Origin of the sequence: Cryobacterium sp. TMS1-13-1, assembly GCF_004403125.1 — a bacterium.
Taxonomy (GTDB): domain Bacteria; phylum Actinomycetota; class Actinomycetes; order Actinomycetales; family Microbacteriaceae; genus Cryobacterium; species Cryobacterium levicorallinum.
In genome coordinates this window covers 1-55693 of record NZ_SOGX01000003.1, presented here as the reverse complement: position 1 = coordinate 55693, position 55693 = coordinate 1, and the positions used below count along the sequence as shown (strand labels likewise).

Genomic DNA, 55693 nt, shown 5'->3' with positions numbered 1-55693 from the left:
CTTCGGCGGCCATGTCGCGTAGAAAACCGCGAATCCAGCGGATGCCCTCCGGGTCGAGCCCGTTGATCGGCTCGTCGAGAACCAGTACGCCCGGGTCGCCGAGCAGGGCATAGGCGAGGCCGAGGCGCTGGCGCATGCCGAGCGAGTAACCGCCGACGCGTTGGGCGGCATGGGCGGCGAGGCCCACCAAGGTGAGCACCTCCAGCACCCGGGTGCGCGGCAGTCCGGCTGCGATGGCGTAGACGCCGAGGTGGTCGCGAGCAGAACGACCCGGGTGAAAACTCGCCGCTTCGAGGGCGGCCCCGACCGTTTTAAGCGGATGCGGCAGGTCGCGATAGCGCACGCCGCCGAAGGTGGCCGTTCCGCTGCTCGCGGCGACCAGCCCGAGCAGAATACGCAGGGAAGTGGTCTTTCCGGCGCCGTTCGGTCCGAGAAAACCGGTGACCCGGCCGGGTTCGACTGTGAAGGACAGATCGTTGACCGCGGTGACACCGCCAAAGCGTTTGCTGATGTTCGTGAACTCGATGAGCGCGCCGGTCGGCATCCGACTCCCCTCTGTGCTGCTTCAAGAAATAGTGCTCCCAGCCTATTCCCCGCGTGGCCGTTTTCGGCTGCCGACCGGGGGTTATTTGGTGAGGGCGTGCTGTTTGCTGGTCGGAGCAGCCAGCGCAACGCACTCGGGGCAGACCACGAGTTGCTCCCGGCAGGAGACGTCCCGGCAGTTGCGCATGTTCGTGGTCGGTGCCGCGCAGACCTGGCAGCTGCCGAGTACGGCAGCCTCTGGGGCGAAGTCGATGGACATCCGCTGGTCGAAGACGTAGAGCGAACCCGACCACAGGCCTTCGTTGCCGAAGGTCTCGCCGTAGCGCACGATGCCACCGTCGAGCTGGTACACCTCGCCGAATCCGCGCGATTTCATGAGACCGCTCAGCACCTCACAACGGATGCCGCCGGTGCAGTAGGTCACGACCGGCTTGCCCTTGAGATGGTCGTATTTACCGCTGTCGAGCTCGGCCACGAACTCGCGGGTGTTGGCCACATCCGGCACGACCGCGTCCCGAAAATGGCCGATCTCGGCCTCGAACTTATTGCGCCCGTCGAAGAAGACAACCTCATCGCCCCGCTCGGCGACGAGCGCATTGAGCTCGGCCGGTTGCAGCTTGGTTCCGCCGCCGATGACGCCGTTCGCGTCGACGCGCAGTTCGCCGGGGGCTCCGAAGCTCACGATTTCGTCGCGCACCTTGACCACGAGCTTGGGAAAGTCGAGGCTGTGGCCGTGCGAGTCGAGCCCGGTGCCCTCGCTGAACTTGAAATCGATGTTCTTGAACGCCGGGTAGTCGCGGGTCCTGCGAATGTACTTCTTGATCGCTGGCAGGTCGCCGCCGACCGTGCCGTTCAGGCCGTCATTGGAGATCAGGATGCGCCCGCGCAGGCCGAGCCCGGCGCACAGGTCGCGTTGCCAGAGCCGCACAGCGTCTGGATCGGCCAGGGGAGTGAAGATGTAATAGAGCAGAATCTTCGGAATGGCCATGAAGCCAGTTTACGAGTGCGCCCCCACGGCGGGCGCGTAGGCTAGCTGCACTGTCTGTACTGCAACAGAGCCACCGTATCAAGGAGACCAACCGTGACCCAGGATCCGCTCGCCCGCTTTGGTGAAGTGCCCCAGTTCTCTCTCTCGAGCACCGACATGACAGACGGCGGCCCGCTGCGGCCGGCTCAGTACGGCGTGGACGCCGGGGGAGCGGATGTTTCCCCCCAGCTGTCCTGGACCGGTTTCCCGCCCGAGACCCGGAGTTTCGCCCTGACCGTGTACGACCCCGACGCCCCGACCGGCTCCGGGTTTTGGCACTGGGCGGTAGCGAACCTGCCGGTATCGGTGACCGAGCTGCCCGCCGGAGTCGATGCCCTGCCGTCCGGCTCGCTCGTGTTGCCGAACGAGCAGCGCCTGACCTCCTTCTCCGGTGCCGGACCGCCGCCGGGAACGGGCACCCACCGCTACCAATTCATCGTGCACGCCGTCGACGTGCCGTTGCTCGACATCGACGCGCAGTCGACGCCGGCCGTTCTCGGCTTCAACCTGCACTTTCACACGCTCGCGCGTGCGGTGCTGGAGGCGACCGGGGTCGCGGGCGGGGCATCCGCTGCCTGATTTGAAACCGGGAGTTTACCCCATATGGGTTAGCTCTCAGCGGGGATTCGGGGGAGTCGACATAGCCTCAGGTAATGAGTTACACCAGTACCGCGTTCGACATCGTTCGCCCGACTCCCCTCGCAGCACATCCCTCGACTTCGGCGGGCACCGCCCGCGCTGACCGCCGCGCACCGGCCTGGCTGCACGGTATCCGTTTGCACGCGGACGGTGTCACCGTTGATCGGTCTACGCATCGGGAGACGGGCATCCGTCGGCTGCCGGTCTGGGCTTGGCGTGCACTCATGTTGCGGCGCGCGACACCGGTGCACAAGTTCAATCTGCACCCGATCGACTCCGTGGAGTACGACCTCGATATCGACTACATCGGCGACGGGCAGAAGATTCACCGGCTCGACGTCCTCGTGCCCAAGCGCACGGATGCCGTAGCGGCGCCCCTGCCGGTCTACGTGTACTTTCACGGTGGCGGCTGGACCTCGGGCGACAAGGATCCGCTGACCAAATATTGCGCGAGCCAGGCCGCTGAGGGCATGATCGTCATCAACGCCAACTACCGCATGGCGACGCGGTTTCAGCTGGGCCACATGATGCAGGACGGCAACGCGGTGCTCGACTGGGTCGCCCGCAACGTCGCGGCCTATGGCGGCGACCCGACGCGCATCGTGCTCGGTGGCGATTCCGCGGGCGGCCACATCGCCGCGCTGCTCACGGCCGCCGCCTATGCGCCCGAACTCGCCGAGCACTACGGCATTCGTCCCCCGGTCACTGCCCGCCATCTGCGCGGTCTGGTGCAGCACTGCAGCATTGCCGACTTTTCGGTGCTGTTCGAGCGCGGCTTCGTCTTGAGCCTCAATTTCGTGCGGATGCTGCTGCCCAAGCGGGGCCGCGGGCTGCACCTGCGCACGGCTGCCCGGTTCATGTCGCCGATCGAATGGCTCGACCGGGGCTTTCCGCCGGTGTTCGTCACGACCTCGGAGCGGGACTATTTCTATCGCGCCAACCTCAACTTCATCGAGGCGCTGCGGGCACGCAAGATCTGGGTGGACACCCTCATTTACGGACGTCGCAGCGTCAACACCAAGCACACCTGGCAGCAGGATGACTCGCATCCGGAATCGCAGGAGGTCTACCGTCGCCTGGGCGCCTTCGTGCGGGCGGTCGCGCCGCGCGCGGTGGTCGCTGTTTAGGACCGTGCGCCGGTCGCGGCGAGCACCCCGCCGAGCCCGATCATGATCACGCCGCCGGCCGAGGACAGATTCTCGACGCGCTTCGGTGATTTCGCGAACCAGGTCCGCGCCGTGCCGGCCGCGAGGGCCCAGGTGCTGTCGCCGAGCAGGGCAAGCACCACGAAGACCAACCCAAGCACTGCGAGCTGCAGCGGCACATCGCCAGCCCGGTAATTCACGAACTGCGGCAGTACCGCGATGAAGAACACGAGCGACTTCGGATTGCTGAGCCCCACGACGAACCCCTCGAACACGAGCCGCCACTTGGTTTTACGCGCCACGCGGGCCTCGCTCATCCGGGCCGCCTTATGCCGGTTTCGAATAGCCTGCACCCCGAGATAGATGATGTACGCGGCACCGGCGAACTTCACGATCGTGAACAGCAGCACGGACTGGGTCACGATCGCGCCGAGTCCGAGCGAAACCGCGATGATCACCGGAATCAGACCGAGAGCGTTGCCGAGAACGCTGAGAAAGCCACCGAGGCGTCCGAGAGCGAGCGAACGCCCGATCACAAACAGCACGGTCGGGCCGGGAATGACGATGAGCGCGATCGACGCGAGGGCGAACGTCAGCAGGGTGGGCAGGGAAACCATGTTTGAGCATATCGTGCAGGCAAGCCGGTCTGGAGAGACGGATGCTGGCGCTCACCCACAACGGATTGCCCGTCTGAGCCGCGGCCTCGCTAGCATCGGGGTCGTGCATATGTTCTTCAGAACCCTCCTCCACGCCCTGCTGTCGCAGTTCGGCCCCCGGCTCGGTCACTTCGACGTGGCGCGCACCAACTTCGTGACGCTGCCCACCGACCAGGACATTTTGCGGCACATGAACAACGGCGTCTACCTGTCGATCATGGACGTGGCCCGCTTCGACATGCTGCACCGCACCGGCGTCTGGGCGATCTTCAAACGGCAAGGCTGGTATCCGGTCGTCGTGTCGGAAACGATCAGTTTTCGAAAGTCGCTCAAGCTCGGCCAGAAGTTCACGGTCGAGTCGCGCATCATCGGGTTCGATGAGAAAGCCGTGTACGTCGAGCAGCGCTTCGTACGACCGGATGCCGATGGCACGCCCGAAATCTACGCCCACGGTCACATTCGTGGTCGCTTTCTCAAGCGCACCGGTGGAATCGTCACGATCGACGAACTGCTCGAGGCCATCGGCGTCGCCCCCGACAACGTGAGCGTGCCCGACTGGCTGCTGGAGTGGGCAGCCACCGCGGCGGTCCCGCCCACGCGCGCTCCCGCCCCCAGCATCTGGAACTAGCCCTTCCGCTTTCGCGGGGCAGATCAGGCGGTGCGAGCCGGAACGATCAGGTCCTTGTAGAACTGGGCGTGCGCGGGGTAGTAGTGCTCCCATTGCGGTAGCGGCAGACCGGCGCGCGAGGCCACCAGGCGATCGAGGTAGTAGTCCCAGCCGGGGCCAACCGTGGCGGCTTCCGACGGGCTCCGCAGGCGCTGCCCGAAGGTCAGGTTGGTCATGCCGTCGCCCTCGACCAGGTGGAACATGGCGCGCCAGGAGTCTTCGCCCTCGCCGAAATCACCGTTGAATCGGTGCGGAGCCAGGCACTCACGCACGCTCACGTACTCCCACTTGGCATCGGGTTCGGCGGTCATCTTGAACTTGACCGCTCCGGTGGCCGGCGAACCGGTAAAGGTGCCGATCCACTTCTCCAGCTCGGCCGGGCGGGTCAGGCTCGCCCAGACTTGTTCGATCGGCGCATTGAAGAGCCGATTGAGCATGAGATACAGACCGTCCTCGCGGTGAACGAGACGACCGGTGGGCTTGGCTGACATGGTGACCTCCACTATGAGTGAAACGCGAGTCTTCCCTCAGGCTAGGCCACTTTCAACCCGTCGGCTACACGCGCCGATCCGTCTACTACGCACCCTCGAGCACGGCCATCGCGGCGTTGTGGCCGCCGAGCCCGCTGACCCCGCCGCCGCGCCTCGCACCCGCCCCGCAGATCAATATGCGCGGATGCGAGGTGGCTACTCCCCAGCGCTCGGCTGGCGTGCCGCGCGGCTCGTCATCCTCGAGGAACGGCCAGGACAGCCCGCCGTGAAAAATATTGCCGCCGGGCAGGTTCAGGGCGTGCTCGAGGTCGAGCGTAGTCTTGGTTTCGATGCAGGGACGACCGGCAGCATCCGTCATTAAGAGGGGTTCGATCGGCTCGGCCAGCACCGAATTGAGCGAACGCAGCACTGCGGCCTGCAACTGCGCCCGCATCTCGTCGTTGTTGGCCTCGGTGAGCGCGCGATGGGGCGTGTGCAGGGCGAAAACGGTGAGCGTGTGCGCCCCGGCCTGGGCGAGTTCGGGCGAAAGAATGCTCGGATCGGTCAGCGAATGACAGTAGATCTCGCACGGCAAAACGGAGGGAATCTCCCCGGCCAGCGCCTGCTCATACGCGGCCTGCAATTGCTCGTACGATTCGTTGATATGAAAAGTGCCGCCGAACGCGGCCTCGGGCGACACGCTCGCGTCCAACAGTTGCGGCAACCGGGTCAGCAGCAGGTTGACCTTCACCTGCGCGCCCTCCGGCTTTCCTACGACAGCGGATGCCGTTCCTCCAGCGCCCAGCAGCCCCCGCAGCACCCAGGGCGCGACGTTCGCCAAAATCACCGCGCCGTGCGTCTTCTTGACGCGACCCTCCTGGAAGTACTCCACGGCTCCATCGGCGCTGACCGATGTGACTTCAGCCCCGACTTCAAGCCGCGCGCCGGCAGCGCGGGCCGCCCGCTTGAGCGCCCCGGTCACGGCGCCCATGCCGCCGATCGGCACGTCCCAGTCCCCGGTTCCATTGCCGATCACGTGGTATAGAAAGCAGCGGTTCGCGTCGAGACTGTGGTCGGCGAGGCTCGTGAACGTGCCGATCAGCCCGTCGGTGGCCACGACGCCGCGCACGAGGTCGTTCTCGAAGCGGTCGCTGATGGTCCGGCCGAGCGGCTGCTCGATCAGCGCGGCCCAGAGCTCGTCGTCGTCGACCAGCCGCCGGGCCTCCGAGCGGGTGAGCAGTGGTTCGCAGACCGTGGGGAACACGGCGCGCGCCAGCCGCGCGGTGTCCTCGTAGAACGCGTTCCACGCGTCGAAATCGGCCGCAGCCCCGATGCGCGCGAACGATTCCCTGGTCGCCGCGGCGTCGCCGTGATCGACCAGCAGCCCGGCTGCGCTGTCAGCCGACGCGCTGCCAGCCGACGCGCTGCCAGCCGACGCGCTGCCAGCCGACGCGCTGTCAGTAGACGCGACGCCCGGCATCGGCGTATATGACGAATACCGCCGCCGGGCGAGCTCAATGTCGAGGCCCAGCTCGTGAATGATTCTGGCCGGCAGCAGGCTCACCAGATAGGAGTAGCGCGACAGGCGCGCATCGACGCCGGCAAAGGCATCCGTTGAAATGGCGGCACCGCCGACCTGCGGCTCCCGTTCGAGCACGAGCACGCTGCGTCCGGCCTGGGCGAGGTAGGTGGCGGCGACCAGGCCGTTGTGGCCGCCTCCGATGATCACGACGTCGTGTGTGGGTTCGCTCATGCGCCGAGCCTACCGACCGGCTCCGTGTCACCCCGCGCCCACGTCTGCACGCGAAAGCGGGTAAACGGTTGCTTCGGGGGTGCTGAAGCAGCACTTGACCCGCTCGCAGCAGCAGCAGCAGCAGCAGCAGCAGCAGCAGCAGCAGCAGCAGCAGCAGGAGGAGGAGGAGGAGGAGGAGGAGGAGGAGGAGGGCGGCCCGCTAGACCGGCGCGAGGGGCTCGAACGGGCGCGGCGGCTCCAGCGGGTCGGATTCGGTGGGCTTGGCCACCTTGCTCACCGCCCGGTCGAGGGCGCCGCGCACCGCGACCACCCCCGGCCGCTGCGCGCTCGACCGGCGCGCGGCCGAAAACAGGGTGCGATGCGGGGTGCCCGGCAGATCGTGCAGCTGCACGGCCGGCATCCGCCCCGCCCAAACCAGGTCGGGCAGAATGCCCACCGCATTGCCCGATTCAATCAAGCGGATGTGCGCGATCAGGTCGGCGGTTTCAAACCGAACGTCCGGTTCGAACCCGACGGAGCGGCAGAGCTGCGTGGCCCATTGCCGCGATGCTGTGCCGACCGGTTCCATCACCCAAGGCAGCACGGCGGTCTCCTCCAGCGTCGCCGCACGCACGCGGCCCGAGCTGGCATCTTCGGGCGGCACCGCGAGCCGCAACGCATCCGTGGCCAGATTGACCCGGTCGAGGTCGGGCCAGTGCGCGCGAGTATGGCCGGGGTACTGCTCGGCGAGTACGAGGTCGAAGTCGCGCGCGGCGACCTCGAACAGGCCACGTTCCGGCTCGCGCTCGGTCACTTCGACGCGCAGCGCCGGATAGTCTTCCGCCAGAAAGGTGAGCGCCCGGGGAATCACCGCGAGGGCCGCCGACTGGAACACGGCCACCCGCACGGTGCCCGACACGGTCGTGGTGCTCGCGCGCAGGTCGGCTTCGGCGAGTTCGAGTCGCTCCAGCAGGTAGGTGGTGTGCTCGACCAGAATCTCGGCCTGCGGCGTGAGCTGCACCCGGCGGCCGACCTTCTTCAGCAGCACGACGCCCGCCTCCTTTTCGAGCAGCGCGAGCTGTTGCGACACCGCCGAAGGGCTGTAGGCGAGTGCCTCGGCGACCCCGGCGAGGGTGCCGCGAATCTTCAGTTCGCGCAGCAGTCGCAGCCGCCTGACGTCCAGCATCCACTGCCCCTTACACCCATCGACCCACCGAAAACCAAATCATTAGAAATTGTAACGAATATCATGCATAAACAATTGCTTTTGCTAAATATAGGCTGGCCTCAGACTTGAACCATCAGAGCCACCCACCGCGAACGAAAGACTAGTCTCGTGACCATGACCAACGCCTCCACCCGTCCCGCCAACGAGGATTTCAGTTCGGAGGTCGTCAAGCTTGTTAAGAAATGGCTTGACGAAAGTGCCACCATCCCAGCGGATGCCGCGGCCGAGCGGCTCGCCGGCGTGCTGAAGGACCCGAACGGTCTCGACTTCACGGTGGGCTTTGTGGACGGCGTCATGCGTCCCGAAGACAAGATGGTCGCCGGCTACAGCCTGCAAAAGGTCGCCAAGAAGGCGCCCGGTTTTCTGCCCGCACCGATGCGCGCGGCGATCGGCCTCGGCGGAATCCTCGGGCCGGTGCTGCCCTGGATCGTCATCCCGGCCGCCCGCACCGTGTTGCGCCAGATGGTCGGCCACCTCGTCGTCGACGCCACCCCCGACAAGCTCGGCCCGGCGCTCGTTCACCTGAAAGAGGGCGGCAACCGCCTCAACATCAATCTGCTCGGCGAATCCGTGCTCGGCGAGAAAGAAGCGCTCGAACGCCTCGAAGGCACCAAGCGCATCCTCGAACGCCCCGACGTCGACTACGTCTCGATCAAGGTGTCCTCGATCGCCAGTCAGCTCTCGATGTGGGCCTTCGACGAGACCGTCACCCGCGTGATCGAGCGCCTGACACCGCTGTTTGAGTTCGCAGCGGCATCCGCTACCCCGAAATTCATCAACCTCGACATGGAGGAGTACCGCGACCTCGACCTCACCATTGCGGTATTCGAGGGCCTGCTCGACCAGCCGCAGCTCGCCCAGCTCGAGGCCGGTATCGTGCTGCAGGCCTACCTGCCCGACGCCCTCAGCGCCATTCAGGGCCTCACCCGTTGGGCCCAGAACCGCCGCGCGGCCGGTGGGGCCCCGATCAAGGTGCGCCTGGTCAAGGGCGCCAACCTCGCCATGGAGCACGTCGATGCCGCCATGCACGACTGGCCGCTCGCGACCTTCGGCACCAAGCAAGACAGCGACACCAACTACAAGCGGGTGCTCAACTGGGCGCTCACCCCGCAGAACACGGATGCCGTCAAGCTCGGAATCGCCGGCCACAACCTGTTCGACGTAGCCTGGGCGCACCTGCTCAGCGTCGCCCGCGGCGTCGACGACAAGGTCGAGTTCGAGATGCTGCTCGGCATGGCGACCGGCCAGGCCCAGGCCGTGCGCAAGGACGTCGGCCAGCTGCTGCTCTACACACCGGTCGTCGACCCCTCGCAGTTCGACGTGGCCATTAGCTACCTCATTCGCCGGCTCGAAGAGAACGCGAGCTCGGAGAACTTCATGTCGGCCGTGTTCGAGCTGACCAGCAACCCCGAGCTGTTCGACCGCGAGAAGGCCCGTTTCCAGGCCTCGCTCGACGCGCTCGACGACCGCGTGCCCACCCCCAATCGAGTGCAGGACCGCTCGAGCAGCTACGACCGGGGTCGCCTCGCCGCCGCCACAACGGATGCCCGCAGCCACGACGCCGAGACCGTCGACGACGACCCGCAACTGACCGGCGCACTGCTCGGCATCACCCGCGGCTCGGTGCCCACCCACTCGACGTTCCACAACGAGCCGGACACCGACCCGTCGCTGCCCGCGAACCGCGCCTGGGGCCGACGGATTTTGGCCCGCGCCGACGCATCCGTTCTCGGTACCGAGACGACCGAGGCCGCCGCCGTTGCCGATGAGGCAGCGCTGAACACGATCATCGACGGTGTGCTCGAAGCCGGAAACGCCTGGGGCCAGAAGACCGGCGCCGAACGCGCCGCCGTGCTGCACCGCGCCGCCCTGGCGCTCGCCGCGAACCGTGACCGCCTGATCGAGGTCATGGCGAGCGAGTGCGGCAAGACCATCACCGAGGGTGACGCCGAGGTGAGCGAGGCCATCGACTTCGCCAACTACTACGCCGAACGAGCCAAAGACCTCGACCGGGTGCAGGGCGCCATCTTCGTGCCCTCGAAGCTCATCGTGGTCACCCCGCCGTGGAACTTCCCGACCGCCATTCCGGCCGGCGGCGTCCTCGCCGCCCTCGCCTCGGGTGCCGGCGTCGTGATCAAGCCCGCCGCGGTAGCCCAGCGCACCGGCGCCATCGTTGTCGAAGCGCTCTGGGAAGCCGGCATCCCGCGCGAGCTGCTCGCGCTGGTGAACCTGCCCGACCGCGATCTCGGCGCCAAGCTCATCGCGCACCCCGCGGTGAACCGGGTCATCCTCACCGGCGGCTATGAGACGGCCGAGCTGTTCCGCTCATTCCGCCACGACCTACCCCTGCTCGCCGAAACCAGCGGCAAGAACGCCATCATCGTCACCCCATCGGCCGACTTTGACCTGGCCGCCGCCGACGTGGTGAAGAGCGCCTTCGGCCACGCCGGCCAGAAGTGCTCGGCCGCGAGCCTGGTGATTCTGGTCGGATCGGTCGCGAAGTCGGAGCGGTTCCTCGGCCAGCTGGTCGACGCCGCGACCTCGATCAAGGTCGGCCCGGCGAGCGACCCGGTCACCCAGATGGGCCCGATCATGATGCCGGCCGACGGCAAACTGCTGCACGCCCTCACCACCCTCGGCGCCGAAGAACAGTGGCTGGTCGAGCCCCGGCAGCTCGATGAGACCGGCAAGCTGTGGTCGCCCGGCATCCGCACCGGCGTCACGCCCGGATCGTATTTCCACCTGACCGAATTCTTCGGACCGGTACTCGGCGTGATGCATGCACGCAATCTGGAAGAAGCCATCCGCTTTCAGAATGCCGTCGACTACGGGTTGACCACCGGACTGCACTCGCTCGATGCCGATGAGCTTGCTCTCTGGGTCGACACGATCGAAGCCGGCAACCTCTACGTCAACCGTGGCATCACCGGCGCCATCGTGCAGCGCCAGCCGTTCGGCGGCTGGAAGCGCTCCGCCGTGGGCGCTGGTACCAAGGCCGGCGGGCCCAACTACCTCTACGGCCTGGGCAGCTGGGTCAACGAACCCGGCCGCAACAGCTCGACGCTGCACCTGCGTGGCCTGGAGCAGCGCGTCACCGACATCATCGAAGCCAGCCAGCCGTTCCTGGACTACGCCGACTTCGACGTGCTGCGCCGCTCGGCGGTGAGCGACGCTCTGGCTTGGCGCGAGGAATTCAACGTCGTGCGCGACGCGACCGGCCTCGGGGTCGAACGCAACCTGTTCCGCTACCGTGCGCTGCCGGTCACCGTGCGCCTGACCGAAACCGGCACGCTCGCCCAGCTGCTGCGCGTGATTGCCGCTGCGACCCTGTCGACGTCGCGCTTTGACGTGTCGAGCACCATTCCGGTTCCGCCGGCCGTGCGCAATATCCTGGCCGAGCGCGAGATTCCGGTGTTCATCGAAAGCGACGACGAGTGGCTCGACCGGGCCCGCTCCGGTGGCATCACGGCCAGCCGGGTGCGCCTGATCGGCAGCGACCCGGTGCTCGGGGCGCGGGAGGCGGCATCCGCTCTCGCCGAAGCGCTGAACGGCAACCCCGACGTTGCCGTGTACTCGAACGCGGTCACCCAGGCCGGCCGCATCGAGGTGCTGCCGTTCCTGCGCGAACAGGCCATCTCGATCACCGCGCACCGGTTCGGTAACCCGAGCACGCTCTCGGACGGTGTGATCTAGCCCGTCTGCCTGTGTGCCCCGAGCGGGCACACAGGCCACGTGCGGTTTACATACAGTTTCGTGGGTCAAACTGTCAGGGGACGTATGATTACCGCTGTCCACAATTCGACAGGGGTTCACGCTTGAACGGAAACGCGACGACGACGCATCGAAACGTCGCCTTGTTGTCGGTCGCGAGTCTGATGGCGCCGCTGATCACGACGTCGGAAGAAATCGACCGACGGTTGAAGCCAGTATTGACGCGCCTCAAACTGCCGACCGGGCTGCTGCAGCGCGTCGCCGGTGTCTACGAGCGACGCAATTGGGGCCCGGACGAAACCTTCGATGACGCCGCGGTCAAGGCCGGCAAGATCGCGCTCAAAGAGGCTGGCATCAAGCCGAGCGACGTGGGCCTGCTCATCAATACCTCGGTCACCCGCAAGCACCTCGAACCCTCTGTTGCCGTGCGTATTCACCACGGCCTCGGCCTGCCGTCGTCGGCGATCAACTTCGACATTGCCAACGCCTGCCTCGGCTTCGTCAACGGCATGACCCTCGCCGCCCAGCTCATCGACAGCGGGCAGATCAAGTACGCCGTGATCATCGACGGTGAAGACGCCGACGAGATCCAGACCAACACGATTGACCGCCTCGGTCGCCCGGGCATCAAGCGCAAAGACTTCATGAGTGAGTTCGCGAGCCTCACCCTCGGCTCCGGCGCTGCCGCCGCCGTGCTCGGTCCAGCGGATGCCCACCCCGCCGGCCACCGCATCCTCGGTGGAGTCACCCGCGCGGCCACCCAGTTCAACGGACTCTGCGTCGGCAGCGTCGATGGCATGTTCACCGACGCGAAGGCGCTGCTCAAGGGCGGCATGGAACTGGTCGTATCGGCCTGGACCGACGCGAAGCGCGACTGGAGCTGGTCCAACATGGACCGCTATATCGTGCACCAGGTCTCGGACGTGCACACCAACGCCATCGTCAAGGCGACCGGCATGGACAAAACCAAGGTTCCGCTGACCTATCCGAAGCTTGGCAATGTCGGCCCGGCATCGATTCCGATCACCCTCTCCCAGGAGGCGTCGAAGCTGCAACCGGGCAACCGGGTGCTGCTGATGGGCGTCGGTTCCGGCCTCAACACCGCCATGATGGAGCTTGTCTGGTGACCTCTGTTCTGTAACCCTGCTCGAACTCGCTCAGAAATGGCCCTGTGACTGATACCCGCACCTCCCGTCGTCTGCCTCGCACCGTTTCGGCTCCGGCGGCACTGCCGCCGGTCGGGCTGGAGGGCCTCGACCCGGAGTGGTCCCAGCTGGTCGAGGTTGCCGAGAGCAATTCAACGGGTGAGGTGCGGCACGGCTGGCACCTGCTCGACAATGGTCCGCAGCTCGACGCGCTCGGCGTGATTCCGGTCGGAACGATTCTGTGCGTGCACGGCAACCCGACCTGGTCCTACCTCTGGCGCGGCCTGCTGTCGTCGGCAGCGGATGCAGCGGCGTCGGGTGCGCTCGCCTGGCGCGTGATCGCCGTCGACCAGCTCGACATGGGTTTCTCCGAGCGCACCGGAGGTGTTCGCCCACTGGCCCGCCGGGTGCAGGACCTCGGCGACCTCACCGACGCCCTCGACCTGGCCGGCCCGGTCGTCACCCTCGGCCATGACTGGGGAGGAGTCGTCTCGCTCGGCTGGGCCGTCGACCACCCCGAACTGCTGGCCGGAGTCATGCTGCTCAATACGGCGGTGCATCAGAGCGCTGGCGATCCGATTCCGGCGCCACTGCGGCTCGCCCTCGGTCGTGGAATCCTCGGCCCGGTAACCGTGGCGACGCCGGCGTTTCTGGCCACGACGCTGGCGCTGGCGCATCCGTCGCTATCAACCGAGGTCAAGCGCGGCTACCGAGCTCCGTATTTGACGCGCGCTCGACGCGGGGGAATCGGCGGGTTCGTCGTCGACATTCCGGTCGCACTGAGCCACGAAAGTCGTCCTGAACTCGACCGCATAGCGGAGGGCGCGCGCGCCCTCGCGGTGCCGACACTGCTGCTTTGGGGTCCCCGCGATCCAATCTTCAGCGACCGCTACCTCGACGACCTGGCCCGGCGGATGCCGCACGCCCGCGTGCACCGGTTCGAGGGCGCTGGGCATCTGCTGGCCGAGGATGCGGACTACGCTGCTGCCGCGCTGCTCTGGCTCGGCGACGCCGTCACGGCCACTCCCGACGATGCGGCTAATGCGGTCACGTCCCCCTCCCGGAACGGCGATCTCGGCAAGCTCGATCAGCGGATGGGAGCGTCCAGCACGCTGCTCACCGCCGTCTTGGGGAGCGAGGCCGCCTCGCTATCTCCGTTGGTCGAGCTTGCCGAGACCGCCATAGGGGGACCGCAAGCCGCGTGGGAAGCCGCGGGGACGCATCCACTTTGGTATTACCTCGACGAATTGCAAAACTCCGACGAGACCGCCCTCGTCGATATGCAGCCGGCCCCGCGCACCGTCAGCTGGCGCTTGCTGTCGCGGCGCGTACGCCAGATCGCGGCCGGTCTCGTCTTCATTGGCGTCAAGCCCGGCGACCGCGTCTCGCTGCTGGTTCCGCCGAGCGCCGACCTCACCGCGGTGCTTTACGCCTGCGTGCGCATCGGCGCGATCGTTGTCGTAGCGGATGCCGGCCTCGGCCTGGCCGGCCTCACTCGCGCCGTGCGCGGCGCCCGCCCCGACTTCGTCATCGGCGCAGCTCCCGGCCTCATGGCCGCCCGCGCCCTCGGCTGGCCCGGACGCAAAATCTCCACGGCGCGCTTCCCTGCCGCGATGGCCGCGCTCCTGAGCATCGAGCACACCCTCGCCGAGCTCGTGCAGTTGGGTGAGGCGCGCCTCGACGCCGACGATGCACTCCCGCCGAAGCCCGCACCGACCGACCCGGCCGCCGTGCTGTTCACCTCCGGATCGACCGGCCCGGCCAAGGGCGTCGTCTACACGCACGGCCAGCTGTCCGCCGTGAGCAATGCCCTCTACCTGCAGTACGGCGTCGGCGTCGGCACCGGTCTCGTCGCCGGATTCGCCCCGTTTGCCCTGCTCGGCCCGGCCCTCGGCGCCCGCTCGGTCACCCCCGACATGGACGTCACCGCCCCCAAAACGCTCACAGCCACCGCGGTTGCTGCCGCCGTAGCTTCCATCGACGCGACGGTTGTCTTTCTCTCGCCCGCCGCGCTCGTGAACGTCGTCGCGACCGCCGGCGCGCTCACCCCCGCCGATCACGCGGCCCTCGCCGGGGTGCAGCGTTTTCTTTCGGCCGGCGCGCCAATCTCCGAGAGCCTGCTCGCCCAGGCCGCAGCGCTCATGCCGCAAGCGACCGCGCACACGCCGTACGGCATGACCGAAGGCCTGCTCATGGCCGACATCACGCTCGAGGGCATCCGAGCTGCCGCTGCGAGTGTTTCCATGCCTCGCAGAGCGGATGCCGCAGCGCACGACGGCGAGTCGGACCCGTCCACTGCCTCACTGCCCGACACTGCGGTCTCGGCAAGCTCGACCGGCGGAGATGGTGAGGCCGCGCTCATTGCGACGTCGGCTGAAGTGAACCCGGCCGGGGGAGTCTGCGTCGGGGGGTCGACGCAGACCACGCGCATCCGGATCAGCGCGCTCGACGCGAGTGGGGCATCCGTTGGTGAGTTGTCGGAGCAGCCCGACGTGACCGGCGAGATCGTCGTGTCGGCGCCGCACGTCAAGGACCACTACGACCGGCTCTGGCTCACCGAGCGGGCCTCGCGGCGCGGCGGGGTGCCCGGCGAACGCTGGCATCGAACCGGCGACGTCGGTCACCTCGACAGCGCTGGCCGCCTCTGGGTCGAGGGCCGCATGCCGCATGTCATCGTGACCGCTGGCGGCGTCGTCACCCCGGTCGGTCCGGAGCAGCGCATCGAAACGCTGCCCGACGTTGCTCGTGCGGCCTTCGTCGGGGTCGGCCCGGTCGGTACCCAGCAGCAGGTCGCCGTGATCGAAACCGTGCCGCCGGCCCGCAGCGTGCACCGGGCATCCGCTCCGCTCGCCGCCGCCGTGCGCGCCGCTGTCGGCTCGCCGGTCGCCGCGGTGCTCGTCGTGCCCGGACTGCCCACCGATATTCGGCACAACTCCAAGATCGACCGCAGCCGGCTGTCGCGCTGGGCCACCGGCATCCTCGCTGGTGGTCGCTGGACTAAGCCATGAGGGGCGCGCCATGAGAGTGCTGGTCACCGGAGCCAGCGGATTTCTCGGTCGCGCCGTCGCTGAGCGCATCAGTGCGGCTGGGCACGAGGTGCGCACCTTTCAGCGGCGGCCATCCGGCCTGGCCGGCGTCGAGGACGTGCACGGCTCCATCACGACGCCGGCCGACACCCCGTACGCCGGTCTCGCCTATGCCGTCAGCGGCATGGACGCGGTCGTGCACCTCGCCGCGAAGGTCTCCCTCGCCGGCGACCCGGACGAGTTCGAGGCGGTGAATGTCGGCGGCACCCGCACGGTGCTGCAGGCTGCGGAGCAGGCCGGCGTCTCCCGGTTCGTCTACGTGTCCTCACCGTCGGTCGCTCATGCCGGCAGTTCAATCATGGGTTCGGACGCGCTGCCGGCCGCGCCGGAACACGCTCGCGGCGACTACGCCCGCACCAAGGCTCACGCCGAACTGCTCGCGCTGGCCGCCGATGCTCCCGGATTCAGCGTGGTCGCCGTGCGCCCGCACCTGGTCTGGGGTCCCGGCGATACCCAGCTGATCGAGCGCATCGTCGACCGGGCGCGCTCCGGTCGGCTGCCGCTGCTCGGCCACGGCGCTGCACTGATCGACACGACCTACGTCGATAACGCGGCTTCGGCCATTCATGCCGCACTCGACGCAGCTGTCACCGTGCATGGCCAGAGCTACGTGATCACCAACGGGGAACCGCGCCCGGTTGCGGACATCCTCGCCGGAATCTGCGGCGCGGCCAACGTGCCGGCGCCGACCTGGCGGGTGCCGGCATCCGCTGCCCGCGGTGTCGGCTCGCTCATCGAGGCCATCTGGCGGCGTCGCCCGGGTGTCGACGAGCCGCCAATGACCCGGTTTCTGGCCGAACAGCTCTCGACCGCGCACTGGTTCGACCAGCGCCGCACCCGCGCCGACCTTCACTGGACCCCCGCGGTCTCCCTCGACGAGGGCTTCGAGCGTCTCGCCGCGCACTATCGCGCTCGCCCCTAGCTGCGACCCGCTCCGCCCACCACTGTGCCCGGGCCCAGACCGCTTTGGTGTGGGCGGCAGGCGCTACGCGCGAAACCCGAGGGCCGCGCGCGCGAACGTCAGCGCCTCCTCGGGGGCCACGCCGAGCTTGCGCGCCCGGGCGGCGAACGCGGCGGCGGCGGCCTGCACCTGCTGCTGGGCGGCGTCCCCACTTGCGGCGATGAAGGAACCGTTGCGGCCGCGCGTCTCGATTACTTCGTCGCGCTCGAGCTCGCGGTAGGCGCGGGCCACGGTGTTGGCGGCGAGCCCCAGATCGTCCGCGAGTTTGCGCACGGTCGGCAGCTTGTCGCCGGGGGCCAGCGAACCCGCACGAACGGCGGCGAGTACCTGCACCCGCAACTGTTCGTAGGGCGGTGTGGCGGAGCGCGGATCGACCAGCAGCATCATGCCGAGGTCTTCTCTCGGCTGTCTTCGTCGGGCCAGTTGTCGGCGGCTGGTCCGCGCCGGCGCCGGTCGAGTTCCACGGCTGTCTCGGGCCACAGCCGACGCAGGTAGTGCGTGGTGCTGCGAGTGCGCAGGCTCGTCACACTCCAACCGATCAGGGCAAAGACCAGCACCGGTCCCATAATCGTGAACGATTTGACCAGAATCTCCCCGACCGAGCCGGGCTCCGGCCGATAGATCGAGTCGCTGAGTGACAGGAACAACACGCAGGTACTGCCGGCCGCAATGATGCCCGGGATCCCGACCAGGCTGCGCAGGGTGGTGCTGCGAAAGGCATCGCTCCAGGCCAGTTCGATGGATGTGCTGGCCGGCTGGCCGCGATCGAGCAGCGCCCCGACTGCCGCCCAGGTGAGCAGGCTCGCTGCGGCCGCGAGGGCCAGGAGCAGTCCGGCCGGCCAGAGAATAGTTCGCACCGAAACGTCATCGAACACCCGCTCCGGGTTGATCGCGATGACCCCGAGCACGGCAATGTAGCCGAGGGTGGCCAGCGCCAGAAATCCCAGCGAAAACGTGCGGTCGAGCGGCGTGACATAGTCGGCCAGCCGGGGCGACAGGCTGCGCGCGAGTCGCGGCGCCTCGGGAACCGGGGCGAAGGCCGCACGCGAATCGTTGAGGATCAGGGCGCTTGTCGACGCAACCGTCATCGTGACCCCGACCAGAAGTCCATTCCACGGGCTCTCGCTCCCGCCCATCGAGACAAGCGCCGCCGCTCCGACGGCGAGTCCGATCATCGATCCGACGACCTGGGCACGTTCCCGGCGATAGAGTCGGCGCGACAGCTCGGGAACGATCCCGGGAACCAACGCGAGCCCGACCTGCCGAGAGTAGGCGTGCAGCATCCGTCTGCGCGGTTCGGCAGTCGAGATATAGGCCAAACGGATGCCGAGACCCGCCATCACCAGCGCTGCCAGAATCACTAAGACCGGATTCACAAAACCCTCTTTTTGTGTTCGTTTTGTACCAGAGTAGCAATACAAACCGCTGTGGCAATAGGTGCTCGGCAGGAAAAGCTGTCCTGGCCGTGCCGAACCGCGGAAACTCAATGCACCCAGAAAGAGCACAGCACCAGCGGTTCAGGCGCTGGGACGCTCCAGAGCTTCGGTGACGAGAGCGAGCGCCTCCTCCCGGCTCACCCCGAGCTGCTGAATGCGAGCGGCGAACGACGCGGCGGCCGCCTGGGCCTGCCGCGCCGCCGCATCGCCATTGGGAGCGATGAATGACCCGAATCGGCCGCGGGTTTCAATGACGGCGTCACGCTCCAGCTCACGATAGGCGCGGGCGACCGTGTTCGTGGCGAGGCTGAGTTCAGCGGCGAGGGCGCGCACGGTCGGCAGGCGAGTGTCGTGGGCGAGCTCGCCGGAGCGCACGGCCGCAATCACCTGGCTGCGCAACTGTTCGAACGGCGGCGTACTCGACTGGGAATCAATGGCAACAAAGGAAGCGGGCACGGGACCCTCCGTTCAACGTTATGGACAATTTTGCCCCGCTACAACGGATGCTGCAACAGCATACCGTTGGTACGTTCCTCCAGAATGTCCGAGAGCGCGGGTGCCTGCCTGCCGCAACGCCCACGAAGCACCGTTCGTGAGGCCGCGGCGGCTCGGTAGGCTCGAACCCATGACTTTCCCGGCCGATCTGCCCGCCCAGCTGGCCGGGCTGCTGCCCACCCTGGTCGGTGTCCTGCTGCTTCTGGCCGTGGTCGTGACGGTGCTGCGCGGCTATCGCACGCAGCATCCGTTCGCGCCGGCGTTGGCCCTGCTGCGCGGTACCCTGCAGCTGGCCGCGATCAGCCTGATCCTCAGCGGAATCATCAACGATCCGCTCTGGGTCGGTGTTGGACTGCTCGTTATGTTCGCGGCGGCCGTTGGCACGGTGACCCGGAGGATCGGCTTCAACCGGCGCCACCTGGTGCGGGTTGCTGCGGCGATGGGGCTCGGTGTTGTCGTCACGCTGACGATCGTGTTCACGACCGGGGCGATTGAATTTTCGCCGCGCTACGTGCTCGCCATCGGCGGCATTATCATCGGCAATGCCATGTCGATCGCGACGCTGAGCGGTCGGCGCTTCACCGAAGCGGTCGGCGACCACTGGGACGAGGTCGAGGGCTGGCTCGCGCTCGGCGCCACACCGGGCCAGTCCACCCGGGAACTCGCCCGGCAAGCGGTCTATTTCGCCATCATCCCGTCCACGGATCAGACCAAAACCACCGGCCTCGTGACGTTGCCCGGGGCGTTCGTCGGCGCGCTCTTTGGCGGAGCATCGCCGCTTGAGGCCGGCCGGTTTCAGATCGTCGTGCTCGCCGGCATCCTCTGCGCCGGGTCGATCGCCGCGGTGACGCTGCTGCACCTGGTCGGCCCGGTGCGCCAAAAGCCCGTCCCCACGGTCTAGCCTTCGAAATTACTCGACCGAACGGTGAATCAGGCGGGACAAGACGATCGCGCTGCGGGTGTGGTCGACGTTGGGCGCGAGGCGCACCTTTTCGAGGGCCGCCTCGAGGCCGGGAATGTCCCGGGCGCGAATGTGCACCATGGCATCGGCGCTGCCGGTGATTGTTCCGGCATCGACCACCTCCGGCACGCCGGAGAGAATGCGCAGCAGTTCGTCGGGCGCCACCGTGCCGCGGCAGAACAGCTCGACGTAGGCTTCCGTGCTCATGCCGTCGACGGCCGGGTCGACCTGAATGGTGAAGCTGCGAATCACTTTGTCGGCCACCAGCCGATCAACGCGCCGTTTCACAGCGGATGCCGACAGCCCCACGACGGATCCGATATCGCCGTAGCCGGCACGCGCATTCTGGCGCAGCAGGTCGAGAATGCTGTGGTCTAGGTTGTCCATGGGCCGAGTCTAGGCGATCGCTGTGCGCAAACGTGCGTCCCGACGGTCATTCTCGAAGATTTATTGCGCAGATCAGCGTGAAACGTTGAATCGTGCTGTGTGAGACTAAGACTGGCGTCCCGGAACGATCATAAGACGATCGCGCCGGGCTCTCGTGAGCGACCTGGTCCGCCATTCACCCTACGTTTCGTGGGTTTTCAGGTCCGCGAAACGACGAAGGAGCCTCATGTCGATCGACTCAGCCACCCCCGTCCTCTCCGAAGAATCGGCCGTTCCGGTGCGCACCGCCACCCAGCGCACCATTCTCATGTGCAAGCCGCAGTTCTTCACGGTGGTCTACCGCATCAACCCCTGGATGGACCCGGCCCTGCCCACCGACACCTCGCTCGCCGTCGAGCAGTGGCAGACCCTGTACGACACCTACGTCGGCCTCGGCTACGACGTGCAGCTGATCGAGCCGATCGACGGCCTGCCCGACATGGTCTACGCGGCCAACGGCGGATTCGTCATCGACAACCAGGCCTACGGCGCCAAGTTCACCCACGTGCAGCGCCAGCCCGAAGGTCCCGCCTACATGGACTGGTTCGGCGCCAACGGCTTCGACGTACACGTGCCGATCGAAACCAACGAGGGCGAGGGCGACTTTTTGCTGGTCGGCGACGTTATTCTGGCCGGCACCGGCTTTCGCAGCGACTCGAACAGCCATGCAGAGCTCTCGATTATCGCCGGCCGCCCGGTCATCACCCTGCGCCTGATCAACCCGAGCTTTTACCACCTCGACACCGCCGTCGCCGTGCTTGATGACAGCAATATCGCGTACCTGCCGAGCGCGTTCGATGCTCCGAGCCTCGCGATTCTGCAGGAACGTTATCCCGACGCCATCATCGTCACCGAAGAGGATGCCTCCATCCTCGGACTCAACTCCTACTCCGACGGCTACAACGTCGTCATCGCTGCCCGCGCCAAGGACTTCGAACGCCAGCTGCGCGCCCGCGGCTACAACCCGATCGGCGTCGACCTGTCCGAGCTGCTGCTCGGCGGCGGCGGCGTCAAGTGCTGCACGCTCGAGCTGCGCCGATGACCGCGCCCAACCTGAAGGAGCACGATATGACCACGAACCTGACCGCCGAGACCGTGCCCGCAGCATCCGTTTCGCCTGAAGCCACCGCACTGATCGCCCAGGAAAGCGCGCACGCCGCGCACAATTACCACCCGCTCGAGGTCGTCGTCGCGACCGGTGACGGTGCCTGGGTAACGGATGTCGCGGGTCACCGCTATTTGGACTGTCTGGCCGCGTATTCCGCCGTGAACTTCGGGCACTCCAACCCGGTTCTGCTTGACGCCGCCCGCGCGCAGCTCGGCCGCATCACCCTTACCAGCCGCGCCTTCTACAACGACCAGCTCGGCCCGTTCGTGACCGCGCTCGCCGAACTCGCCGGAAAAGACATGGTGTTGCCGATGAACACCGGCGCTGAGGCCGTGGAATCCGGCATCAAGGTCGCCCGCGCCTGGGGTTACCGGGTCAAGGGCGTCGCGCCCGACCTGGCCAACATCATCGTCGCCGCCGGCAACTTTCACGGCCGCACCACCACCATCATCAGCTTCTCCGACGACGAATCGGCCCGCGCCGGTTTCGGACCGTTCACACCCGGTTTTCGCACCGTGCCCTACGGCGACGCCGCGGCGCTCGAGGCTGCTATCGATGAGAACACGGTCGCTGTGCTGCTCGAACCGATCCAGGGCGAGGCCGGCATCGTCGTGCCGCCGGCGTCCTATCTGCCGGCCGTGCGCGAGATTACGACGCGTCTGAACGTGCTGTTCATCGCCGATGAAATCCAGTCGGGGCTCGGCCGCACCGGCTCGACCTTCGCCTGCGACCTGGTTGGCGTCGTGCCCGACCTCTACCTGCTCGGCAAGGCTCTCGGCGGCGGAATCGTGCCGGTCTCGGCGGTCGTCGGCAACACCGACGTACTCGGAGTGCTGCACCCCGGCGAGCATGGCTCCACCTTCGGTGGTAACCCGCTCGCCGCCGCCGTGGGCCTGGCCGTCGTGAAAATGCTGGCCACGGGCGAATATCAGAAGCGAGCGACCGAACTCGGCGCGCGCCTGCACGCCGGGCTCGCCGCGTTGGTCGGCCACGGCGTGGTCGAGGTGCGTGGCGTCGGGCTCTGGGCCGGCATCGACATCGACCCCGCGCTGGCCCCGGGCCGCGTCGTCTGCGAGGCCCTGCTGGCCCGCGGAGTGCTCGCCAAAGACACCCACGGCTCGACCATTCGGCTCGCCCCGCCGATCGTCGTCTCGGCTGACGACGTGGACTGGGCTGTCGAGCAGTTGCGCCTGGTGCTGGCCGACCTCACCGCCGCGAAGTAGGCGCCCGGTCGGCTCGCGGTACCCCCGGCCGCGACCCACGAGATGCCTTGTTTGGCCCCATGAACCCTCGTGCGGCACGGCCGAAAGCGGATGCCCGGGCGGCACAATAGGCTGAAGGGCATGTACACCGACCTGCCCGAAGTCGAACTCCGCGCCTATCGCAGCGGCCAGGCCGACCCGTGCGACTTCGACGCGTTCTGGGCCGACACCCTCGCCGAGGCCGAGAGCCATCCGCTTAACGTCATCGTGACGCCGGTCGACGCCGGGCTCAGCACACTGGACGTGTTTGACCTGGCCTTCGCCGGCTTCAGCGGGCAGCCAATCAAGGCATGGTTGCGCGTTCCCGCCGGCGCCAGCGGTCCGCTGCCGACCATTGTGCAGTTTCATGGCTATGGCCGGGGACGCGGGCAGGCTTTCGAGAACCTGCTGTGGGCATCCGCCGGTTTCGCGCACTTCGAGATGGACCTGCGCGGGCAGGGCTACGGCGGCAGCACCGGCGACACTGCCGATGACGCCGGGAGCGGCCCACAGGTCCCAGGGTTCATGACTCGCGGCATTGACTCCCGCGAGACCTACTATTACCGCCGCCTCTTCACCGACGCCGTGCGCGCCGTCGCGGCGGCTCGCAGCCTGGCGCTCGTCGACGAAGCCCGCGTCGGCGTGATGGGCACCAGCCAGGGCGGCGGTATCGCGCTCGCCGTGGCCGGCCTCGTTCCTGATCTGGCCGCCGTGGTCGCTCGGGTGCCGTTTCTGTGCGACTTTCCGCGGGCATCCGTTATCACTGACGCGCAGCCGTACCGCGAGCTGGGCCAGTATCTCGCGACCCACCGGCTCAAGGCGGCTCGTGTGCACGACGTGCTGTCCTACTTCGACGGCGTCAACTTCGCCAAGCGGGCGAACGCGCCGGTGTCCATGACGGCGGCACTGATGGATCCGATTTGCCCGCCATCGACCGTCTTCGCGGCCTACAACAACTATGCCGGCCCGAAGCAGATCACGGTCTGGCCATACAACGGGCATGAGGGCGGCGCCTGGGAAGACGACGCCCTCGCACTGCGGGCGTTCCGCGAGCGCCTGGACTGAGGTTCGGCTCTTGCCGCCCAAAACCGGGTGTAGTACCATTTTGGTATGGCTATCAATGTGCGCATCCCGGAGGAACTCGATCGTCAGCTTGAGGAGCTCGCGACGGCACAACACGTCTCAAAGCACGCGCTGCTTCTGCAGGGCGCAACCCTGGTTGTCGACCGGTATTCGCGCCGAAATGAAATAGAGTCGGGCTTGCAGTTCGTGCTGACCCACGACGCTGAGCTCTTGCAGCGGCTCGAAGACGCATGACCAGGTACCTGGAGGTCGCAGACGCGCTTCAGGTGACCGAGCGGTACGGATTCTACGTGCGGGACGCCGGCCTGCTCGCGTCTGCACTCGCCCGGCCGTCGGCGTCCATGTTCGGAGCGGATGCCTACGCGACCTTTGATCGCAAAGCCGCAGCCTTGCTCGAATCGCTCGTGCGCAATCATCCGCTCGTCGATGGAAACAAGCGAACCGGCTGGACCCTCATGGTGCTCTTTCTGTGGATCAACGGATACTCTCACGATTTCACCGCCGACGAGGGTTTCGATTTCGTAATCGGCGTCGCGGAGGGAATTATCGACCTCGACGAATCTGAACGCCGCATCGCGGCGCATCGGGTCAAACGGCCATAAGCCGCGGCGCAACCCGGACCGGGCTGTGCCGCGGGGGCTACTCTGCCGAAGCCGCCTTCTTCGGCGCCCGCTTCACCGGCGTGCCCGTCACGGCAGCGGATGCACCGACGCTCTGTTTCGGCGCGGCGGCTGTGCCTACCGGAGCCTTGCGTACCGGAGCCTTCCGCGCGGGAACAGCCTCGGCCGCGGCGACCATGGGAGCGGCGACCGGCATCAGCCGGGACAGCTGCGTCACGTGCCCGGGGTTCAGCTCCTCAAGCGAGTTCACCCCGAGCAGCCGCATCGTGCGGCTGACCTGCTCCGACAGAATCTGAATCGTGCGGTCGACCCCGGCCTCACCGCCGGCCATCAGGCCGTACAGATAGGCGCGGCCGATCATGGTGAAGCGCGCGCCGAGGGCGATGGAGGCGACCACGTCGGCTCCGGACATGATGCCCGTGTCGAGGTGCACCTCGGTGTGCGCACCGACCTCACGCGCGACCTGCGGCAGCAGGTGGAACGGAATCGGCGCCCGGTCGAGCTGGCGACCGCCATGATTCGACAGCGTGATGCCGTCGACACCGAGATCCACGAGGCGCTTGGCATCCTCGAGGTTCTGCACGCCCTTGACGACGACCTTGCCGGGCCACTGCGCCTTGATCCAGGCGAGGTCCTCAAAGTCGACCGTGGGGTCGAACATCGTGTCGAGCAGGTCGGCGACCGTGCCGCTCCAGCGATCGAGGCTCGCAAAGGCGAGCGGCTCGGTGGTCAGAAAGTTGATCCACCACTCCGGCCGGGGCAGCGCGTTGACGACGGTGCCGAGGGTGAGCGCCGGCGGAATCGAGAAGCCATTGCGCTTGTCGCGCAGCCGGGCGCCGGCCACGGGCACGTCCACGGTCACCAGCAGCGTGTCGAAACCGGCCTTCGCGGCCCGGTCCACGAGGGCCATCGACCGGTCGCGGTCCTTCCACATGTACAGCTGAAACCAGTTGCGGCCGTTCGGGTTGGCGGCCTTCACGTCTTCGATCGAGGTCGTACCCATGGTCGACAGCGCGAAGGGGATACCGGCCCTGGCCGCCGCGTGCGCCCCGGCGGTCTCGCCCTCGGTCTGCATCATGCGGGTGAATCCGGTGGGCGCGATACCGAACGGCTGTGCCACCGGGGCACCGAGCACATCCCAGCCGGTCGTCACGTTCGACACGTCGCGCAGAATCGAGGGGTGAAACTCGATGTCCTCGAAGGCCTGGCGGGCCCGGCCGAGCGAGATTTCGGCCTCGGCCGCGCCCTCGGTGTAGTCGAAGGCCGCCTTGGGCGTTCGCTTCTTGGCGATGGCGCGCAAGTCCGCGATCGTGAGCGCGGCGGCCAGCCGGCGCTTCTTTGCGTTGAGCTCCGGGCTCTTGAATTTCATCAGCGGGGCGAGGTCTTTGATTTTGGGGATGCGTCGTTGAACCATGGTCGTCCTTCTCTAGTGATCGCGCAGGTGGGTTTCGGCGTAGTAGCCGGAGATGTGGGTGTGCATCGCGAGGCGGGCGGCATCCGCTTCACCGGCCAGAATGGCGGCCAGAATGCCGCGATGCTCCAGCATTAGGCGAGCGGATGTTGCCGGCCAGTTCGCGAGGCCCGCCGCGCCGGCCCGCGCGTACCCCTCGATCGCGCTGCGGAGGCCGGCCATCGTCGCCGTGACGACCTGGTTGCCGCTCGCTTCGGCGAGGGAGAGGTGGAACGCCGCGTCGAGGGCGAGAAATTCGGCTTCGGTGAGGGTCTGGTTTTCCATCGCGGTGAGGATCTGCGCGGAGGCGGCTAGGTCGGGGGAGCCTGCGGCCGCGAGGTCGGTGACGATCGAGCCCTCAAGCACGAGTCGGGTTTTGACCACGTCGGCCACCGCAAAGCCCTGGGCCGCGACCTGCAGGCGCATGAGCGCGGACATGCCGCCGCCGGGGCGGGCGACGATAATGGCGCCCGCCGAGGGACCGGAACCGACCGCGGTGCGGATCAGACCGAGCACTTCGAGCACGCGCAGGGCCTCGCGCACACTGGATCGGCCGACGCCCAGGTCGGCGGCAAGGGTGCGCTCGGGCGGCAGGTGGTCTCCCGGGCTGAGCCGACCGTCGAGCAGGTCGCGTTCAACAGCATCGAGCACGACCTGCCAGGCGCGTGGGGCGGTCATCGGGTCCTCTCGGGTGCAGTGACCATGTGGTCTGACCACAGGCTACATGATTGTGCCGCAGATTGGGGATATGGTTTCAGCCAACCCGGGAGAGACCATGACCGCTGCGCCCCAGCTCATCGACCTGAAACTTCCCGACCTGCCGGGCGGCAGCGCCGGCCTCAAAGCCATCCTCGCGATCCCGGCCGGCAATGGCCCGTGGCCGTGGCCCGGGGTCGTGCTCGTGCACGAGGCGTTCGGGCTGACGGATGTCATGCGTCGCCAGGCGGCGCGGTTGGCCGCGGCTGGTTACCTGGCGCTCATGCCCGACCTCTTCACCGAGGGCGGCACCCGCAAATGCCTCGTCGCGACCTTTCGCGCGTTGTCCGCGGGGGCTGGCCGAGCCTTCGTCGACATCGAATCGGCCCGAACTTTTCTCAGTGAGCGCAGCGACTGCAGCGGCCGCATCGGCGTGTTCGGTTTCTGCAGGGGGGCGGCTTCGCGCTCGCCACGGCCACGCGCGGTTTCGACGTCTCCTCGGTCAACTACGGTCGACTTCCGAAAGACCTCGACGACTACCTGCTCGGAGCCTGCCCGATCGTCGGCAGCTACGGCGGGGGTGATCCTTCCCTGATCGGCGCGGCGGCCACGCTTGATTCCGCGCTGGACCGGTTGCAGATCGAGCACGACGTCAAGGAATACCCGGGTGCCGGGCACGCCTATCTCAACGACGCCGAGACCGGACCGCGCGTGCTCCGCCCCGTTCTCCAGCGCATTCTCGGCGCCGGCCCAGACCCGGTGGCCGCCGCCGACGCCTGGACCCGGATCGAGGCCTTCTTCGGGGAGTATCTAGCCGAGCAGAACTGAGTCGGCGTTACCTGGAACGAGCCGAGAAGCGGATGCCTGCCCGCGCGGGCAGGCATCCGCTCTCTATGGTGTCAGCCGCTGCACGATCTCTACAGATCTGCTGGGTCAAGTGACCCGCGCAATCACGGTTCCTTGCGAGACCTCTGTTCCTTCCTCAACGAGCACCGATATTTTGCCGGACGTCTCGGGGTACACCTCTGCATCGACCTTGTCCATGGCGACCTCGGCGATGAGCGTCGCCGGACTGACGTCGTCACCGGAGTCCACGAACCAGGTCACCAGAATGCCCGTCGCCCCGGGGGTATCGGACATCTTGGGAAAACAGACATCGGTCACCGCGCAACGGCCTCACGCACGGCAGCTTCGATGCGAGCGGGAGTCGGGAGCACCGCATATTCCAGCTCGCGGGCGTAGGGAATCGGCACGTCGGGAACGCAGACTCGCGAGGCCGATTTGAGCAGAGTTGGATCGTGCTCGGCGACGACCGCAATGATCTCGCCGGACAATCCGAAGGACTGGTAGTCCTCGTCCACGACGATCAGACGACCGGTTTTCGTGACGGAGCGCAGGATCGCGTCGCGGTCGAGCGGAACCAGGCTGCGCAAGTCGATCACCTCGACGCTGATGCCCTCCGCTTCGAGTTTCTCAGCGACATCGAGGCTGTGCTGCACTGAAAGTGACAGCGTCACGATCGTGGCGTCGGAGCCCTCACGCGCGACCCGCGCTTTTCCGATCGGCACAACGTATTCCGCTTCCGGAACTGCGCCGATTGAACGCTTGTTCTTGGCCATCCAGCCGAGTCCCATGATTCCCTTGTGGAACATGAAAACCACCGGATCGTCACTCTCAATAGCAGCTGCCATCAGACCTTTTGCGTCGTAAGGATTGGACGGCACCACCACCTTCATTCCCGGCAGGTGCGCAAACGTGCCCCAGAGACATTGCGAGTGCTGCGCGCCATCGGAGTACCCACCCCCGGTTGCGGTCATGAGAACCATGGGCACTTTGACGTTTCCGCCAGACTCGAAGTGAATTTTGGCCATGTGGTTGTAAATCTGGTCCATACAGACGCCGAAGAAATCGGCGAACATGAGCTCGACCACGGGACGCATTCCCTCGACGGCCGCGCCGATGCCGAGCCCGATGAATGCGGTCTCGGAGATGGGTGTGTCGATTACGCGCTCTGGACCGAATTGGTCGAGCAGTCCCGTGGTGGAGGAGAAGATGCCGCCGTAGGGGCCAACATCTTCCCCCATCACGAAAACGGACTCATCGCGGGCCATCCGCTGGCTGATTGCCTCCTGGATTGCCTTAGCCGTGGAGAGCTTGCGTCGACCCGGTTCTGGTTCCACAGCCAATGCCTTCGACTGGTTGGTACTCGGGGGCACCAGAGTCATGAGTTCACTCCTTCGGAGAAGACGTACTTGAGATGTTCGCTCGCCTGCGGCACTGGCGAAGCCTTGGCGAATTGGATGGCGTCTTCAACCTGCTCGGTTGCACTGTCCTGCATCGCCTGATATTGCTCGGCACTGACACTCCCGGCCTGCAGCAACTCATCCCGGTACCGGGGAATCGGGTCGCGGTCGGGAACGCTCAGCAGGTCGGCTCGGTAGCCCTCGGCATCGCCCTCGAAGTGGCCCCAGAGCCGAAGAGTGTGCACCTCGATCAGGGTCGGGCCACCGCCGGAACGGGCGCGGTCAACCGCTTCGCCCACGGCCGCGTACACGGACTCAACCGAGTTGTCTTCAACGCGCAGGCCCGGCATTCCATAAGCGGCCGCGCGAACGGCGTTCGAAACGACGGATGTTGATTGGGAGCGGGGGACCGAGATTCCCCAATCGTTGTCCTCGACCACAAAGATCACCGGCAATTTCCAGAGCGCGGCCAGGTTGAGTGATTCGTGAAACGCGCCCTGATTGGCGGATCCTTCCCCAGTGACAGCTACGGCTACTCGGTTGTTGCCCTGTCGTTTGAAGGTGAAAGCCTGACCGAGTGCCGGTGGCAGCCCCTCGGCGATGATCCCGGAACAGGAAAAATGCGTACTCGGGTCGAAGAGGTGCATGTGCCCGCCACGCCCGTGACCGAGGCCATCCTCTCGGCCGAAGATCTCGGCAGTCATGGGGCGCAACGCTACCCCCTTCGCGATGGCCACATGGTGTGGCCGGTGGGTGGCGGTGAGGGCGTCATCCGCTGTCAAATGGGCGCAGATACCAGCGGCGACCGGCTCCTGACCGGCCGAGAGGTGCATCTCGCCTGGGACCAGTCCGGCCCCAATATCGAAGGCCGGTTTCTTGTCGGCATAGTATTCTCGCCGAATCGCCTCCTCATACGTCCTGATCAAGACCATTGTGTTCAAGAGGCTGCGTCGACGGTCGTCGGTGAGCTCTGGTGTAGTGGATAGCGGCATTGCTTCTCCTTAGCGGCGCACGACGACAATGTCGTACTCCGTAATCGGAGACTATGCCGTGGCATTTCGCGACGGCAGGGGGAACATTTCACATGGTGAACTGCCCGTACTTGGCCGCGCCCAATTGCAGGGACAGTCGACCAGCGGATGCTTGCAGCTGACGTATCGCCTCCTGCAAGTCACTGTCGTCTCGATCGCCGGGCAGGGAGATCGCCAGGGAGGCGATCACGCCGGGCGCGCGCACCCCGACAGCCACACAGGTGTAGCCGATTGCGTATTCCTGACGGTCGACGGAGGCTCCTCTGGTGTACTCGAGCTGGCGCAGCAGCGCACGCCGATCGCTGATGGTGTGCGGGGTCAGCCCGTCCGGTGGGTGTCTGGAGAGATAATCGACACGTTGCTCGGGGCTGAGCTCGGCCAGAATTTGCTTTCCGAGGGCGGTTGCGTGTGCGCTATCCACGATTCCGACCCAGAGATCCACGCGCGGTGACGCTACCGCGTCCACGATATCGATGATCTGCACCTCGCCGTCATCAAACTGCGACAAGTACGCGGTCGCGCCAAGCTCCGCGGTCACGCTGTGCAAAGTTTGACGGGCGCGGGCGACGAAAACGCCCGCGTCGTCGATCGGGAGCAGGCCGGGAAATTTCGCGCCGAGCACGAGGCCGTCGGGCTCGATCGCGAGGTATCCCTCATGGACGAGGGTGCGGGCGATGTTGTACGCGGTGCCGAGGCTCAACTCGGTCAGGCGCGCGATCGCCTTAACGGGCACCGGTCGGGTGGCGTTCGCGACGATATCGACCACCTTCAAGGCGCGCTGAATCGACGAGATGAGGGTTGGACTGTGCTCCTGCGTCATCGGTGACTCCCACGAACAGGATATTTGATTGCACAGTCGAAGTCGCACCCCATTCGGGCTTCGTGGCGTTCATGCCCTAATTACATCCGCAGACCGAGGGCGCTGATCATGTCGCGACCGTCGTCGGTGATCTTGTCGGGCGTCCACGGCGGCATCCAGACCCAGTTGATCCGATGGCGTTCGACCACGCCGACGAGGGCCTGCTCGGTTTGCTCCGTCAGTACCTCCTGCTCGGGGCAGCCGGCCGAGGTGAGGGTCATTTGGATGACGAGCGTGTCGGTGTCGTCGTCCCAGGCCAGGCCGTAGATCAGGCCGAGGTCGAAGACATTGATGCCGATCTCGATGTCCATCACGTTTTTGAGTGCTTCTTCGATGTCATCCTGGCGTGCCGGAGTGAGTGCTGAGACCATGGTCCCAGCCTACGGTCACGGCGGGGCGCGCAGTGCCCGACTAACTCGTCAACACGACGTTGACCGGGGTCTCGCCGCGCAGCATCCGTTCTATTTGCTGGCGAACGAGCAGGGCCATGCGTGGCAGCATCGCGCTCGAGGCGCCGCCCACGTGGGGGGAGATGATCACGTTGGGCAGCGCGAAAAGTGGATGCCCCGCCGGCAGCGGTTCCGGATCGGTCACGTCGAGCGCGAGCCGGATTCGGCCGCTGGTGGCGTGAGCGAGCAGCGCCTCCGTGTCGGCGACCGGGCCGCGGGCGATGTTCACCAGCAGGGTTCCGTCGCGCATCTGGCGTAGGAAGGCGTCGTCGACCAGGTGGGTGGTCGCGGCGCTCAGGGGCACGCCGACCACGACGATATCGGCCCTCGAAAGCAGTTCGGGCAGGGACTCGAAGCCGTAGATCGTGCCGCGTTCGTCGGTGCGGGCGGTGCGGGCGACGCGAATGACCGTGGTTTCGAAGGCGAGCAGCCGGGTTTCGATGGCGTGGCCGACGCCGCCGTAACCGAGCAGCAGCACGGTGCGGTCGGCGAGGCTCGCGTGCTGCGCTGGCGCCCACTCGCCCCGCTCGGCGGCGCGTACGAAGTCGTCGATGCCGCGCTGGGAGGCCAGAATCAGAGCGAGGGTGAGCTCGGCGGTCGAGGTCTCGTGCACGGAGGCGGCGTTGGCGAACACGTGCCCGGCGGGCAGGACCCGGTCGACGCCGTCGTAGCCGATGGACTGGCTCTGCACGAGCCGGGTGCGCACGCCCGCGAGGTGGGCGACCCGGTTGGCGGCGCCCATGTACGGTGTCACGACAAGGTCGATCTCGGGAATAGGTGCCGGGCCTTCCATCGCCCACTCGATGACCTCGACGCCATCGGGCAGCTCGCCAAGGGCGGCGCGCAGGTCGGGCTCGGGCAGGCTGACGCGCAGGGTTTCGGAGCTCATCGGTCAAGCCTAGACGGACACCGGTGCTCGGAGCCGAGGGTGGCGTGTAGAGCGGCGAGGTCGCCTGGACCATCCCACGCCCGTGTCGGGGGTTCCGACGGTGTGCCTCCTGCTTCGGCAGGAGCCGGTCGATGTTCTCTCCCGGGGCGATTGACAATATTGGCGCATGAGCAAAGTCGTCGACCACGCCGCTGCCCGCGATGACCGATCCTTCTTTGGACAGCCGCGTTCGCTCGCCAACATCTTCGGCGTCGAGATGTGGGAGCGGTTTTCCTTTTACGGCATGCCGGGCATGCTGTTGTTGTATTTATACTTCTCGGCGGCCGACGGCGGCCTGGGAATCCCGCAGACCCCTGCGGCCGGAATCGTCGGTGCATACGGCGGTGGCATCTACCTCTCAACGATCCTCAGCGCCTGGATCGCCGACCGTCTCCTCGGCTCGGAGCGGGTGCTGTTCTACAGCGCCATCGTCATTATGCTCGGCCACATCGCCCTGGCCGTCGTGCCCGGAATCGGTGGGCTCGCCGCTGGCCTCATCCTGGTGACTGTCGGCAGCCGTGGACTGAAGGCGAACGCAACAACCGTAGTCGGCACGCTCTACGTGCCGGACGGCCCCCGGCGAGACGCGGGTTTCTCGCTGATCTACCTCGGCATCAACCTGGGTGCGTTCGCCGGACCGATCCTCACCGGCCTGCTGCAGACGAAGGTCGGTTTCCACTACGGATTCGGTCTCGCGGCCGTGGGCCTGGCGATCGGGCTCACCCAGTATTCTCTCGGCCGCAAGCGCCTGCCGGATGCCGCCCGGCGGGTTCCCGATCTTCTGCCGCGTTCGCGATGGTCCCGGTACATCGTCATTGCGATCGCGACGCTCGGCGCCACTCCTGGCGATGATCGGAATTCTGCTGGTCTTTACGATTGCGGAGCTGCTGCTCTCACCGGTCGGACTCTCGGTCGCCACCAAGCTCGCGCCGGAGGTCTTCAAGACACAGATGGTGGCTCTGTTCTTTCTCTCGGTCGCGCTCGGCTCCGCCGTGTCGGGTGTGTTCGCCACCTGGCAGGCCACTGCGCCAGAGCGGGTCTACTTCAGCGTGCTCGGCAGCATCGCGATGGTGCTCGGGCTCATGCTCGTTCTGATCTCCCGCCCGGTGCTGCGCCTGATGGGCGGGGTTCGCTAGGCCGTCCTTCAGTGGACAACTTTGTCGGGTGCTGCGGGGTCGTAACCCATCGAAGTTGTCTACTCAGTGGCAACCGCCCGAAGTTATCGCGGAACCGTCGCCTCGACGATCGCGATCTCCCGCGTGGCGGTCTCACGGTTGCGTTCGGCGGCGCGCTCTCTGTCCGGGTCGGACCCGTCTTCAGAAGAATCCTCCCGCTCCAGCACGGCGGACCGGCCGCGGCCACGCGGCTGGGCCGCCTGCGCCTCCCGCCCGTCGCCGGCGTGCAGAACGCGCACCCGGGGCGCCGAGAACGGATGCACCTGCACCCGAAGCCGGCGATACCGCACCATCCAAAACAGCACCACGGCCGCCGCCAACAGGCCGGAGACCGCGGCGAGGCCGAGCGCCCAGCGGGGGCCGAAGAAATCCGCCACCCAGCCGACCAGCGGGGCGCCGAGGGGAGTGCCGCCGACGAAGATGGCCATATAGAGCGCCATGACGCGGCCGCGCATCTCGGGCCGGGTCGTGGTTTGCACGTAGGCGTTCGCGGTGGTCATCAGGGTGAGTGAGGACAAGCCGACGAGAGTGAGAGATATGGCGAAAGTGGCATACGTCGGCATGAGCGCCGACAGGGCGCAGGCCAGGCCGAACAGGGCGGCGCCGAGCACGATCAGGCGGAGCCTGGCGCGGCTGCGCCGGGCGGCGAGCAGAGCGCCGATGACCGCGCCGATGGCCATGATCGAGCTGAGCAGGCCGAACTCCGCGGCCCCCTGGCCGAACTCGATCGTCGCCATGGTCGAGGTGAAGATGGCGAAGTTGAGCCCGAAGGTGCCGATCAGGAACACTGCGATCATGACGACGACGATGTCGGAGCGACCCCGCACGTAGCGGAAGCCGGCGAGGAGTTGGCCGCGCTCCCGGCTTGCCTTCGGTTGGCGGCGCAGCTGGTGGGTGCGCAGCAGGGTCATGGCGAAGACGGTCGCGGCGAAGGTGACCGCGTTGATCATGAAGACCCACCCGGCGCCGACGGCGACCGTGAGCAGGCCGGCGGCGGCCGGACCGATGAGGCGTGCGCCGTGGAACGACGCCGAGTTCAGCGCGACCGCGTTCGACAGCTGGTCTTCGGCGACGAGCTCGGAGACGAAGGTCTGACGGGCCGGCGCGTCGATCGCGGCGACGACGCCGAGGCCGACGGCGAACAGGTACACGTGCCAGAGCTGGGCCACCTCGAGCACGGTCAGAATGCCGAGGCCGAGCGCCAGCAGGCCCATCAGGGTCTGGGTGAGAATGAGCAGCTTGCGCCGGTTGAACCGGTCGGCGATAAGGCCGGACCACGGCATGAGCACGAGCTGGGGGCCGAGCTGCAGCGCCATGGTGATACCGACCGCTGTCGCGTCGTAGTTGGTGAGCTGGGTGAGAACGATCCAGTCCTGGGCGGTGCGCTGCATCCAGGTGCCGATGTTCGACACCAAAGCCCCGGCGAACCAGATGCGGTAATTGACGACGCTCAGCGAGCGAAACATGGCACTCAACTGTCGGCGAGCTCCTTCATGATGGTGGTCGCGTCGGCGAGGGTGCTGCGCTGGGCGGGACTGAGCTGGGCGACGCGTTGCACCAGCCAGGCATCTCGACGCTTGCGGGTCTCGGTCATCATCGCGGCGGCGGCATCCGTTGTGCGCAGCACAATCTTGCGGCCGTCGAGGGTGGAATCGGTGCGGGCGACGAGGCCGGCATCGACGAGGCATTTGACCGTGCGGGTCATTGACGGCGGGGTGACTCGCTCGAACTCGCTGAGTTCGGTGAGCGTTAGCGGGCCGTGCACGTAAAGCACGCCGAGGGCTGAGAACTGGCCGCTGCCGAGTTCGTTCTCGGCCTTCTCCTGGCGCAGGCGGCGGGCGAGGCGGCCGTTGGCCAGACGAAATTCGTGGCTGAGCTCGGCCGTGTTGTTCGCAGCGGCGGGCTTGCTGTTCAGGGGCGGCTGCGCCTTGATGACGCCAAGGGCCGCGGTCTGGGGGTGCATTCGTGATTCCATATATCCTTAGCATAGCAAATTAGCTATGCTAAGGATATTGGCAGCAGGCCCGGAACAGGGCAGACTATCCTCGTGCCCACATATACGGATGCCTCTGGCCTAGTCGTCACCTACTACGTCTGGCCGATCGACGCCCCCAAAGCCGTGATCCAGCTCGCCCACGGCGTCGGCGAACACGCCCAGCGCTATGCGGCGCTCGCCGAGGACCTTAACCGAGCCGGCTACAGCGTCTACGCCGACGATCACCTGGGCCACGGCCAGACCGGGCTTGCCCAGCATGGCGGTGACCACACGAAACTTGGTCGGCTGGGCGCCGGCGGGCTGCGCGCGGCCGTGGCCGGCGTGCAGCAGCTGAGTGGAATCATCCGCTCAAAGAACCCAACGCTTCCCCTCGTGCTGCTCGGACACAGCTGGGGATCATTCATGGTGCAAATGATCGTGAACGAGCACGCCGCCGAGTACGACGCGATCGTGCTCTCCGGCAGCGCCTACCGCTGGCCGGGCTATCTCGACGGCGGCGACCTTAACCGCAAGCACAAAACACTCGGCACGACCGGAGTCGAGTGGCTCAGCCGGGACCCGGCCGTAGCTCAGGCGTTCGTGGCCGACCCGCTGACCACGGCGACGCCGCTCGCCAAGCTGTTCGGCCTGCGTGAGGCTGCCCGCCTGTTCGGCCGGCCAGCGAAAAATCTGCCCAGCGACTTGCCCATGCTCGTGCTGGTCGGCGGTGACGACACCGTCGGTGGCGAACGCAGCGCCCTCAAACTGGTGACCTCTTATGTCAAGCGGTCGGGGCTGCGCGATGTGCGCCTGATCGTGTACCCGGGTGCGCGCCACGAGGTCTTCAACGAGACCAACCGCGACGAGGTCATCGGCGACCTAGTCGCCTGGCTTGACGAACGATTCACGCCGTAGGCTGAAACCATGCATGGTGAATATAAGGTTCCGGGCGGCAAACTGGTCGTCGTTGATCTCGATGTCGTCGACGATGTCATTGCCAATTTTCGTCTGGCCGGGGACTTCTTTCTCGAACCCGACGATGCCCTCGAGGACATCAACGCGGCGGTGACCGGCCTGCCCGCCGGCAGTACGGCCGCTGCGATCGCGGACGCCGTGCGCGGCGCGCTGCCGGCCGGCGCGATTCTGCTCGGCTTCTCGCCGGAGGCCGTCGCGGTCGCCATCCGTCGGTCGCTCGCGCAGGCGAGCACCTGGCGCGACTACGACTGGCAGATCATCCACTCGCAGACGCCGGTCGCGCCCGTGCTGCAGATGGCCCTCGACGAGGTGCTCGCCACCGAGGTCGGCGAGGGACGACGCCAACCCACCCTGCGCATCTGGGAGTGGAACGAACCGGCCGTCGTCATCGGCAGTTTTCAGTCGCTCAAAAACGAGGTCGACCCCGAGAACGCCGCGAGGTACGGCTTCACCGTGGTTCGGCGCATCAGCGGCGGCGGCGCCATGTTCATGGAGGCCGGCTCGGTCATCACCTATTCGATCTACGCGCCGACCGACCTCGTGCAGGGCATGAGCTTCGCCGACTCCTACGCCTTTCTGGACGAGTGGGTCATCACCGCGCTCAAATCGCTCGGCATCGACGCGCACTATCAGCCGCTCAACGACATCACGAGCCCGACCGGCAAGATCGGCGGGGCCGCCCAGAAACGTCTCGGAAGTGGCGCCGTACTGCACCACGTCACCATGAGCTACGACATGGACGGCGAAAAAATGGTGCAGGTGCTGCGCATTGGCCGCGAAAAACTCAGCGACAAGGGCATTACGAGTGCCGCCAAGCGCGTCGATCCGTTGCGCAGCCAAACCGGCCTGAGCCGCGCCGAGATCATCGAACGCATGAAGGAGACCTTCACCGGCCTCTACGGTGCCTCCGAGGGCGACGTCACCGCCGAGGAATACGCCAAGGCCACCGAGCTCGTCGCGAACAAGTTCAGCACCGAGGAATGGCTGACCCGGGTTCCCTAGATAAGCGGATGCCGGCATCCGCTCACCCAGAATCGGCTACTGGCCGCGGGTCAGCAGGTCCTGGTACTCCGCGTGCGTGTCGATCCAATGCGCCACATACGAGCAGTCGGCCACCACGGCCAGGTCGGTGCGCACGCGCACGTCGTCGAGCGCCTGCTCGACCAGGATGTTCGCCAAACCGTGGGCGCGCCGGGTCGGGTGGACCTCGGTGTGCGTGAAATGCACCGCCGATTGCGTGGTGACGTAGTCGGCCAGGCCGACGCAGTCGTCGCCGAGCCAGACCGTGTACCGGTTCTGCTCGGGGTTGTGGCGCACCTGCAGAGTGCCGGCTTCAGCCAGATCCTGCGAGTGGATGGTAGCCGATTCAGCAGTCATCCCGACAGACTAAGCCGATAGACGGCACGGAGGCTGAAAGAATAGACAAATGCCTTTCTCGTGGACACCGACCAGTCCGAGCCGTGTCATCCACGCCAACAACCTCAAGGTGTTGCCGAGCCTGCCGGACGGTGCCTTCACCCTGATCTATCTCGACCCGCCGTTCAACACCGGCCGGTCACAGAAACGCCAGACCACCACGTCGGTGCGTTCGGTCGCCACCGATGGGTCCCACGCGACCGGAACGATCACCGGATTCAAGGGCCAGCGCTACGAGCGCATCAAGGGCGACCTGCTCGGCTACGATGACCAGTTTGAAGACTATTGGGCTTTTCTGGAGCCGCGCCTGATCGAGGCCTGGCGGCTGCTGGCCGACGACGGCACGCTCTACCTGCACCTCGATTACCGCGAAGCGCACTACGCCAAGGTGCTGCTCGACGCCCTGTTCGGCCGGGAATGCTTTCTCAACGAGCTCATCTGGGCTTACGACTACGGTGCCAAATCGAAGAACAAGTGGCCGACCAAACACGACACGATTCTGGTCTACGTGAAGAATCCGGCCAGCTACTACTTCGACTCCACGACCGTAGACCGGGAGCCGTATATGGCTCCTGGTCTGGTCACGCCCGAAAAAGTCGCCAAGGGCAAACTGCCGACGGATGTCTGGTGGCACACCATCGTCTCACCCACCGGTAAGGAGAAAACCGGCTACCCCACCCAGAAACCGGTCGGAATTCTGCGGCGCATCATCCAGGCGTCCAGTCGCGAGGGCGACTGGGTGCTCGACTTCTTCGCTGGCAGCGGCACCACCGGCGCCGTCGCGGCCGCCCTCGGCCGTCGCTTCGTGCTGATCGACCAGAACACCGAAGCGCTCGTCGTGATGCGTGCCCGGTTCGAGCTGGTGCCAGGTGTCGAATTTCTAGAACTAACTCAGGAGAACCCATGAAATTTCGCATTTTCACCGAGCCCCAGCAGGGTGCCAGCTACGACGACGTACTGGCCGTCGCGCAGGCCACCGAGCGGCTCGGCTTCGACGCATTCTTTCGCAGCGACCATTACCAGGTCATGGGTGACGGTGATGGCCTGCCCGGCCCGACGGATGCCTGGACCACCCTCGCCGGGTTGGCGCGCGAGACAAAACGCATTCGTTTGGGTACCCTGGTCTCCTCGGTCACCTACCGGCCGCCGGGAATTCTGGCCATCCAGGTCGCGCAGGTCGACCAGATGTCGGGTGGGCGCGTCGAGCTCGGCCTCGGCACCGGCTGGTTCGAGCAGGAGCACCTCGCCTACGGCATCCCGTTTCCGGACAAGCGGTTCGGCCTGCTCGAGGAACAGCTCGAGATCATCACCGGGCTGTGGAACACCCCGGTCGGGGCCCGCTACGACTTCGCCGGCGAGCACTACACCCTCGTCGATTCGCCGGCGCTGCCGAAGCCCACACAGGCGCGAGTGCCGGTGATCGTGGGTGGCGGCGGTGCCAAGCGCACCCCGAAACTCGCGGCTCGCTTCGCGACCGAGTTCAACCTGCCGTTTCCCGACTTCGCCGACATTGCGAGCAAGTTCGACGGCGTGCGGGCGGCCTGTGAGGCCATCGACCGCGACCCGGCCGAGCTCACCTATTCGGCCGCGCTGATCGCCGTCGGTGGCCGAGACGAGGCCGAATTCGCCCGTCGGGCTGCCGCGGTCGGTCGCGAGGCGGCCGAGCTGCGCGAGCACGGCCTGGCCGGCACGGCCTCGGAGATCGTCGACCGGCTGGGCACCCTCGCCGACTCCGGCGTCGAGTGCGTCTACCTGCAGATCATGGACCTGACCGACCTCGACCACCTGGAGTTTTGGGCCGCCGAGGTGGTTCCGCAGCTGCGCTGAGGCGCGCCGAGCGGATGCCGCGGCGCCGGTATCCGCCGGTGGCACGCGTTTGGGGAGCTCGCACGTGTTCAAACCAGTGCCAACCTCCCAAACACGTGCCGCGAGGCCCGGGCGGCGCCCGGCTCAGCCCCCGTATGCCGCCCGAATGTGCGCCGCGTACATGCGCCCGCTGTCCTTCACCGTGCGTTCGAGCGTCTTGTAGTCGACCCGCACGATGCCGAACCGTTTCTCGTAGCCGTACGACCACTCAAAGTTGTCGAGCAGCGACCAGACGAAGTACCCGCGCACGTCGGCGCCGGCCGCGATAGCCTCGCCCACCTTGTTGATGTGCGCCACGATGTACTCCGTGCGTTCCACGTCGTGCACGGCGCCGTCGGCGCTCACCGTGTCGTCGTAGGCGGCGCCGTTCTCGGTGACGTAGAGCGGCGGCAGCCGGTCGTACTCCTGGCCGAGCCGCACCAGCAGCAGGCGCAGGCCGTCGGGGTTGACCTCCCAGTCCATTGCGGTGCGGGGCAGTCCGCGGCTGGGGAAGGTGATGTACTCCGATCCGATCCACGGCGAACCGACGGGCCGGTCGGCGCCACCGGCGTGACCATCGGTCGCCGAGGCATCCGCATGGCCGCTCACGAGGTCGTCGTGATAGTGGTTGACCCCCAGAAAATCCAGCGGGGAGCTGATGATGGAAAGGTCATCGGAGTGGATAACCTCGGCGAGTCCGAACGGCTCGAGGTCGTGCAGGGTGTCGTCGGGGTAGGTGCCGCGCAGCAGTGGGTCGAGGAAGATGCGGTTGGCGAGCGAGTCGAGTCGACGGGTCGCTTCAATGTCGATCGGGTCGGCCGCATCGCGCGGTACGGCATTTGTGAGGTTCAGGGTGATCCCGAGGTTCTGCGCCCCGGCCGAGCGCAGCGCGTTCACCGCGAGCCCGTGCGCGAGGTGCTGGTGATGCACCGCAGCGACCGCAGCCCGGCCATCTTGCCGGCCCGGCGCGTGGGCGCCCGATCCGTAGCCGAGCAGTGAGGAGCAGAACGGCTCGTTGAAGGTGGTCCAGTGGGTGACCCGGTCGCCCAGCGCGGAGTAGACATCCCTTGCGTAGTCGACGAACCGGTAGGCGGTGTCGCGGTTCGCCCAGCCGCCCTCCTCCTCGAGGTCCTGCGGCAGGTCCCAGTGGTACAGGGTTAGCCAGGGCAGAATGCCGGCGCCGAGCAGCTCGTCGACCAGGCGGGAGTAGAAATCCAGCCCCTCGGGGTTCATTGCTCGATCGCCCGGGCGCACGCGGGCCCAGCTGGTCGAGAACCGGTAGGCGTCGAGGCCGAGCGAGGACATGAGCCGCACATCGGCGGGCATCCGGTGGTAGTGATCGGCCGCTGTCTCGAGGTCGTCGTCGCCCGCGATGGCGCCCTTCACCCGCGCGAACGCATCCCAGATCGAATCTTCCTTGCCACCGGCGTGGCCGGCGCCCTCGATCTGCGCGGCGGCCGTCGCCGACCCCCAGAGAAATCCGTGCGGCCAGGTGAACGGTGTGGGTGTGATCTGCGACATGACGAAACGGTACCCCTCGGCGAGACATTGGACCAGTGCTTTGACGATGGCTCGCGTAACTGCGGATATCAAGTCGAACCCTCCCCGCAATCGCCCAGAACGGGTCGTCGCGGCTGAGATCTCGGCAGGTATGCACGCGGCATTCGGGGCTCTCAGATTCGGCGCAGCTAAGCTCGAAACATGCTGCAGAACAACGAACCCACCGAGGCCGATCAGCGGCGCACCCGGCGCCGGTTTTTGATCGGTGTTCTCATCGTTGGAGTGGTCGTCGCGCTCGCGGCGATCGGCCTTTATCTGAGCGCCGAGCTCAGCGTTTAAACAATCAGAAGTGAGTACAACGTGCAGTTGACAAGGTGGCAGCGACTCGGCCTGACGATGGCCGTGGGTGCCGTGCTCGCGGTCGGCGCGACGGCGCTCGTCGTGCAGGCCCTCGAAGGACCGGCCGACCCCACGAAGACGGCGCAGACACCGGATGCCGCCACCCCGGCCACAACGCAGGAACCGGTCCGCGCCACCCCCACCGACACGGCCGCTGCGGCCCCGGTCGAGGCGGAGCCTGCCCTCAGCGCCCCCGTCGCCGCGCAGATCGATTACCTCCTCGCGCACTGGAGCCTGGGAAACTACAACACAGCCGAGTGGGGCGTGCTCGGCGAGAACGACTGCGTCAACTTCGCCAGCCAGGCCATGATCGCCCGCGGCTGGACCATGGACAGCGTCTGGTCGAGCCCGAAGAACGGCAACGCCTACGACGCCTCGGCCGCCTGGCGCAGTTCCACAGCATTCATGAACTACATCGCGCAGACCGGCAAGGCCACCGCCCTGACCGATCAGCAGCGTGACCAGGTCAAGGTCGGCGACATCGTGCAGTTCGACTGGGATAACTCCGGCGACCGCGACCACACCGGCATTGTCACCAGGGTCGAGAAGGTCGGCGACACGATCGAGATCTCGTTCGCCGGGCACACCCTCGATTCCGACTTCCGCTCGGTCGACACGGCAATCACCGTGGATCACCCGGGCGGCACGGCGTACTACTGGAGCGTTCCTTAGGCGATCGCGGCGTCGACGATGGCCTTGGCCTCCAGCTGAACCTGCGCCAGGTGGTCGTCACCCAGAAACGACTCGGCGTAGATCTTGTAGACGTCTTCTGTGCCACTCGGCCGGGCCGCAAACCAGGCGTTCTCGGTGGTGACCTTCACGCCGCCGATCGCGGCGCCGTTGCCGGGAGCAACGCTGAACTTGCCGGTGATCTTCTCGCCGGCCAGCGCGGTGGCCGTGATCATCGAGCCGTCGAGCTTGGCCAGGGCGGCCTTCTGCGCGGGCGTGGCCGCGGCATCCACTCTCGCATAGGACGGTGCGCCGAAGTGCTCGGTCAGTTCCGCATACCGCTGCGAGGGCGTCTTGCCGGTGACCGCGAGAATCTCGGCGGCCAGCAGGGCCAACAGAATGCCGTCCTTGTCGGTGGTCCAGACGGTGCCGTCGAAGCGCACGAAGCTCGCGCCGGCGCTCTCCTCGCCGCCGAACGCCACCGAGCCGTCGATGAGACCGGGCACGAACCACTTGAAGCCGACCGGCACCTCCCACAGGTCGCGGCCGAGAAAGCCGGTGACCCGGTCGATCATGGTCGACGAGACGAGAGTCTTGCCGACCGCGGCGTCGATCTTCCAGCCTTCGCGGTGGCTGTACAGGTAGTCGATCGCGACGGCCAGAAAGTGGTTCGGGTTCATCAGGCCAGCGTCGGGCGTGACGATGCCGTGCCGGTCGGCGTCGGCGTCGTTGCCGGTCAGAATGTCGTACTCGTCTTTGTGCGCGACAACGGATGCCATCACCGACGCGCTCGACGGATCCATCCGGATCTTCTCGTCCCAGTCCAGCGTCATGAATCGCCAGGTCGGGTCGACCTTCGGGTTGACCACGACGAGGTCGATTTCGTAGCGGTCGCGGATGGCGCCCCAGTAGCCGACGCTCGCGCCGCCGAGCGGGTCGGCGCCGATCCGGATTCCGCTGGTGCGGATGGCCTGCATGTCGATGATGTTTTCGAGGTCGTTGACGTAGTTGCCGCGAAAGTCGTAGGTTTCCACGGCGCTCGGCTCGCTCCGTAGCACGCCGTCGAGGCCGCCCGCGATGAGTTCGTTGGCGCGGCCCGCGATCCACGAGGTCGCGTCGCTGTCGGCCGGACCGCCGTGCGGCGGGTTGTACTTGAAGCCGCCGTCCATTGGCGGGTTGTGGCTCGGGGTCACGACGATGCCATCGGCCAGGTCACCGTGCTCGCCGCGGTTGTAGGCCAAAATTGCGTGCGACAACGACGGGGTGGGCACGTAGTCGTCGAACTCGTCGACCAGCACACGCACGCCGTTGGCGACGAGCACCTCAAGGGCGGTCGTGTAAGCCGGCCCGCTGAGGGCGTGCGGATCGGTGCCGATGAAGAGGGGCCCTGTGATGCCCTGGCCCGCGCGATATTCCACGATGGCCTGGGTGGTGGCGCTGATGTGGTCCTCGTTGAACGCGGTGTTCAGCGAACTGCCGCGATGCCCGGAGGTGCCGAAGACGACCCTCTGGGCTGGGACCCGGACATCCGGTTTCAAATCGTAATAGGCCTTGACCAGCCCATCGACGTCGATCAGGTCAGATTCCAGGGCTCGGGTGCCCGCGCGTTCGCTCATGAGCACAGTCTGGCACCACCGGTAGGCTGTCAGCCATGCCCGACGCGCCGAATCCAGCCCAGACCCGCACCTACAGCTATCTGGGCCCGGCCGGAACCTTTACCGAAGCGGCCCTCGCGCAGGTGCCCGAGGCGCGCGGCCAGATCTGGCGCCCGGTCAACAACGTGGGCGAGGCCTTCAACGATGTCGTCTCCGGCCGCAGCTTCGCGGCCATGATCGCCATTGAGAATTCCGTCGACGGCGGCGTCACCGCCACGCAGGACGCCCTGGCCAGCGTGCCAAACCTGCGCATTATCGGCGAATATCTGGTGCCGGTGAATTTCGTGCTCGTCGCCCGCCCAGGCACGACTCTGGCCGACGTGCGGGTCGTTAATGCGCATCCGGTCGCCTACGGGCAGTGCCGCATCTGGCTCGAACAGGCCCTGCCGAGCCACGGCCACATCCCCGCATCGAGCAACGTCGCCGCTGCCTCCGCCCTCTTAAACACCGATCAAGCGGATGCCGCGATCGCCCCGCCCGGAATTGACAAACACCATGACCTCGTCGTTCTCGCCTCGAATATCGGGGACAACCCCAACGCCGTCACTCGGTTCGTGCTGGTCGGCCGCACCGCCGAACTCACCTCACCGACCGGCGCCGACAAGACCAGCCTCATCATCGAGCTGCCAAGTGACCGCTCCGGTGCCTTGCTCGAAATGCTCGAGCAGTTCGCCACCCGCGGCGTGAACCTTAGCCTCATCCAGTCCCGGCCGATCGGCGATTCCCTCGGTCGCTACCGCTTCGTCGTCGATGCCGAGGGGCACATCCTCGATGAACGGGTCGCCGACGCGTTGCTGGGCCTGCGCCGATTCAGCCCCAAGGTGATCTTTCTCGGGTCGTATCCGCGGGCCGACAAGCGCCCGATCGAGTTCACCTCCCGCTACGACGACGGCATCTTCATCGAGGCCCGCGACTGGCTGCGCGGACTCATCGCCGGGGAGCCCGCCGAATAGGCGCAGCCAGCGGGAAACCCGTCGCTCAGCGGCGTGAGGGGTCGCGAATCGTCCTAAGACCGGCCGCGGGGGAGGAATATTTACGACCCCTCACAGCCGACGTGCTATTCGGCCGGCACGCGCACAATCAGCGCGCCGGCGTCGGCGTTCAGCCGCACCTTGCGCACCAGCCCGAACTCGTCGCCGTCGAGCTCGAAATCCTGCGGGTGCTCGAGCACGATGCGAATATCGGCCCCGCGCAGCGTCGTCATGACGCGTTCATTGGTGGATTCCGTGGTCTGAATCATGCGTCGACCCACCGCTGAACGGCGCAGCACGCCGTTCTCCCAGGTCACCCGTCGCCAGATGGTGAGCCAGCCGAGCACACCCTTGGGCTGCAGCACGGCAATGTCGAGAATGCCGTCGTCGAGGCGAGCGTGAGGCAGAAACTGAATATTTCCCGGCAGCAGCCCGCAGTTGGCGACGAGAATGGCGCTCACCTGCGCCGGACGGTCAGTGCGTCCGGCAACGCTGTAGCGGATGCGAAATGGCCGCGCCTTCGGCAGCGCCCGCGCAACCCCGTCCACGTAGGCGAGCCAGCCCACCTGCTTCTTCAGGTCGTCGCGGGTGTGGGCGATCATCTGCGCGTCGAGGCCGACACCGGCCATGACCAGAAATACGTGTTCCTCGACCGCCCCGGCCTCGGTGGTGACGCTGGCGACGCCGAGGTCGATGGGCTTGTCCTCGCCACTGAAGGCGATCGCGGTGGCCGCGTCGATGCTGCCGAGCGGCAGATCGAGGTTGCGGGCGAGCAGGTTGCCGGTGCCCGACGGCACGATGGCCATGCGCACGCCGGAATCACGCAGCGCCTCGGCCACGGCGCGAACGGTGCCGTCGCCGCCGGCCGAGACGACCATCGAGGCTCCGCCGTCGAGTGCCTGTTTGGTGGCGGCCTGGCCGACGTCGTCCTTGCTCGTTTCAAACCACTGCGTTTCGCCCCAGCCGGCAGACTGCTCGGCCGCGGCCACGCTGGCCCGCAGCTTGGCGAGGTCAACTTTCACCGGGTTGTAGACGACGGCGGCGTGCTGGTTACGGCGTTCGGAGGCGGTCACGAGGCCTAGGCTACTGGGTTGACTCCGCGTTTGCCCGTCAGTGCGCACTTGTAGACTGGCCGGGTGATTGATCCGGTGCTGTTACGCGAAAACCCTGACCTCTTCAAGCGTTCGCAGGAGGCCCGTGGTGACTCCGTGGAAGCGGTGGATGCCGCGCTCGCCGCCGACGCCGAACGGCGTTCCACGATCACAGCCTTCGAAGACCTGCGGGCAGCCCAGAACCTGTTCGGGAAGCGTGTCGCGGCCGCGCCCGGTGCGCAGAAGAAGGCCCTCGTCGCCGAAGCGCAGAGTCTTGCCGCCGAGGTGAAGGCAGCCGGGGTCATCGCCGGCGAGGCCGATGCCCGCTTCACGGCAATCGTGAAAACTATCGCCAACCCCATCATCGACGGCGTTCCGGCCGGTGATGAGGCCAACTTCGTGACCCTGCGCACCCACGGCGAGGCACCCGTGTTCGACTTCGAACCGCGCGACCACCTCGAACTCGGCGAATTGCTCGGTGCCATCGACATGCCCCGCGGCGCCAAAGTTTCCGGCACCCGCTTCTACTTTCTCAAAGGCATCGGCGCCCGCCTCGAAATCGCGCTCATGAACATGGCGCTCGACCGGGCACTCGAAGCGGGCTTCGTGCCGCTCATTACCCCCACCCTCGTGCGCCCCGAAATCATGGACGGTACCGGTTTTCTCGGCGAGCACAACGACGAGGTCTACTACCTGCCCGCCGACGACCTGTACCTCACCGGCACGAGCGAGGTCGCTCTGGCCGGGTACCACAAGGACGAGATCCTCGACCTGTCCGAGGAGCCGCTGCGCTACGCCGGCTGGAGCACGTGCTACCGCCGCGAGGCCGGTTCGGGCGGAAAAGACACCCGCGGCATCATTCGCGTGCACCAGTTCAATAAGCTCGAAATGTTCACCTACGTGCTGCCCGAAAATGCCGATGCCGAGCACGAGCGCCTCGTAGCCCTGCAGGAGGGCATGCTGCAGTCCCTCGGCCTGAGCTACCGGGTGATCGACGTGGCCGCCGGCGACCTCGGGTCGAGCGCCGCCCGCAAGTTCGACATCGAGGCGTGGGTTCCCACCCAAAACGCCTTCCGCGAGCTCACCAGCACGAGCAACTGCACCACCTACCAGGCGCGCCGGCTGGACATCCGTTATCGCACCGAATCGGGCAAGACTGCACCGGTCGCGACCCTCAACGGCACGCTCGCCACCACCCGCTGGCTCGTCGCCATGCTCGAAACGCACCAGCAAGCGGATGGCTCGGTGCGCGTCCCCGAGGCGCTGCGCCCCTACCTCGGCGGCCTCGAGTTGTTGACGCCGCTGGCCCTGAAAGGCGCGAAGTGACGTCGATCGTCAGCGAAGAGCCGTGGCTGGTCGCCCTCGACATCGACGGCACCACGATGCACGAAGACGGCTCGATCAGCCAGTCCGTGATCGACGAGGTCGCCCGACTCGCCTTGCAGGGCCACGAGGTCATGCTCGCCACCGGGCGCTCGGCCGCGGCCGCCCTGCCGGTGCTGGACCGGCTCGGAATCTCGCCGCGCTACGTGGTCTGCTCCAACGGGGCCATCACGATGCACCGCGACGCCACCGCCCCGCTCGGCTACCGCCGTGAATGGGTGGAAACCTTCGACCCGAGCGATGTGCTCACCTCGATTCGGGCGCACCTCGGCTCGGCCCGCTTTGCGGTCGAAGACGAGCATGGCTTTTACCGCTACACCGAACCGATTCCCGATGCCACGATCGGCATGGACAGTGAACGGGTCGACTTTGACGAGCTGCTGAAACACCAGGCGACCCGCGTGGTCGTCATTTCGCCCGACCACGACATGGAGGATTTTCTCCAGGTGGTCGAGCGCATGGGGCTGAACCGGGTGAGCTATGCGATCGGGTGGACCGCCTGGCTCGATATCGCCCCCGACGGCGTCAACAAGTCAACGGCGATGGAGCGGGTGCGCGTGGCCATGGGTGTGCCGCGCGAGCGCGTGATGGCCGTCGGCGACGGACGCAACGACATTGACATGCTGCAATGGGCCGCCGAATTCGGTCGCGGCGTGGCCATGGGCGAGTCGCCCGACGACGTTCTCGCTGCCGGGTCGGAGATCACCGGCACCGTGACCAGCGATGGCCTGGCCACGGTGTTGCGTACGCTCTGACTCGCATCCAGCCGTTTTTCAGGCCCCTCTGTCAGCCTGAGCAGTCTGCCATCGGCTAGAATCGGGCCAGTTCGCCCAATTCTTCCCGGCAGGGCATTTTCATGCTGGGAATGGGCAAACCGGGAGGGCTGTCCGAGCGGCCGATGGAGCCAGTCTTGAAAACTGGTGGGCAGAAATGTCTCGTGGGTTCGAATCCCACGCCCTCCGCAGCACCAGTGAAACGCACCACCACCGGCGCACAATGATCGTCGCCTCAGGCTGACCCAAGCCCACAACCCGATGAGAGGACATGAGTGAGCGACCAACTTCGCCCCCGCAGTGCCGGTTCCAAGAACCTCAAGACTGTTGCCCGTCACGGTCGACTCAAGAAGTCGAACGCCGCGGTTGCCGTTGCGAAATTCATTGCGGGCAGCGTGGCCGTCGTTCTGGTCAGCGGATTCTCCGTGGCCGCCATTGCCACCTACGACGTCGTTCAGAGCGCGCCACCGAGCGTGCACCTGGCCAATGAGAGCAACGGTCCGGTTCCGTCGATCGGCGCCATCGATGGGGGCGTGAATATGCTCGTCGTCGGCAGCGACAGTCGCGTCGGCCAGGAGGCCAGGTTCGGCCCGGAGGATTCCACCGGCGACCTCAACGACGTGACCATGCTGCTGCACATCTCCGAAGACCACAGCAACGCCTCGGTCATCAGTTTTCCCCGCGACATGTTCGTCGCCATCCCCTCCTGCCCAAAGGAAGACGGCAGCGGGTCGCACAGCTCAATGAGCAGCCAGAAGATCAACACCACGCTCACCTACGGCGGACTCGCCTGCACCGTGCTGACCGTCGAGAAGCTCACCGGCCTCTCCATCCCGTTTGCGGCCGAGGTGCAGTTCAGCGGCGTCATGGCCATGTCCTCCGCCGTCGGCGGCGTTCCGGTCTGCGTGGCCACCCGCATCGAAGACGAGTACACCGGAACCTTCCTCGACCCGGGAGAGCACACGCTCGAGGGCTACGAGGCTCTGCAGTTTCTGCGCACCCGCCACGGCCTCGGCGATGGTGGCGACCTCACCCGCATCAACAACCAGCAGTTGTTCATGTCGTCGCTCGTGCGCACGATCAAGAGCGCTGACACGCTCTCTGACCCGACCAAGGTGTACGCCCTGGCCAAGGCGGTAACGGCCAACATGCGCCTCTCCGACAGCCTGAGCAGTGTGACGACCCTCGCGTCCATTGCTATTGCGCTCAAGGACATCGACCTCAACCAGGTTGTCTTCGCGCAGGTGCCCACCGGCAGCACGACCGGCGGGGTGAAAGCCGTGCAGCCGGCCTTCGATAACCTGTTCGAGGCGGTTGCCGCCGACCAGCCGCTGACCCTGAGCGGAACCACCGGGCGCGGCACAGAGGCCGATCCGAACGCTCCCGTTGAAGCCGAGCCGGAACCGTCCGCGACCACCGATCCCGCGGCAACGGCCGATCCGACTGCGACCAAGGCTCCCGTCGCCACCGAAGACCCGGGCGTGGTGCTGTCGGAGTCGGTGACCGGCCAAACCGCTGGCGACTACACCTGCACCAGGGGCCGTACGCTCGAGAACCAGTAGCCGGGCCGGGCATCCGTTTTCGGGCCGTGATTTTTCATGGTCAGAACGGATGTCCGGGGTACGGCTAAGATAGGGGAGTGTGTTTGCGCAAGCGGACACCAAGGAGACGTCGCATAGTTCGGCTTAGTGCACCACCCTGCTAAGGTGGAGTACCCGCAAGGGTACCGAGGGTTCAAATCCCTCCGTCTCCGCATCGAGGAGTTTACGTAATTCCGGCGTTTAGTTTACGAAATTCCTGCGGCAACAAAAAACCGGCGATCGCATCGCCGGTTTTCTGCGTTAAGGCGCCGATTTCGAGAGTGCTAGCCCCAAGAAACGCTGTGATCGGCGCGCGGTCGGTGGTTAAACACCGCTTCGCCCTGTTTTTGGCAGGGCGAAGCGACTTTTACTGCAGGTAACGGAATTGTTGACGGCCGGGCGGCTAGCTGGGTGGTGGTGACGGCGCCGTGTCGGTGGGTGACGTCGCCGAAGTGATTTCAGCGCTGGAATAGTACGTGCTGGCGAAGGATTTGTTCTTCGAGGTGAGGGGCACTCGTGCGAGCTCGCTCTGAATGAACGTCAAAATCTTTCGGATGTTGGCTGAGACGAGTGCGAGTGTCACGGCCAGCGACGCAAAGGTATTGCCGCGTGCGCGCCGTTTCATGGGGGAGGCGATGTCTTCGGTTGCGGAGTCCTTGATGAATGCGTTCTGCGATTCGACGGTGTTGCGCAGGGCGTAGTAGCCCTTCCACACTGGACTTTTGTGGGGGTAGGTCTGCCCGTACTTGAGGGCTTTGTCCTTGGCGGGGTCTTTCCCGGCGGGTATCACGACGGTCTTTTTGCGGATGGGCTCGATGAGTTCGCCGGTCTTGTGGTCGAAGGCCAAATCGTCGTAGTTCTTGGGGTCAGGGTAGAGGTATTGGCGTGAGCCGTCGGGCCGGCGCTTGCCCTTGGGCTTGGCGCGGTACTTCTCACGTTCGGCGATTCGCTGGTCTCGCAGTTCTTTGGCTTGACGCACGGGGTTTGAGTCGCTGGAGAGGATGGCGTCGTCTTCGGGCATTTCCTCGTCAACGGGCACGCCGGTGTCAGCAGCCTTCCGGTCCTGTCGGTACAGGTCGAGGGCGTGAATCAGGTCCTGGGGCATGTAGTTCATGTACCACTGTGGCGAGTAGCGCTTGTCCGGACTACCGGTACCAATAAGGGCTACTCGCCATCGTGCGTATGACGCTCGGTCATCGGGCTTAATCTCGGGACAGACAAACGGGCACCGTCGCAATTCGGCACGGTCAGAACCGCCAGATTCCGGGGGAGTGCCCGTTAACCGTCCGCTCTTTGCGCCACCTTGGGCCGGGTCAGTTGGTGGTGAGCGGAATCCGATTTCGGCCACCTGATACACGCTGAACGCGAGCGTCACGCTCGTGCGCAGGCGATGCCTATTCAGGGGTGGTCGTCTCCGCGCATCCGCACGGCCACGACGATTCCGGATGCGGCAGTCAGGGCCGCAACCACGGCGACGGCGAACGGAATGCCGAAGGCGTCCGCGATCAGTCCGGACAGCAGCGCGCCGACCGCGAAGCCGCCGTCACGCCACAGGCGGTAGGCGCCCACCGAGCGGGCCCGCCATTCGGGGTGGGCGACGTCGCCGATCGCGGCGAGCAGTGTCGGGTAGACCATGGCGGTGCCTGCCCCGAGCAGCACGGCGGCTGCCAGCCAGACGCCGAAGCTGTCCCCGACGGCGACCATGCCTAAGGCGACCGCCTGCACGATCATTCCGCCGACGATCAGCCATTTGCGGCCGATCCGGTCGGAGAGCCCGCCGGTGATCAGCTGGCCGGCTCCCCAGACGGCCGGGTAGACGGCGGCCAGGATTCCGATGCGTTCGATGCTGAGTCCGGCGGCGGCGAACAGGATGGGGAACAGTCCCCAGGCCAGACCGTCGTTGAGGTTGTTGACCATCCCGGCCTGGCTGATCGACGACAGGGAGCGATCCCGGAAGCTCGTGAGGGTGAAGACCTGCCGGTCGCTGAGGGAGCCGGCATGGGCGTGCACGGACACATGGTTGGCCGCCTCGGCCTTCGCGTGGTGATGTGTTTCGCGCACGAAGAGCACGGAGAGTCCGAGCCCCAGGGCGATGAAGGCTGCCCCAAGCAGGAACGGGCCGGGGCGCAGCCCGTACTCGGCGGCGATGTATCCGGTGGCTAGGGCCGTGGCTGCGACACCGAGATAGCCGGCTGCCTCGTTGAAGCCCATGGCCAGGCCGCGCTGCTTCGGGCCGACGAGGTCCATTTTCATCATCACGGTGGTCGACCAGGTCAGTCCCTGGCTGATACCGAGGATCACATTGGCCGCGACAATCCAGCCCCAGGTCGGGCCGAGGATCAGAATAAGCGGCACAGGAATGGCGATCAGCCAGCCGGCGATCAGCACGGGCTTTCGGCCGTACTTGTCGGAGAGGGTGCCGGCGAAGTAGTTGGTGCCGGCCTTGGCCAGGCCGAAGGCCAGGATGTACGTCAGCGCGCCCGTGTACCGGTCGACGTGGAAGACCTCGTCCGCCAGCAGAGGCAGCACGGTGCGCTCTTGGCCGAGGGTGCCGCCGACGAGGGCGTTGACGGCGACGAGCAGCATGAACTGGGGGAAGTTCTGCCGCAGACCCAGCGTGATCACGCGGCCGACGCCCTTCCGTTGGTCCACACGGCCTGGCGTCCGGCTCATCGTCCGGTCTCCAGCGAGCGACCAGCTTCACGGGCCCAGTCCGCGGCGCCGCCGTTGAGCACGGCGACGGCGGTTCGACCGCCGCGCTCGAGGATGCTCGCCGCGCTCATGGCGCGTTCGCTGTGGCCGCACATGACGACGAAGGGTCCGGTGGGGAGCTCGCCGAGGCGCCCGGCGAGGTCGCCCAGTTCGATGTTCCAGGCGGCGGCGACGTGACCTGCCGCGTACTCCGAGGCTTGGCGGACGTCGAGCACGGTGGCTGAGGCTTCAGCGCCGGAGACCATGCTCCGGGCTTCGATCAGCGATCCCGTGGCGCCGGAGTTCTTCCACGCAGGGAATCCGCCGTCGAGTTCGCCGGCGAGGGTGTCGAAGCCGACCTGCGCGGCCGCCCAGACGATGTCCTCGGGATCCTGATCTGGATTCCGCACGATAATGACCAGCCGGTCTGGCTCGGCCAGCCAGCCGAGCCAGGTCGCGAACACCGGGCGCAGCGCGATGGACAGGGAGCCGGGGATGTGCCCGGCCGCGAAGTCCGCAGGCTGCCGAGCATCCACGATCTGGGCACCCTGCTCGCGCAACGCCATCACGCGGTCGACGGACAGGGCCGGCAGCGGCGGAGTGGTTCCGAGAACGACTGGGCCACGCCGGTTGACCTCGCCCAGGCGCAGGAAGTAGTCAGGGAAAGTGCCGAGGGAACCGAGGAGCGCATCAACGAAGGCGTCCTCACCGGCGACCTGGAGCAACGGGTTGGTGGCCCGTTCGCGGCCGATCGTGGTCATCCGTTCGCCACCGGCCGCGGCCGAGCAGAACGACCCGGCGCCGTGGGTGGGCCAGACCGGGGTGTCGTTGGGCAGTTCCATCAGCCGGTGCAGCGAGTGGTACTGGGCTCGGGCCAGCGGAACGGTCATTTCCGGGCTGACCAGGTCTGTGCGCCCGGCGGTTCCGACCATCAGCGACCCGCCGGTGAAAACGCCGGCGATGCGCCCGTGGTCGAGCAGTAGGTAGGAGAGATGTTCGGGTGAGTGGCCGGGGGTCGCCAGCGCCTGCAGGGTGAAATTACCCAGGTCCAGGGTATCGCCGTCGTTGAGCACGGTGTGGGCGAATCCGCGCGGGCCCACGTCTGGTGCAAGTACCGTGGCGCGTTCGGTTTCTTCCAGTTCGCGCACGCCGGAGATGAAGTCCGCGTGCAGGTGTGTTTCCGCGGCGTACACGATGGACAGTCCCAGGCGCAGCGCCTCCGCACGGACCTGGCGCAGGTCCCGTTCCGGGTCCACCACCAGAGCCCTCCCCCGGCCAATGTCCAGGAGGTAAGTGGAGTTACCCAGCCCCTCGTCGATAACAGGCACAAGATGCAGCATTTCCATGTGGCGCTCCTCAGGTCGCACGACCCGCCAGAAACGGGAAAGATCGATATTCCATAAAACCATGGATTACTAGAAGATACTAGTATGAAAGGAACCGGGAGGAAGCGCATGGGTGATCGTGAGAAGAAGTCCGCGCTGTTCGAGCAGTTCGCGCGCGTTGGCAAGGCGCTCGGCAGCGGTAAGCGCCTCGAACTGATCGACCTGCTGGCTCAGGGCGAACGCACAGTGGAATCGCTGGCGAACGCGGCCGGCCTAGGCCTGACCACCGCATCCGCTCACCTGCAAACCCTCAAGCACGCCGGTTTGGTCACCACCCGCCGGGAGGGCACCCGGATTCATTACCAACTTGCCGGGGATGACGTCGCCCGGCTCTACGACCTAGTTCGCGCTGTCGCCCAGACCCACTTGTCAGATGTTGAAGCGAAGCGCATCGCCTACCTCGGACTCGATGAACCTGGCTCAGGCGACGACGCGCAGGAGGAGATCACGCGGGAGGAACTTCTCGCGCGCGTGACGGCGGGGACCGTCACAGTGCTGGATGTCCGGCCACGGCAGGAATACCAGGCCGCGCATATCCCCGGAGCCCTCTCCATCCCGCTCGAGGAGCTCAGCGGCAGGCTCAGTGAGTTGCCGCTCGGCCGCGAGATTGTCGCCTACTGCCGTGGCGCGTATTGCGTGCTCGCATACGAGGCCGTCGGCGTGCTGCGCCAGAGCGGCCACCGGGCAACCCGGTTGCACGAGGGGATGCTGGAATGGCGACTGGCGAGCCTGCCGGTGTCCGCCGAGGCGGCCGCCTGATGAACATCCTCATCATCAACGGCGCCGCCTACGGCCAGGACACCACGTACAACGCGGTTCGACTTGCGAAGTCGTTGTCCAGACGGGACGAGGTCATCACGCAGGCCTTCCTGATAGGTGACGGAGTCACGGCGGCGATGGCTGGGTAGAAAACACCGGAAGGTTACTACAAGCTGGACCGGATGCTCCTGTCCATCACCCGGCGAGGTGGTGAGGTTCGCTCCTGCGGCACGTGTGTGTTTTGTCAACTTGGGGTCGGCCATTTGAGCGGTAAATATTCGGCCAGTGCGGCGTGGTTTCCGGCCAGTTGAGCACGGTGGTCAGGCCGGCCGGTTTTCGGGTCGTTTTCGTCCCCGGGCTGGTGTGCTGGCGGCTATTTCATGAGGGCGTGTTTGACCCTGTAGGACTCGCCACGAAACTGCAGGAGGCGGCCGTGGTGCACGATGCGGTCGATGACGGCCGCGGCCATGTTGTCGTCTCCGAATACGGTTCCCCAGCAGGAGAACTCGTGGTTTGTGGTGATGATCAGGCTTCTTTTTTCATAACCGTCCGCGATGACTTGGAACAGGAGCCGGGCGCCTTCGGTATCGATCGGCAAATACCCAAATTCGTCGATGGCGAGTAACCGGTTTTTCGCGATGGACGCCAGCTCCCGATCGAGCCGCCCTTCGTCCTGGGCGCGGCGCAGCTGCATGACCAGCGAGGACGTGGTGAAGAAGCGTGCCGGGATGCCTTGGCGGCAAGCGGCGGCGACCAGCGCGCTGGCGAGGTGGGTTTTGCCGGTGCCGACATCACCGTAGAGGACGAGGTCCTCGGCCCGGTTGATGAATTCCAGCGACGTCAGCTCGTCCCGGCCGTAGTCTCCAGGGAACTTGACGTTGAAATAGTCGAACCCGGTCAGCGATTTCAATGCCGGCAGCCGGGCGGCCGTGAGGAGTCTTTGGCGGCGGAAGGCCTGCCGGGATTCGTGCTCGGCCGTGAGCATGCCGTGCAGGTATTCGCGTTGCTTCGGGGTGCCCTTCTCCGCTCATTTAGCCAGCACGGTATGGGTCAGTGACGCCTGCCGGCCGGTCTCCATGATGTCTTGAACGGTGATGAAGGTTATGCGATCTCTCCAGTCACAGTGTTGACGATCGTGAACGTGTCGATGTCGATGTCGATGGTGGTGCCTGGGGTGGTGAAGATGTCATAGACGCTCAGATCCACGTTGTCCGCCGCTGGGGCGGTGCCGTCGGCCAGCCTGCGGGCGAGCATCCCCAGCGCGGCGAGGTCCGGGGCGTCTCCACGCTGAATCAGGATGTCGCGACAGTCGCTGCCATACCTGGTCAGCCCGTTCCGCGTGACCTTCGCACGGCTACCGTAACCGCTCGACGCGAGTTGATCTTCGCGATGGGCATGGGCGGGGATATGGGCAG

The 55693-nt window shown here is 66.4% G+C and carries 53 protein-coding genes, 2 tRNA genes and 3 pseudogenes (1 of these 58 cut by a window edge); 29 read left to right on the top strand and 29 right to left on the bottom strand.

Features of this window, described 5'->3' with window-relative positions; translation table 11 throughout:
- Together E3T31_RS01815 and E3T31_RS01810 are read right to left on the bottom strand one after the other, a co-directional pair.
- On the bottom strand, nt 1–544 hold the 5' portion of the coding sequence (locus E3T31_RS01815) for an ATP-binding cassette domain-containing protein (protein WP_134467217.1). Its footprint begins 359 nt before the window's first position; only the first 544 of its 903 coding nucleotides appear in the window; its start codon is at nt 542–544; its stop codon lies off the left edge, out of view.
- An 81-nt stretch (nt 545–625) separates the two neighbouring features.
- Nucleotides 626–1531, bottom strand: a complete 906-nt coding sequence (locus tag E3T31_RS01810) for a rhodanese-related sulfurtransferase (RefSeq protein ID WP_134467216.1) — start codon at nt 1529–1531, stop codon at nt 626–628.
- Nucleotides 1532–1624: 93 nt separating this feature from the next.
- Here E3T31_RS01810 and E3T31_RS01805 point away from each other — a divergent pair, with 93 nt between their 5' ends.
- Nucleotides 1625–2149, top strand: coding sequence for a YbhB/YbcL family Raf kinase inhibitor-like protein (locus E3T31_RS01805; protein WP_241977500.1), 525 nt, complete (start codon nt 1625–1627; stop codon nt 2147–2149).
- A gap of 74 nt (nt 2150–2223) precedes the next feature.
- Nucleotides 2224–3336, top strand: coding sequence for an alpha/beta hydrolase fold domain-containing protein (locus E3T31_RS01800; RefSeq protein ID WP_241977498.1), 1113 nt, complete (start codon nt 2224–2226; stop codon nt 3334–3336).
- Here E3T31_RS01800 and E3T31_RS01795 read toward each other — a convergent pair.
- Nucleotides 3333–3971, bottom strand: coding sequence for a LysE family translocator (locus tag E3T31_RS01795; RefSeq protein ID WP_104131859.1), 639 nt, complete (start codon nt 3969–3971; stop codon nt 3333–3335). The two genes, E3T31_RS01800 and E3T31_RS01795, sit on opposite strands and share 4 nt — an antisense overlap.
- Between E3T31_RS01795 and E3T31_RS01790 the strand changes: the two genes are divergently transcribed.
- Nucleotides 3970–4638 (top strand): thioesterase family protein, encoded by a 669-nt coding sequence (locus E3T31_RS01790; protein ID WP_174844835.1) that lies wholly within the window; start codon nt 3970–3972, stop codon nt 4636–4638. The two genes, E3T31_RS01795 and E3T31_RS01790, sit on opposite strands and share 2 nt — an antisense overlap.
- Nucleotides 4639–4661: 23 nt before the next feature.
- Here the strand turns inward: E3T31_RS01790 and E3T31_RS01785 are convergent, their stop codons facing one another.
- The 3 genes from E3T31_RS01785 to E3T31_RS01775 all read right to left on the bottom strand — a co-directional run bounded on the left by E3T31_RS01785 (nt 4662) and on the right by E3T31_RS01775 (nt 8065).
- Nucleotides 4662–5168, bottom strand: a complete 507-nt coding sequence (locus E3T31_RS01785) for an SRPBCC domain-containing protein (RefSeq protein WP_134467215.1) — start codon at nt 5166–5168, stop codon at nt 4662–4664.
- Between the two features lie 85 nt (nt 5169–5253).
- Complete coding sequence (locus tag E3T31_RS01780; RefSeq protein ID WP_134467214.1) at nt 5254–6900, bottom strand: NAD(P)/FAD-dependent oxidoreductase; 1647 nt, start codon at nt 6898–6900, stop codon at nt 5254–5256.
- A gap of 199 nt (nt 6901–7099) precedes the next feature.
- A complete protein-coding gene (locus E3T31_RS01775) occupies nt 7100–8065 on the bottom strand; it encodes a LysR family transcriptional regulator (protein ID WP_134467213.1) in 966 nt (321 codons plus the stop codon).
- Between the two features lie 156 nt (nt 8066–8221).
- Between E3T31_RS01775 and E3T31_RS01770 the strand changes: the two genes are divergently transcribed.
- The 4 genes from E3T31_RS01770 to E3T31_RS01755 all read left to right on the top strand — a co-directional run bounded on the left by E3T31_RS01770 (nt 8222) and on the right by E3T31_RS01755 (nt 16971).
- Nucleotides 8222–11800 carry a bifunctional proline dehydrogenase/L-glutamate gamma-semialdehyde dehydrogenase gene (locus E3T31_RS01770; protein WP_134467223.1) on the top strand — a complete coding sequence of 1193 codons (3579 nt, stop codon included), beginning with the start codon at nt 8222–8224 and terminating at the stop codon, nt 11798–11800.
- 122 nt (nt 11801–11922) lie between these two features.
- Entirely contained in the window at nt 11923–12945 is a 1023-nt protein-coding gene (locus E3T31_RS01765; RefSeq protein ID WP_134467212.1) for a 3-oxoacyl-ACP synthase III, read from the top strand.
- Between the two features lie 44 nt (nt 12946–12989).
- A complete protein-coding gene (locus E3T31_RS01760) occupies nt 12990–15971 on the top strand; it encodes an alpha/beta fold hydrolase (protein WP_241977496.1) in 2982 nt (993 codons plus the stop codon).
- A gap of 10 nt (nt 15972–15981) precedes the next feature.
- Nucleotides 15982–16971, top strand: coding sequence for an NAD(P)-dependent oxidoreductase (locus E3T31_RS01755; RefSeq protein WP_134467211.1), 990 nt, complete (start codon nt 15982–15984; stop codon nt 16969–16971).
- 63 nt (nt 16972–17034) lie between these two features.
- Here E3T31_RS01755 and E3T31_RS01750 read toward each other — a convergent pair whose 3' ends face one another.
- The 3 genes from E3T31_RS01750 to E3T31_RS01740 form a co-directional block, all read right to left on the bottom strand.
- Nucleotides 17035–17397, bottom strand: coding sequence for a GntR family transcriptional regulator (locus E3T31_RS01750; protein ID WP_370304183.1), 363 nt, complete (start codon nt 17395–17397; stop codon nt 17035–17037).
- A complete protein-coding gene (locus E3T31_RS01745; RefSeq protein WP_134467210.1) occupies nt 17394–18386 on the bottom strand; it encodes a hypothetical protein in 993 nt (330 codons plus the stop codon). Before E3T31_RS01745 ends, E3T31_RS01750 begins: the two co-directional genes overlap by 4 nt.
- Before the next feature lie 141 nt (nt 18387–18527).
- Nucleotides 18528–18902 carry a GntR family transcriptional regulator gene (locus tag E3T31_RS01740; protein WP_134467209.1) on the bottom strand — a complete coding sequence of 125 codons (375 nt, stop codon included), beginning with the start codon at nt 18900–18902 and terminating at the stop codon, nt 18528–18530.
- A 169-nt stretch (nt 18903–19071) separates the two neighbouring features.
- Between E3T31_RS01740 and E3T31_RS01735 the strand changes: the two genes are divergently transcribed.
- Nucleotides 19072–19842, top strand: a complete 771-nt coding sequence (locus tag E3T31_RS01735; protein WP_134442756.1) for an ABC transporter permease — start codon at nt 19072–19074, stop codon at nt 19840–19842.
- Nucleotides 19843–19851: 9 nt separating this feature from the next.
- On the opposite strand, the gene E3T31_RS01730 is transcribed toward E3T31_RS01735, so the two are convergent.
- Complete coding sequence (locus E3T31_RS01730; protein ID WP_092452413.1) at nt 19852–20289, bottom strand: Lrp/AsnC family transcriptional regulator; 438 nt, start codon at nt 20287–20289, stop codon at nt 19852–19854.
- 226 nt (nt 20290–20515) lie between these two features.
- On the opposite strand from E3T31_RS01730, the gene ddaH reads away from it, so the two are divergent.
- The 5 genes from ddaH (at nt 20516) to E3T31_RS01705 (ending at nt 24362) form a co-directional block, all read left to right on the top strand.
- Nucleotides 20516–21370 carry a dimethylargininase gene (ddaH, locus tag E3T31_RS01725; protein ID WP_134467208.1) on the top strand — a complete coding sequence of 285 codons (855 nt, stop codon included), beginning with the start codon at nt 20516–20518 and terminating at the stop codon, nt 21368–21370.
- A gap of 26 nt (nt 21371–21396) precedes the next feature.
- Nucleotides 21397–22659, top strand: a complete 1263-nt coding sequence (gene rocD, locus E3T31_RS01720; protein WP_134467207.1) for an ornithine--oxo-acid transaminase — start codon at nt 21397–21399, stop codon at nt 22657–22659.
- 120 nt (nt 22660–22779) lie between these two features.
- Nucleotides 22780–23742 (top strand): acetylxylan esterase, encoded by a 963-nt coding sequence (locus E3T31_RS01715; protein WP_134467206.1) that lies wholly within the window; start codon nt 22780–22782, stop codon nt 23740–23742.
- A 45-nt stretch (nt 23743–23787) separates the two neighbouring features.
- Nucleotides 23788–23994: a ribbon-helix-helix protein, CopG family gene (locus E3T31_RS01710; protein ID WP_174844834.1), complete on the top strand. Its 207-nt coding sequence runs from the start codon at nt 23788–23790 to the stop codon at nt 23992–23994.
- Nucleotides 23991–24362 carry a type II toxin-antitoxin system death-on-curing family toxin gene (locus E3T31_RS01705; RefSeq protein ID WP_134467205.1) on the top strand — a complete coding sequence of 124 codons (372 nt, stop codon included), beginning with the start codon at nt 23991–23993 and terminating at the stop codon, nt 24360–24362. Before E3T31_RS01710 ends, E3T31_RS01705 begins: the two co-directional genes overlap by 4 nt.
- 37 nt (nt 24363–24399) lie before the next feature.
- Here E3T31_RS01705 and E3T31_RS01700 read toward each other — a convergent pair whose 3' ends face one another.
- Nucleotides 24400–25794 (bottom strand): alpha-hydroxy acid oxidase, encoded by a 1395-nt coding sequence (locus E3T31_RS01700; protein WP_134467204.1) that lies wholly within the window; start codon nt 25792–25794, stop codon nt 24400–24402.
- A gap of 12 nt (nt 25795–25806) precedes the next feature.
- The gene (locus E3T31_RS01695) at nt 25807–26508 is read right to left on the bottom strand and encodes a FadR/GntR family transcriptional regulator (protein ID WP_134467203.1); all 702 of its coding nucleotides are present in this window, start codon (nt 26506–26508) and stop codon (nt 25807–25809) included.
- A 46-nt stretch (nt 26509–26554) separates the two neighbouring features.
- Between E3T31_RS01695 and E3T31_RS01690 the strand changes: the two are divergent.
- Nucleotides 26555–27354 (top strand): annotated as a pseudogene (locus E3T31_RS01690) (dienelactone hydrolase family protein).
- 105 nt (nt 27355–27459) lie between these two features.
- Here E3T31_RS01690 and E3T31_RS01685 read toward each other — a convergent pair.
- The 6 genes from E3T31_RS01685 to E3T31_RS01660 form a co-directional block, all read right to left on the bottom strand.
- A complete protein-coding gene (locus E3T31_RS01685; protein ID WP_134467202.1) occupies nt 27460–27690 on the bottom strand; it encodes a biotin/lipoyl-containing protein in 231 nt (76 codons plus the stop codon).
- Nucleotides 27687–28751, bottom strand: a complete 1065-nt coding sequence (locus tag E3T31_RS01680; RefSeq protein WP_134467201.1) for an alpha-ketoacid dehydrogenase subunit beta — start codon at nt 28749–28751, stop codon at nt 27687–27689. The genes E3T31_RS01685 and E3T31_RS01680 overlap by 4 nt, the downstream gene beginning before the upstream one ends.
- Entirely contained in the window at nt 28748–29761 is a 1014-nt protein-coding gene (locus E3T31_RS01675) for a thiamine pyrophosphate-dependent dehydrogenase E1 component subunit alpha (protein ID WP_134467200.1), read from the bottom strand. The genes E3T31_RS01680 and E3T31_RS01675 overlap by 4 nt, the downstream gene beginning before the upstream one ends.
- Nucleotides 29762–29849: 88 nt before the next feature.
- Nucleotides 29850–30620: an IclR family transcriptional regulator gene (locus E3T31_RS01670; RefSeq protein ID WP_134467199.1), complete on the bottom strand. Its 771-nt coding sequence runs from the start codon at nt 30618–30620 to the stop codon at nt 29850–29852.
- 80 nt (nt 30621–30700) lie between these two features.
- The gene (locus tag E3T31_RS01665) at nt 30701–31030 is read right to left on the bottom strand and encodes a metal-sulfur cluster assembly factor (RefSeq protein WP_134467198.1); all 330 of its coding nucleotides are present in this window, start codon (nt 31028–31030) and stop codon (nt 30701–30703) included.
- 40 nt (nt 31031–31070) lie between these two features.
- Nucleotides 31071–31997 carry a 2-hydroxyacid dehydrogenase gene (locus tag E3T31_RS01660; protein ID WP_134467197.1) on the bottom strand — a complete coding sequence of 309 codons (927 nt, stop codon included), beginning with the start codon at nt 31995–31997 and terminating at the stop codon, nt 31071–31073.
- A 166-nt stretch (nt 31998–32163) separates the two neighbouring features.
- Here E3T31_RS01660 and E3T31_RS01655 point away from each other — a divergent pair.
- Nucleotides 32164–33172 (top strand): annotated as a pseudogene (locus E3T31_RS01655) (peptide MFS transporter).
- 83 nt (nt 33173–33255) lie between these two features.
- On the opposite strand, the gene E3T31_RS01650 reads toward E3T31_RS01655, so the two are convergent.
- Nucleotides 33256–34677, bottom strand: a complete 1422-nt coding sequence (locus tag E3T31_RS01650) for an MFS transporter (protein WP_134467196.1) — start codon at nt 34675–34677, stop codon at nt 33256–33258.
- A 5-nt stretch (nt 34678–34682) separates the two neighbouring features.
- Complete coding sequence (locus E3T31_RS01645; RefSeq protein WP_134467195.1) at nt 34683–35174, bottom strand: MarR family winged helix-turn-helix transcriptional regulator; 492 nt, start codon at nt 35172–35174, stop codon at nt 34683–34685.
- 84 nt (nt 35175–35258) lie between these two features.
- On the opposite strand from E3T31_RS01645, the gene E3T31_RS01640 reads away from it, so the two are divergent.
- Nucleotides 35259–36101 (top strand): alpha/beta fold hydrolase, encoded by an 843-nt coding sequence (locus E3T31_RS01640; RefSeq protein WP_134467194.1) that lies wholly within the window; start codon nt 35259–35261, stop codon nt 36099–36101.
- Nucleotides 36102–36110: 9 nt separating this feature from the next.
- A complete protein-coding gene (locus E3T31_RS01635) occupies nt 36111–37163 on the top strand; it encodes a biotin/lipoate A/B protein ligase family protein (protein ID WP_134467193.1) in 1053 nt (350 codons plus the stop codon).
- Between the two features lie 36 nt (nt 37164–37199).
- Here E3T31_RS01635 and E3T31_RS01630 read toward each other — a convergent pair whose 3' ends face one another.
- Nucleotides 37200–37538 (bottom strand): GNAT family N-acetyltransferase, encoded by a 339-nt coding sequence (locus E3T31_RS01630; protein ID WP_134467192.1) that lies wholly within the window; start codon nt 37536–37538, stop codon nt 37200–37202.
- A 49-nt stretch (nt 37539–37587) separates the two neighbouring features.
- On the opposite strand from E3T31_RS01630, the gene E3T31_RS01625 reads away from it, so the two are divergent.
- A complete protein-coding gene (locus tag E3T31_RS01625; protein WP_134467191.1) occupies nt 37588–38484 on the top strand; it encodes a site-specific DNA-methyltransferase in 897 nt (298 codons plus the stop codon).
- Entirely contained in the window at nt 38481–39404 is a 924-nt protein-coding gene (locus E3T31_RS01620; protein WP_134467190.1) for an LLM class F420-dependent oxidoreductase, read from the top strand. The genes E3T31_RS01625 and E3T31_RS01620 overlap by 4 nt, the downstream gene beginning before the upstream one ends.
- 123 nt (nt 39405–39527) lie before the next feature.
- Here the strand turns inward: E3T31_RS01620 and E3T31_RS01615 are convergent, their stop codons facing one another.
- Nucleotides 39528–40943, bottom strand: a complete 1416-nt coding sequence (locus tag E3T31_RS01615; protein ID WP_134467189.1) for a GH1 family beta-glucosidase — start codon at nt 40941–40943, stop codon at nt 39528–39530.
- Between the two features lie 180 nt (nt 40944–41123).
- On the opposite strand from E3T31_RS01615, the gene E3T31_RS17600 reads away from it, so the two are divergent.
- Nucleotides 41124–41261, top strand: coding sequence for a hypothetical protein (locus tag E3T31_RS17600; protein WP_166788357.1), 138 nt, complete (start codon nt 41124–41126; stop codon nt 41259–41261).
- Between the two features lie 21 nt (nt 41262–41282).
- Nucleotides 41283–41993, top strand: coding sequence for an amidase domain-containing protein (locus tag E3T31_RS01610; RefSeq protein WP_134467188.1), 711 nt, complete (start codon nt 41283–41285; stop codon nt 41991–41993).
- On the opposite strand, the gene pgm is transcribed toward E3T31_RS01610, so the two are convergent.
- Nucleotides 41990–43606 carry a phosphoglucomutase (alpha-D-glucose-1,6-bisphosphate-dependent) gene (pgm, locus tag E3T31_RS01605; protein WP_134467187.1) on the bottom strand — a complete coding sequence of 539 codons (1617 nt, stop codon included), beginning with the start codon at nt 43604–43606 and terminating at the stop codon, nt 41990–41992. The genes E3T31_RS01610 and pgm overlap by 4 nt on opposite strands.
- A 35-nt stretch (nt 43607–43641) precedes the next feature.
- Here pgm and pheA point away from each other — a divergent pair, with 35 nt between their 5' ends.
- On the top strand, nt 43642–44598 hold the full coding sequence (gene pheA / locus E3T31_RS01600; RefSeq protein WP_134467186.1) for a prephenate dehydratase: 957 nt from the start codon (nt 43642–43644) through the stop codon (nt 44596–44598).
- Between the two features lie 104 nt (nt 44599–44702).
- Here pheA and E3T31_RS01595 read toward each other — a convergent pair whose 3' ends face one another.
- Nucleotides 44703–45689, bottom strand: coding sequence for a diacylglycerol kinase family protein (locus E3T31_RS01595; protein WP_134467185.1), 987 nt, complete (start codon nt 45687–45689; stop codon nt 44703–44705).
- Between the two features lie 63 nt (nt 45690–45752).
- Between E3T31_RS01595 and serS the strand changes: the two genes are divergently transcribed.
- The 5 genes from serS to E3T31_RS01570 all read left to right on the top strand — a co-directional run bounded on the left by serS (nt 45753) and on the right by E3T31_RS01570 (nt 49616).
- A complete protein-coding gene (gene serS / locus E3T31_RS01590) occupies nt 45753–47033 on the top strand; it encodes a serine--tRNA ligase (protein ID WP_134467184.1) in 1281 nt (426 codons plus the stop codon).
- Nucleotides 47030–47845, top strand: coding sequence for an HAD family hydrolase (locus E3T31_RS01585; RefSeq protein ID WP_134467183.1), 816 nt, complete (start codon nt 47030–47032; stop codon nt 47843–47845). The genes serS and E3T31_RS01585 overlap by 4 nt, the downstream gene beginning before the upstream one ends.
- Nucleotides 47846–47967: 122 nt before the next feature.
- A tRNA-Ser gene (locus tag E3T31_RS01580) sits at nt 47968–48052 on the top strand.
- An 86-nt stretch (nt 48053–48138) separates the two neighbouring features.
- The gene (locus tag E3T31_RS01575; protein WP_134467182.1) at nt 48139–49425 is read left to right on the top strand and encodes an LCP family protein; all 1287 of its coding nucleotides are present in this window, start codon (nt 48139–48141) and stop codon (nt 49423–49425) included.
- 102 nt (nt 49426–49527) lie between these two features.
- Nucleotides 49528–49616: transfer RNA gene (locus tag E3T31_RS01570), tRNA-Ser, on the top strand.
- 230 nt (nt 49617–49846) lie between these two features.
- Here E3T31_RS01570 and E3T31_RS01565 read toward each other — a convergent pair.
- The 3 genes from E3T31_RS01565 to E3T31_RS01555 all read right to left on the bottom strand — a co-directional run bounded on the left by E3T31_RS01565 (nt 49847) and on the right by E3T31_RS01555 (nt 53480).
- Nucleotides 49847–50557: a hypothetical protein gene (locus E3T31_RS01565; RefSeq protein ID WP_206750302.1), complete on the bottom strand. Its 711-nt coding sequence runs from the start codon at nt 50555–50557 to the stop codon at nt 49847–49849.
- A gap of 284 nt (nt 50558–50841) precedes the next feature.
- Nucleotides 50842–52029, bottom strand: a complete 1188-nt coding sequence (locus tag E3T31_RS01560) for an MFS transporter (RefSeq protein WP_134467219.1) — start codon at nt 52027–52029, stop codon at nt 50842–50844.
- A gap of 83 nt (nt 52030–52112) precedes the next feature.
- Nucleotides 52113–53480 (bottom strand): rhodanese-like domain-containing protein, encoded by a 1368-nt coding sequence (locus tag E3T31_RS01555; protein ID WP_134467180.1) that lies wholly within the window; start codon nt 53478–53480, stop codon nt 52113–52115.
- A gap of 108 nt (nt 53481–53588) precedes the next feature.
- Between E3T31_RS01555 and E3T31_RS01550 the strand changes: the two genes are divergently transcribed.
- Complete coding sequence (locus E3T31_RS01550) at nt 53589–54278, top strand: metalloregulator ArsR/SmtB family transcription factor (RefSeq protein WP_134467179.1); 690 nt, start codon at nt 53589–53591, stop codon at nt 54276–54278.
- Nucleotides 54278–54427 carry a hypothetical protein gene (locus E3T31_RS17595; protein WP_166788356.1) on the top strand — a complete coding sequence of 50 codons (150 nt, stop codon included), beginning with the start codon at nt 54278–54280 and terminating at the stop codon, nt 54425–54427. Before E3T31_RS01550 ends, E3T31_RS17595 begins: the two co-directional genes overlap by 1 nt.
- A 224-nt stretch (nt 54428–54651) precedes the next feature.
- Here E3T31_RS17595 and istB read toward each other — a convergent pair.
- A pseudogene (gene istB / locus E3T31_RS01545) lies at nt 54652–55290 on the bottom strand (IS21-like element helper ATPase IstB); the annotation flags it as partial.
- An 89-nt stretch (nt 55291–55379) separates the two neighbouring features.
- Nucleotides 55380–55693, bottom strand: a 314-nt coding sequence (locus tag E3T31_RS17590; RefSeq protein WP_370304180.1) for a hypothetical protein, incomplete at its 5' end; no start/stop codon positions are given.

What these genes read in the sequence shown, in the direction of transcription:
- E3T31_RS01660 (WP_134467197.1), bottom strand. Translation starts at nt 31,997, where the DNA reads ATGAGCTCCGAAACCCTGCGCGTCAGCCTGCCCGAGCCCGACCTGCGC.
- E3T31_RS01675 (WP_134467200.1), bottom strand. Translation starts at nt 29,761, where the DNA reads ATGCCGCTATCCACTACACCAGAGCTCACCGACGACCGTCGACGCAGC.
- E3T31_RS01735 (WP_134442756.1), top strand. Translation starts at nt 19,072, where the DNA reads ATGACTTTCCCGGCCGATCTGCCCGCCCAGCTGGCCGGGCTGCTGCCC.
- E3T31_RS01705 (WP_134467205.1), top strand. Translation starts at nt 23,991, where the DNA reads ATGACCAGGTACCTGGAGGTCGCAGACGCGCTTCAGGTGACCGAGCGG.
- E3T31_RS01555 (WP_134467180.1), bottom strand. Translation starts at nt 53,480, where the DNA reads ATGGAAATGCTGCATCTTGTGCCTGTTATCGACGAGGGGCTGGGTAAC.
- E3T31_RS01780 (WP_134467214.1), bottom strand. Translation starts at nt 6,900, where the DNA reads ATGAGCGAACCCACACACGACGTCGTGATCATCGGAGGCGGCCACAAC.
- E3T31_RS01715 (WP_134467206.1), top strand. Translation starts at nt 22,780, where the DNA reads ATGTACACCGACCTGCCCGAAGTCGAACTCCGCGCCTATCGCAGCGGC.
- E3T31_RS01650 (WP_134467196.1), bottom strand. Translation starts at nt 34,677, where the DNA reads ATGTTTCGCTCGCTGAGCGTCGTCAATTACCGCATCTGGTTCGCCGGG.
- E3T31_RS01635 (WP_134467193.1), top strand. Translation starts at nt 36,111, where the DNA reads ATGCATGGTGAATATAAGGTTCCGGGCGGCAAACTGGTCGTCGTTGAT.
- E3T31_RS01800 (WP_241977498.1), top strand. Translation starts at nt 2,224, where the DNA reads ATGAGTTACACCAGTACCGCGTTCGACATCGTTCGCCCGACTCCCCTC.
- pheA (WP_134467186.1), top strand. Translation starts at nt 43,642, where the DNA reads ATGCCCGACGCGCCGAATCCAGCCCAGACCCGCACCTACAGCTATCTG.
- E3T31_RS01670 (WP_134467199.1), bottom strand. Translation starts at nt 30,620, where the DNA reads ATGACGCAGGAGCACAGTCCAACCCTCATCTCGTCGATTCAGCGCGCC.
- E3T31_RS01550 (WP_134467179.1), top strand. Translation starts at nt 53,589, where the DNA reads ATGGGTGATCGTGAGAAGAAGTCCGCGCTGTTCGAGCAGTTCGCGCGC.
- pgm (WP_134467187.1), bottom strand. Translation starts at nt 43,606, where the DNA reads ATGAGCGAACGCGCGGGCACCCGAGCCCTGGAATCTGACCTGATCGAC.
- E3T31_RS01755 (WP_134467211.1), top strand. Translation starts at nt 15,982, where the DNA reads ATGAGAGTGCTGGTCACCGGAGCCAGCGGATTTCTCGGTCGCGCCGTC.
- E3T31_RS01630 (WP_134467192.1), bottom strand. Translation starts at nt 37,538, where the DNA reads ATGACTGCTGAATCGGCTACCATCCACTCGCAGGATCTGGCTGAAGCC.
- E3T31_RS17600 (WP_166788357.1), top strand. Translation starts at nt 41,124, where the DNA reads ATGCTGCAGAACAACGAACCCACCGAGGCCGATCAGCGGCGCACCCGG.
- E3T31_RS01750 (WP_370304183.1), bottom strand. Translation starts at nt 17,397, where the DNA reads ATGATGCTGCTGGTCGATCCGCGCTCCGCCACACCGCCCTACGAACAG.
- E3T31_RS01560 (WP_134467219.1), bottom strand. Translation starts at nt 52,029, where the DNA reads ATGCTGCTCGTCGCCGTCAACGCCCTCGTCGGCGGCACCCTCGGCCAA.
- E3T31_RS01795 (WP_104131859.1), bottom strand. Translation starts at nt 3,971, where the DNA reads ATGGTTTCCCTGCCCACCCTGCTGACGTTCGCCCTCGCGTCGATCGCG.
- E3T31_RS01695 (WP_134467203.1), bottom strand. Translation starts at nt 26,508, where the DNA reads ATGACCGCCCCACGCGCCTGGCAGGTCGTGCTCGATGCTGTTGAACGC.
- ddaH (WP_134467208.1), top strand. Translation starts at nt 20,516, where the DNA reads ATGTCGATCGACTCAGCCACCCCCGTCCTCTCCGAAGAATCGGCCGTT.
- E3T31_RS01625 (WP_134467191.1), top strand. Translation starts at nt 37,588, where the DNA reads ATGCCTTTCTCGTGGACACCGACCAGTCCGAGCCGTGTCATCCACGCC.
- E3T31_RS01680 (WP_134467201.1), bottom strand. Translation starts at nt 28,751, where the DNA reads ATGACTCTGGTGCCCCCGAGTACCAACCAGTCGAAGGCATTGGCTGTG.
- E3T31_RS01770 (WP_134467223.1), top strand. Translation starts at nt 8,222, where the DNA reads ATGACCAACGCCTCCACCCGTCCCGCCAACGAGGATTTCAGTTCGGAG.
- E3T31_RS01790 (WP_174844835.1), top strand. Translation starts at nt 3,970, where the DNA reads ATGTTTGAGCATATCGTGCAGGCAAGCCGGTCTGGAGAGACGGATGCT.
- rocD (WP_134467207.1), top strand. Translation starts at nt 21,397, where the DNA reads ATGACCACGAACCTGACCGCCGAGACCGTGCCCGCAGCATCCGTTTCG.
- E3T31_RS01645 (WP_134467195.1), bottom strand. Translation starts at nt 35,174, where the DNA reads ATGCACCCCCAGACCGCGGCCCTTGGCGTCATCAAGGCGCAGCCGCCC.
- E3T31_RS17595 (WP_166788356.1), top strand. Translation starts at nt 54,278, where the DNA reads ATGAACATCCTCATCATCAACGGCGCCGCCTACGGCCAGGACACCACG.
- E3T31_RS01710 (WP_174844834.1), top strand. Translation starts at nt 23,788, where the DNA reads ATGGCTATCAATGTGCGCATCCCGGAGGAACTCGATCGTCAGCTTGAG.
- E3T31_RS01730 (WP_092452413.1), bottom strand. Translation starts at nt 20,289, where the DNA reads ATGGACAACCTAGACCACAGCATTCTCGACCTGCTGCGCCAGAATGCG.
- E3T31_RS01620 (WP_134467190.1), top strand. Translation starts at nt 38,481, where the DNA reads ATGAAATTTCGCATTTTCACCGAGCCCCAGCAGGGTGCCAGCTACGAC.
- E3T31_RS01775 (WP_134467213.1), bottom strand. Translation starts at nt 8,065, where the DNA reads ATGCTGGACGTCAGGCGGCTGCGACTGCTGCGCGAACTGAAGATTCGC.
- E3T31_RS01665 (WP_134467198.1), bottom strand. Translation starts at nt 31,030, where the DNA reads ATGGTCTCAGCACTCACTCCGGCACGCCAGGATGACATCGAAGAAGCA.
- E3T31_RS01615 (WP_134467189.1), bottom strand. Translation starts at nt 40,943, where the DNA reads ATGTCGCAGATCACACCCACACCGTTCACCTGGCCGCACGGATTTCTC.
- E3T31_RS01700 (WP_134467204.1), bottom strand. Translation starts at nt 25,794, where the DNA reads ATGGTTCAACGACGCATCCCCAAAATCAAAGACCTCGCCCCGCTGATG.
- E3T31_RS01565 (WP_206750302.1), bottom strand. Translation starts at nt 50,557, where the DNA reads ATGAACTACATGCCCCAGGACCTGATTCACGCCCTCGACCTGTACCGA.
- E3T31_RS01810 (WP_134467216.1), bottom strand. Translation starts at nt 1,531, where the DNA reads ATGGCCATTCCGAAGATTCTGCTCTATTACATCTTCACTCCCCTGGCC.
- E3T31_RS01785 (WP_134467215.1), bottom strand. Translation starts at nt 5,168, where the DNA reads ATGTCAGCCAAGCCCACCGGTCGTCTCGTTCACCGCGAGGACGGTCTG.